This is a genomic window from Agrobacterium sp. ST15.13.015 (assembly GCF_027871645.1).
Classification (GTDB): Bacteria; Pseudomonadota; Alphaproteobacteria; order Rhizobiales; family Rhizobiaceae; genus Agrobacterium; species Agrobacterium leguminum.
This window is the reverse complement of sequence record NZ_JAQAHF010000003.1, coordinates 172,784-229,019: the sequence shown is the minus strand read 5'-3', so window position 1 is coordinate 229,019 and position 56,236 is coordinate 172,784. Positions and strand designations below refer to the sequence as shown.

Here is a 56,236-nt window from a genome sequence, read left to right as displayed (position 1 = left end):
TCGTCGTCCGGCTCATACCTGCGGGCACATTGGCAATGTTCCGGCATAGTGAAGCATGCGCGCGCCTTCACAAAAATCGTTCCGGTTTTTGCGCCGGTGCTATAGGCAAACCCATCTCTCATTTCCGCCAATCGCGACGGACAGAAGGGCACGCGTCGAAAATAAAGAAGGATCCGGGGCCATGGCGAAAACAAAACTGACACGTGCAGAACAGAAGATACAACGTCCGTTGCAAATTCTCGATGCCGCATTCGAGGAATTCACCAAAAGGGGATTTACCGCGACGCGGGTGGAAGACATCGCGGAACGGGTGGGGGTGACGAAAGGGACGGTCTACGTCTATTTCGAAACCAAGGAGGCGCTCTTCGAAGCGATGGTCAAGCACGCCTCCCTGCCATTCCAGGAGGCGTTCAATGCCTATACGCATACATCCGACGACCCGGTCGAGGAGCTTCGCCTGCTGCTGGAATTCCTGTTCGATTCCCTCGTCGACAACAAGAAGATGCGGGAACTGTTCCGCCTGATCCTTGCGGAAGGCGCAAAATTTCCCGATCTCATCGACCAGCACCATGACACGTTGATGGCGCCTGTCTTTACGCGCATCGATACGGTCCTCGAGGAGGGCGTGGCGAAAAAAAGGTTCAGGGCCAATCCTCCCGAACTCGCCAAAGTGGTGATGTCACCCATGGTCGGAACATTGGTGTTTCGGCTGATTTTCAACGACCGGCGCATTCTGGACAGACAGGCTGTCCTGAAAATTCATCTCGATCTGATCATGCGTGGGCTGCTGGCATAGGCATCATTCTTCGCGGCCCGGCCTCAGCCGACGCCACCGATGCAGACATATTTGAGCTCGGTATATTCCTCGATGCCGTGACGTGACCCTTCCCGGCCGAGACCAGACATCTTGACACCACCGAAAGGCGCCTCGGCGGTGGAAATAGCCCCCGTATTGACGCCGACCATGCCATATTCAAGCGCCTCGGCAACCCGGAAGACCCGAGAAAGATCGCGCGCATAAAAATAGGAGGCGAGACCGAAATCGGTATTGTTCGCCTGCGCGATCACATCCGCCTCATCCTCGAAGCGGAAGAGCGGCGCAAGCGGACCGAAGGTTTCCTCACACGCCACCTGCATGCCGGCATCGACATTGCGCAGGATCGTCGGCTCGAAGAAATTGCCGCCCAACGCGTGTCTCCTGCCGCCCGTGGCGATCTCGGCGCCTTTCGAAAGCGCATCGGCAATATGGGCTTCCACTTTGGCAACGGCGTTTGCGTCGATGAGAGGCCCAAGAATGCTTGCCTCCTCCAACCCGTTACCGACCTTCAATTGCGCGACGGCCCCTGCGAAATTTTCAGCGAAAGCATCATAGACGCCGCTCTGCACATAAAAACGGTTGGCGCAAACGCAGGTCTGACCATTGTTGCGGAATTTGGCGAGGATCGCGCCCTCGACAGCTGCATCGAGATCGGCGTCATCGAAGACGATGAAGGGCGCATTGCCGCCGAGTTCCAGCCCCAGCTTCTTGATCGTCGGCGCACATTGCCGGTAAAGATGTTCGCCCGTACGCGTCGAGCCGGTAAAGGTCAGAAGGCGGATATCCGGGCTTGCCGTCATCTCCCCGCCTATCTCTGCGGCTGGCCCCGTCAAAATGCTGAAAAGCGCAAGCGGCAGGTCGGCGCGCTCTGCAAGGATGGCAAGGGCAATGGCAGAAAACGGCGTTTGCGGCGCCGGTTTCAGCACCACTGCACAGCCGGCGGCCAGCGCCGGGCCGACCTTGCGAGTGATCATGGCATTGGGGAAATTCCATGGCGTGATGGCCGCAACCACGCCCACGGGCTGGCGAAGAACCAGAATGCGTTTATCCGGCTGGTGGCCGGGCACTGTCTCACCATGGATTCGCCGCGCCTCCTCGGCAAACCATTCGATGAAGCTCGCACCATAGGCGATCTCACCTTTGGCTTCCGCCAGCGGCTTACCCTGTTCCAGCGTCAATATCATGCCGAGATCGTCACGGTTTTCCATGACGAGCCGGAACCATTCCTTCAGGATATTCGCACGCTCGCCGGCGGTGCGGCGGGCCCATTCCTTCTGGGCGATCACGGCGGAAGCGATTGCTTCTCTCGTTTCCTTCGCACCGAGTTCTGGAACCCGTCCGACGATCTCACCGGTCGCGGGATTGCGGATCGCCGCCGTTTCACGGCCATCGCAACCAACCCAGCGGCCAGCCACCGGCACTTTCTCGCCGAAGAGTGTGGGATCATTCAGATTCATGGCCCACCCCTCAACAGAAGACCTGCGCCGAGGCCGGATCGAAGGCGAGATGCACGAGGTCGCCACGGCTGAGGCCGGAAATCGCCTCATGGCCGAAAGGCAGGCGCACCGCAAGCGGCTCACCCGAGCCGGTATGAGCCACCACATGGACATTGTTGCCGAGGAAAGTGATGTCGCTGACCGTGGCCTGGAAACCGGCAGCGGCGACCGGCCGGTTGCGGCTGAGCTGCAGCCGCTCCGGGCGCAGCATCAGCGCCGCTTTCTTTCCCGGCGCGGCTTCGCCATGCACCGGAATGTGATCGAAAACGATATCCCGACCGAGCGACACCGTCGCCCTGCCGCCCGAGGCGGCGAGGAGATCGCAGGCGATGAAGTCGCTGTCGCCGATGAATTCAGCCACGAAACGGGTAGCCGGGTGAGCGTAAAGCTCTGGTCCCGTGCCGATCTGGTCGATTACCCCCTTGGAAAACACGGCGATCCGGTCGGAAAGACGCAAGGCTTCTTCCTGATCGTGGGTAACGTAGAGGATCGTCACTTCCGTCTGCTGGTGAATACGGCGGATTTCGAACTGGATTTCTTCGCGCAGCTTCTTGTCGAGCGCCGACAGCGGCTCATCCATCAGCAGAACCGGCGGGTCATAGGCAAGCGCCCTCGCCAACGCCACACGTTGCTGCTGGCCGCCCGACATTTGCGCCGGTTTTCTGTCTTCGAAACCTTCGAGACGGACAAGCCGCAGCATTTCCTTCACCTTCGCATCGATTTCCGCCTTGCTCTTGCGGCGGACCTTCAGCGGAAAGGCGATGTTCTCGCCAACCGACAGATGCGGAAACAGGGTGTAGCGCTGGAAGACCATGCCGATATTGCGCTTGTGCGACGGCGTCGACAGCAGGCTTTCGCCGTTCAGCAGAATATCGCCCGATGTCGGCTGCTCGAAACCGGCAAGGATATAAAGCGTCGTGCTCTTGCCCGAACCGGACGGCCCGAGAAATGTCATGAACTCACCCGGCTGCACGTCGAGATTGACGTCCTGAACGGCGACGACCGGTCCGTATTGCTTGCGGATGCCGCGAATCTGCAGGAGCGGTTTGGTCATGTTTTCAGTCCTTTTCGCACAGCCGCGACAAGCAGCATGAGAATGATGGTCACCGCGATGAGAAGCGTGGAGGCGGCCGCAATCACCGGCGTCAAATCCTGACGCAGCGTTGCCCAAATCTTCACCGGCAGCGTCTGCAATGTCGGGCTTGCCATGAAGATCGCCAGCACCACCTCATCCCAGGAGGTAAGGAAGGAGAAGATCGCTGCCGAAAAAAGGCCGTGGCTGATGGCGGGAAGCGTGATGCGGATTTTCGCCTGCAACGGGCTTGCGCCGCACAGCACCGCCGCATCCTCAATCGATTTGTCGAAACCCTCGAGCGCGCCGGTCAACGCCAGAATGGAAAAGGGCAGCGCCACGACGAGATGGGCAATAACGAAACCGGCGGTCGTGCCGGCAAGGCCAAGTTTCAGGAAAAAGGCGTAAAGCGCCACCGCCAGCACCACGACAGGCAGGATCATCGGCGTCATGAACAGCGCGCGAAGCGTGTTACGCCCGATGAAACGGCCGCGCACCAGCCCGAAGGAGGCGACAAGACCGATCAATACGGACAGCACCGTGACCATGAGGGCGATGCGCAGGCTGGTCCAGGCGGCCTCCAGCCATCGCGGATCGGCGAAGAAATCCGCATACCATTTCAGTGTCCAGCCGGGCGGCGGAAAGATCAGCCATTGCGACGAGCCGAAAGACAGCGCTGCGATGAAAACGATGGGCAGGATGAGAAATGCCGTCGTCAGCACCGTGATCAGGAGGAGCAGCCATTTCCAGAGGCCGAGGCTGTTATAGTTCAAAAGCATGTCAGCGCCCCCCTGCCCCGGCCGCACCGAAAAATTTGAGCTGGATGGCGTAAAGCGTCAGCGTCACCACCAGCAGCACCAGTGCGGCCGCCCCGCCCATGCCCCAGTTGACGAGCGACTGGACGAATTGCGCAATGAGTTCGGCCAGCATCATGTTCGCCGTACCGCCGAGCAGCGCCGGGGTGACGAAATACCCAAGCGACATGACGAAGACCATCAGCGCGCCGGAAATCATGCCGGGCGCTGCCAGCGGAATGAGGATGCGGGTCAGCGCCTGAAAGCGTGTCGCCCCGCACAAGGCCGCCGCCTGAAGAATGGCCGGATCGATCTTGCGGATGACGCCATAGAGCGGAATGATGATGAAGGGCAGCATGATATAGGTCATGCCTATCGTAACCCCGGTAAGATTGTTGACCAGCGCCAGAGGCTGATCGATGATGCCGAGCCCCATCAGCGTCTTGTTCACCACGCCCGTGCGCTGCAACAGCACCATCCACGCATAGGTGCGCGCCAGAAGATTGGTCCACATCGACAGGAGCAATATGGCAAAGACGATGGAAGCGAGCCGCGCCGGCATGATGGCGAGCACCCAGGCGACGGGAAAGCCGATCGCCAGCGACACGACCGTTACCAGCGCCGACACCGCGAAGGTATTGAAGAATATCTTCAGATAGGTGGAGCTTCCCAGCAGGGCGGCATAGTTGCCGAATCCGAGGACGGGTTCGGTGACGCTGCGCGACAGCAGGATCAGAACCGGAACGACGAAGAACAGGACAAGCAGGACAAGCGCCGGCAGGGTGGCCGTAAAGTTGCCGGGCCGGAAAGGCATCCGCACCTTCGCTTTCGGGCTGACTGTTTCATCGGTAAGCGAGACCATGCCCAAACCTCCCGGACGTGGAAAATCGCGCGGGCGCCTGTCGCGGCCCGCGCCGTTATCTTACTTCGCCTGCCAGGCGTACCAGCGCTCGCCGATCTCGTCGCGATGCTGCGCCCAGTAGTTCATATCGGCGTTGACCTGGCTTGCCGTCTGCTGGTCCGGCAGGGTCTTGGCGGTTTCCGGATCCATCAGCTTGGCGGATTCGATATTGACCGGCGCATAACCCGTCGCGGTCGCCATATCCGCCTGCGCCTGCGCAGAAGTGGCGAGCGCGATGAACTTCATCGCCGCATCCCTGTTTTTCGTTCCCTTGGGAACGACGAGGGAATCCGCCGCGGTGATGTTCTGCTCCCAGGAGGTTTCCACCTTCACGCCGCTTTTTTCAAGCGCCGTCATGCGGCCGTTCCAGACGCTGCCGAAGGGCGCTTCCGCAGATGCAATCAACTGCTGCGACTGCGCACCGCCGGACCACCAGATGATATCGGATTTGATCGTATCGAGCTTCTTGAAAGCGCGGTCGAGATCGAGCGGATAAAGCTTGTCGGCGGCCACACCATCGGCCAGAAGGGCGGCTTCGATCACGCCCGGTGCCGACCATTTATAGAAGGTTCGTTTACCGGGAAATTTCGCAGTGTCGAACAGATCCGCCCAGCTCTTCGGGCAGGCGGCCACGGCATCGACATTGCAGCCGATGACGAAGGAATAATAAAAGCTGCCGACGGAGTAGTCCGTCACGAAGCGCGGATCGAGCTTGGTCTTGTCGATGACGGTAAAATCGAGCTTCTCCAACAGGCCTTTCGGGCCGGCCTGCGCGGCATAATCGCCCTCGACATCGACCACATCCCAGGTCACGCCGTTCGCCTCGACCATGGCTTTCAATTTGCCGTAGTCCGTCGGGCCGTCCTGCACCACGTTAATGCCGGTCGACACCATGAATTTTTCAGCCCAGGCCGCCTTCTGGGCGTCCTGCGTGGTTCCTCCCCAGCTGGAGAAAACCAGATCATTCGCCTCAGCGGATGCACCAAGGGCAAAAAGAGCGGCGCATGTCGTCAATACCAGTTTCAATTTCATGTTCCCTTACTCCGTTTTAGAGCTTCTTGTTGGTATGCACGTCGCGACCGGCGCATTTCACCTGAGCGGTGAAAACCGCGCCGGTTTCATGATCTTGTTTTCGGCGACTTCGATGAGGTCGCGGATTTTCGGAAGGAAGGACAACCAGCGCGGATCGGCCATCAGCCGTGCGCGCCTTTCCTCGCGGTCATCCAGGCTCGAAAAGGCCCAGATATGGACGATCTCATTGATCGGGCCGATCTCGGAGAAGAAGTAACCCACCAGCTCGCCGAGATGGCTCTTCTGGATTTCGATGCCCTCTTCCTCGACCACCTTGAGGTAGGCGGGGATGGCGCCGTTCTTCAGCCGGTAAGTGCGGATTTCGTAAAACATGGGCTTCACCGCATCACGAAGGGATCGGGGATCGGATCATCGGAGGTTCGCAGCCATATGGTCTTGGTGCGCGTGTAATCGAGCGCCGCCGCAAGCCCGCCCTCGCGTCCGTCGCCCGACAGGCCGAATCCGCCGAAAGGCGCAATCGGCGAGACCGCACGGTAGGTATTCACCCAGACGATGCCGGCACGGATCGCCTTCATCAGGCGGTGAGCGCGGGTCAGATTCTGCGTGAAGACACCGGAGGCAAGCCCATAGACCGTGTCATTGGCCAGCGCGATGGCTTCCGCTTCGGTTTCAAACGAAACGACCGAGAGAACGGGACCGAAGAACTCTTTCTCCATCGATGGCGAACGAATGCCGTCGCAATCGAGAATGGTTGGCGGATAGAAATAACCGTCGCCGTCTACAACCGCACCGCCTGTGACAACCTTGGCGCCCGCGTCCACGGAGGCGGAAACCAGAGAAACGATATGCTTCCTTTGACGCTCCGTCGCCAGCGGGCCTACTTCCGTCGCCATATCCAGCGGTGAGCCGATGCGGATCGCCTCAGCTTTCGCCTTCAGAATCTCGAGGAACCGATCCTTGACGCTTCTTTCGATGATCAGCCGCGAGCCGGCGACGCAACTCTGGCCGGTCGCGGCGAAAATGCCCGCCACCTGCGCATTGGCGGCGCTCTCGAGATCGGCATCGGCAAAAACGAGGATCGGCGATTTGCCGCCGAGTTCCAGCGAGGTGGAGGCAAGGTTTTCAGCCGAATTACGCACGATATGACGCGCCGTTTCCGGACCGCCGGTAAAGGCGATATGGGCCACTTTCGGATGGGTGGTGAGCGCCGTGCCGCAGGACGCGCCGAAGCCGGAGACGATATTGACCACACCGGCGGGAAAACCGGCCTCATGCACCAGCCGGGCGAATTCCAGAAGGGGTGCAGGCCCATCTTCCGAGGCCTTGACGACAATGGTGCAGCCGGCCGCGAGTGCCGGGCCGATCTTGACGGCGGCGAGAAACAGCTGGCTGTTCCACGGCACGATGGCCGCCACGACGCCCACGGGTTCGCGCCGCAGCCAGACATCCATATCCGGCTTGTCGATCGGCAGATAGGCGCCCTCGATCTTGTCGGCCAGACCCGCATAATAACGATAATAATCCGCGACGTAGGCAATCTGCGCGGAGGTCTCACGGATGATCTTGCCGGTATCGCGGGTTTCGAGTTCGGCGAGCGTCTTCGCATTCTCAGTGACCAGATCGGCGAGCCGGTAGAGCAGCTTGCCACGCTGTGTCGCCGTCAGTTTCGACCAGCCTGCATCTTCGTAAAGCGCCCGATGCGCGGCCTCGACCGCACGGCCGACATCCGCCTCGCGGCTTTCCGGCATTTCGGCCCATGCAGTGCCGCTCGCGGGATCGAGACTTGCGAAACGCCTCTCACCATCTTCGAAACGTCCGTCGATATAGCACTGGAAACTGCGCATCGCGTTACTCCCCGAAAGCCGGCATGACATCGGAAAGGAAGCGCTCCAGCGAGGCCTTCTTACGCTCGAAGCTCATGCCCGTATCGATCCAGAAGGAATATTCGTCATAGCCCATGGCCTCGTAGGCCTTAAGCCGGCTAATCACCTCATCGGCATTGCCGACGACATTGTTCTTTCGCATGACATCGGTGGAAAGCATCGCGTTGGCGGCGATGTCTTCGGGCGCAATACGCTCGATCAGACCCTGATGGATCGGTTTTTCGTTTTTGAACCAGGCGAAGAAATAATTGTAATAGACGCTCATCTCATGCGCCGCCTGGGCGATATCGGCTTCATCGGAACCGACATAGGTGTGGCGAAGCAACATGATTTTCGGCCGCTGTTTTTGCGGGTTCTTGGCGCAGGCATCGTTGAAGCGGCCCATCAGGGTTTCCACCTCGTCATCGCCCTGCCAGAGTGGCGTCACCTGCACGTTGCAATCATTGGCGACGGCGAATTCATGCGAATTCGGATCGCGCGCCGCCACCCAGATCGGCGGGAAGGGCTGCTGCAATGGCTTGGGAGCAGAGGTGGTGGCCGGAAATTTGTAGAACTCGCCGTCATGGGCATAGTCGCCCGCCCACACACCTTTGACGGCCGGGATCAGCTCGCGCATACGCTGGCCGGCGCCCCAGGCATCGAGGCCCGGAAGCAATCGCTCATATTCAAACGAGTAAGCACCGCGCGCAATGCCGATATCGAGACGGCCATCGCAGATGAGGTCGGTCATCGCGGCTTCGCCGGCAAGCTTGATCGGATGCCAGAAGGGCGCGATCACCGTGCCCGTGCCGAGACGCGCCGTCCTGGTGCGCCGCGCCAGATCGGCGATCGTCACGAAGGGGTTCGGGGCGATGGTGAAATCCATGCCGTGATGTTCACCGGTCCAGATGGCATGCATGCCGCCGCGATCGGCGATTTCGCAAAGCGTTACGAACTCCTCGTAGAGCGTCTTGTGATCCTGCGAGGCGTCCAGCCGTTCCATATGGACAAAGAGGGAGAATTTCATGGGTTTGCCGCCTTCATCGAGATGGGATGGACCCTGCCGGCAGTCTCGTTACCGACATAGACACCGAAATTGCCGATTGAACTTTCCAGCGCGAACCGGTTGACAATGTCCGCCGTCGCGCCGGAGTCGAACTTTGCCGAAGCCAGCGCGCCGGGCAACAGAAAACGGCCCTGGCGCGGTGCGTCGTCCCCATCTGCCAGCGCGTGGTAGACGATGTGCTGACGCCCATCCGCCTTGTTTTCATAAACCGAGTAAAGAAAGCCCGTCCTGACCGGCAGTCCGGTCAGCTCTTCAAGCCGCGCCGTCAGCGCCGCGACCGGATCGCCGCCCGCCACGACGCAGCCGGGCAGCGACAGCACATCCTCCCCGACGAGGTAAATCTCGCCGCGCCGCTCAAGAACCGCGCCGACAGCGATTTCACCCTCTGCCGCAGCCGAAAGCGCCTTGGCGGCCAGCATCGGCGTGAAGTAACCGCCGCGCGCATAACCGAGGCCGTTCAGGCCGCTATTTTCGAAAGCGTCGATACGACCGAGCAGAATGACGTGGTCTCCGGCCTCGATAACCTCCTGCATCGAACATTCGAACCAGGCTGCAACATCGGCAAAGACCGGTGAGTCTGCCGGCGCATCCGACCAAGTGGCGGCAGCAAAACGATCTTCAACCGGCCGGGCGAACGTATTGGACAGGTCCTTCTGGCCTTCCGACAGAATATTGACGGCGAAATTTTTCGCACCCGTCATCGTCGCGAAATTGCGCGAGGTGCGGGCAAGGCAGATCAGCAGCAACGGCGGATCGAGCGAGACGGAGGTGAAGGAATTTGCGGTGAAACCCACCGGCTTTCCGGCTTCGTCGCGGGTGGTAACAATCGTCACCCCCGTCACGAAGGCGCCGAATGCGTCGCGCAGGGCGCGCGGGTCAAGGGTTGCAACGGTCATTGCGGCTCCTCCTCTAAAGCCAGCCATTCGGCCATCAGTGCATTGACGGTTTCGGGTGCGGTCAGATTGACCATATGCCGGTGCGCCTCGACGATGCGGGCGTAACCGCGCGGCGTGATCGCCGCCATCTGTTCCGCCATCAGGGGCGTGGAGTTCGGATCGTCCGAACCGGTCAGAAAAAGCGCCGGGCAGGTGACCGAGGGCCAGCGGTCGGCATAGGTCTCGTCCCCGCCCGCAAAGGCGGTATAGGCGACCGCGTAACCTTCCGGATCGACCATTTCCAGCCAGCCTCGCGTCAATTCCCGCGCGTGCCGGCTTTTCAGATCATCGCCAAACCAGCGCAGCAAAGGGCCCTCCTTGTCCACGCCCGCGGTGCGGATCGCCGCCGCGCGCGCAAGCACCGCCGCCTTCGCAACGGGGTCGCGGCGATAAACACCGTTCAGATACCCGACACGGGCTATGCGATCTCCAAGCGTCGCGGCTGCACCGCCGGAAATCAGCGCACCCATGGAATGGCCGGCGACATTGGCGCGCTCTATCCGCATGTCGTCGAGAAACCGGCCGAACCAGCCGACGAAATCCTCAAGAGTGCTGCCGGCCGCAAGACGTTCGCTGCCGCCGTGGCCGGGCATATCGACCGCGATGACGCGGTGCGTCCTCGAAAACACCTCGATCTGCGGCGTCCAGGCTTCGAGCCGCATTCCAACACCGTGGATGAGGATCAGATTCTCGCCCGCGCCGGCTTCGAAATAGGCGGCCCCGCCTCTGGTCGTTTTCCGGGGGAGCGTGGCGGCGCCTGCCTTTGCACCATTGACCCGTGATGTGTCGGCGACCCTTTGCATTGGCGTTCGCCTCAAACGCCGGCCGGATTGGCGACATCCTGGCCGAGATCCTTCAGATCCTGATAACGGTCGCCGATGCGATGATGCGGCCGGCCGCCGACGGAAGCACCGAGCGCGACCACAATCTCGTCCGCAGCCGGGGCATCGGGAATGGCCGTCTGGATGGTCAGATAATGCGAACGACGACCTTCATCATTCTTGTCCATCAGTGGGATCATGATCGGCGCATTGCCAGGGCCGCGCGTATTGCAGAAAGCGAGATAGGATTTGGCGCCGACCGCCTGACGATAGTGATTGCCGAAGCGCAGCGTATGGATGAGCGCGGAAGCATGTTCGATCTCACCATCCAGCCCCACGACGGCCGCCTTGCCATAGGCCTCCACCGCCTCGCCGGAACCGACAGCGTCAAGGATCATCTTCGTCAGCAACTCGCCAAGTACCGGCGCGCCTGCGTGAATTTCCGGCTTCAGATCGGCGACGAAACCTTTGCCCGCCCACGGATTTTTAACGACCGCAATGGCGGCGAACAGCTTCAACGGCGCTGCGGCAGCCTTGCCCCCCTCAATCAACGTCGTTTCGACCTGCAGCAGGGTCTTGCGGATCTGGATGGACATCAGCGCTCTCTCCGTAAATATGATGGCTTATGGTATGCCATAATATATGACTGTCAAGTACCGTAATCCCGCAAGGGCGAGCAGTGGAATTCTGGGGGATTGTCGTCGCCGACAAGTCGAGCGCTGTGGGCAACCAATTGCACTTGGCAAGCAACGATTGGAGGCGGGAAAATGGGGCAGATTTGACCGGGGCGTCATCAGCCGGGCTAGATGCGCAAGTGGCCGCCTTATACTGCGATAATGTTCCGGAAGATCAGGGCAGCCGAGGCTGGCCGCCTCTATTCCTGACTTTCAAGCCGATATCGGGAACCCGGATAGAGCAGCCGCACGGACGTGACGGCGCGGCTCGATGACCAGGTTCTGCGGCGCACGAGAAGGCACGGCTCGTTTCGGCTGATGGCCATCAATTTGCATTCCCAGGGCTGGGGCGATGCGGCCTCGATGAATTGCTCGGTCCGCGAAATCGGCGCCGCCGCCGTCAGATAGGCATTCGGGGTAAGCGTATTGAAATCCTGCATCAGATAATCGGGAGCGATCTCCGCATTGACGAAGCGATCTTCAAGCTGGATCGGCACATCGTCTTCGTGATGCACGATGATGGAGTGAAAAACCTTCGCTCCCACGGCGATCTCCAGCGCCGTTGCGAGATCGGGACCGCAAACTTCCGTCTGGGCGAGGATCAGGCTCGGCCGATGCGTCGAGCCGCGCTCCTTGATCTCGTCGGCGATGTTGCGCACGCCCATCATGCCGGCGCTTCGCTTTTTCGGGGCAACAAAAGACCCGCGCCCCTGCACGCGAACGATCACCCCCTCGGTTGCCAGCTCCCTCAGCGCGCGGTTTGCCGTCATCCGACTGACACCCAGCATGTCGACGATCTCGTTTTCGGAGGGTATCCTGTGGTTGGTCAACCACTCGCCGCTGGCGATCTTTTCCTTGATCTGTTCTTTCACCCGCTCATACAGCGGCAGGGAGGAGCGATCGCCCGAGACAGGAAACTCGTTTTCGGTGACGGGCAGCATTGAAACTCCTAAAAATCGGGCGACTGCACAAAACGCAGCCAGAATCCGCGCAAGCACAAAATTATCACATCCCACCTTGCTTGTCTTTCGCAAATATGTGAAGTTACATATACAACTTGAGGGGAAAATAATGGCAAGCGAAGACTCGATCTCCAGCGGCCGCAAGTCTCCCGCCGATAGTCGGGGCGATATTCGAATGCCTGCCCAGCGCAACGGCAGGAGATGCCATACCGGTGCCGAAGCTATGCTCGACGGATCGGTCGCGCAATATGCGCTGAAAGACCGCCCTTGCCAGAACCCGCCAACCGCATACGCCTTCGACTCGGAATGGCCAATGCGCGTGAAGCATATGAATTTCTCAAAGTTGTATAGTGAACTTCCGACACGCCGCTCCTGGGCGAACATCGAATTCCATATTGATTCGACGAGCGCCCGCCCGCCGATTTCGACGGGACCTGAAATGCACCAATGACCGCCGGGCTGAGGGGTAGACATCTGCCCAGGGCACGCCCGGCTGAAGCCACAAAACGCATGCCAGCAACTTGCCAATCATCAAACCAAAAGGGGAATGCAATGCTGAATTCAAAGCTGAAAATCGCGCTGGCCACCACCGCGCTCATCATGGGAGCCTATGCCGGGTCCGCGAGAGCGGAAGGCTATTGCGCCGCTGGAAAGACCATCACCTTCGCCGGCATCGATTGGGAAAGCGGCGCTTTCATCACCGAAGTCATGAAGGAAATCCTCTCCAAGGGCTATGATTGCAAGGTCGATTCCATTCCCGGCAACTCCGTGACGCTGGAACAGGCGACCGCCAATAACGATGTGCAGATCTTCGCTGAAGAATGGATCGGCCGCTCCGACGTCTGGAACAAGGCCGCGGAAGCCGGTCAGGTAACATCGGTCGGCAAGACCTTCGTCGGCGCCGCCGAAGGCTGGTTCGTGCCGGAATATCTGGTCAAGGGCGACCCGGCAAAAGGCATCGAAGCCAAGGCGCCGGACCTGAAGAGCGTCGACCAGCTTTCCGACCCGAAGATCGTCGAACTGTTCAAGGATCCGGAAGAGCCGACCAAGGGCCGCTTCCTCAATTGCCCCTCGGGCTGGACCTGCGAAGGCGTCAACACCGCCAAGCTGCAGGCCTACAAGCTGGAAGCAAACTATGTGAACTTCCGCCCCGGCACAGGCACCGCTCTCGACGCCGCAATTGCCGCCGCCTATCTCCAGGGCGAGCCGATGCTGTTCTATTACTGGAGCCCGACGGCAATCATGGGCAAATACAAGCTGGTCCAGCTGCAGGAGCCGGCCTATAGCGACGCCTGCTGGAAGGAACTGACGAGCGCCGATGGAAAGCGCGACGCCGGTTGCGCCTTCCCTTCCGTTGAGGTGGCCTATGGCGTGAACAGCACCTTTGCGAAGGAAGCGCCGGAAATTATCGCGATCCTTGAAAAGGCAACATTCCCGCTGGCGGAGATCAACTCCAGCCTTGCCTATATGACCGACAAGCAGGTCGACGCGACAGCCGCTGCCAAAACCTTCCTTCAGACCAAGGCCGATATCTGGGGCAGCTGGGTTTCTGCGGACGCCAAGGCGCGTATCGAAGCCGCCGTCAAGTAAACATCGCAGGCGCGCCGGGCTTCCGGCGCGCATTTTCCCGTCAGGACAGGGGCCGGCTCCCGGACATGGGGTCGGCAGGCGCGAGGACGACACCAATGTTTCCTGAAGTTTTTCATATTTCCATCCGAGGCCCGATCAATGAGATCGTGCGTTCGCTGGTGGTGAATTACGGCTCCGTTTTCAAGGCGATATCGCAGACGATCCTGCAGGCGATCCTCTTCGTGGAATGGGTGCTGCGCGGTCTGCCGTGGTGGGTCATTTTTCTGGTCTTCCTGGTGCTCGCCTGGTTCGCGGCGAAGAAGATTTCGCTCGTCATCATGGTGGCGGTGATGCTTTTCATCGTCGGCGCGCTCGGTCTCTGGGACCTGACAATGCAGACGCTGGCGCTGATGCTGATTGCCAGCCTCATCTCCATCGTCATCGGCGTGCCCATGGGCATCCTGCTTGCCAAAAGCGAATGGGCAAGGCGCATCACCCTGCCGGTGCTCGACGTCATGCAGACCATGCCGAGCTTCGTCTATCTCATTCCCGCCATCATGCTTTTCGGCCTCGGCAAGGTCCCGGCCGTGCTTGCCACCATCGTTTACGCCGTGCCGCCGCTGATCCGCCTGACCGATCTCGGCATTCGGCAGGTGGACCGCGAAGTGGTGGAGGCGGCAACCGCATTTGGCGGCAGCCCGCGACAAATCCTCTTCGGCGTCGAATTGCCGCTCGCCACGCCCACGATCATGGCCGGCCTCAACCAGACGATCATGATGGCGCTCTCCATGGTCGTCGTCGCCTCGATGATCGGCGCGCGCGGCCTTGGTGAGCAGGTGCTGAACGGCATCCAGACGCTCGATGTCGGCAAGGGCCTCGAAGCGGGCCTCGGCATCGTTATTCTCGCAATCGTGCTCGATCGTATCACCCAGGGTTTTGGCCGATCCAGCCGGAAGGAAATGGGCAATGACTGATATCCATATCCGCAACGTGTCCAAGATCTTCGGCGGCAACTGGAAGGCCGCGCTCGCCATGGCGCAGCAGGGCGCGGAGAAAAGTGACATCCTGGCAAAGACGGGATGCAGCGTCGGGCTCGACAATGTCAGCCTCGATATAGCGGGCGGCCGCATTTTCGTGATCATGGGCCTCTCCGGTTCCGGTAAGTCGACGCTGGTGCGCCACATCAACCGCCTTATCGAACCGACAAGCGGCGAGATTCTTGTCGGAGACGACAATGTTCTTGCGCTGAAACCGAAGGACCTGCGCGACTTCCGCAACCGGCGCGTCAGCATGGTGTTCCAGAATTTCGGCCTGATGCCGCACCGCACCGTCTTGCAGAACGTCGTTTATGGCCAGCGTGTGCGCGGGCTGACCAAGGCCGATGCACGGCCCATCGGCATGAAGTGGATCGAGACCGTCGGCCTTTCCGGCTATGAGGACAAGTTTCCGCACCAGCTTTCAGGCGGTATGAAGCAGCGTGTCGGCCTCGCCCGCGCGCTCGCCGCCGATACTGACGTCATCCTGATGGACGAGGCCTTTTCGGCGCTCGATCCGCTGATCCGCGCCGACATGCAGGATCAGTTGCTGCAACTCGAAAAGAACCTGCATAAGACCATTGTTTTCATCACCCACGATCTCGATGAGGCGCTCCGCATCGGCGCGCAGATCGCGATCCTGAAGGACGGCAAACTGGTGCAGGTGGGAACGCCGGACCAGATCCTCAACAGCCCCGCAAACGACTATGTCGCCCGTTTTGTGGAGCGCCGCACGGGTGCGGGAGAAGGCCAGCATGGCTGATACGATCACCATCGATCGTCCCCTCACCTGGCAAGAGATCGCCGCTGTTGCAAAAGGCGCCACGCTTTCCCTGTCGGATAAAGCGTGGCGGCGCATTGCCGAAGCCCGCGCCATCGTCGATGCACTCGTCGAAAAACGGGTGCGCGGTTACGGCATCAATACGGGTGTCGGCGCGCTCTGCGATGTGATCGTCGACATCCCGCAGCAGCAGGCCCTCTCCCGCAACATCCTGCTCAGCCACTCCTGCGGCGTCGGAGAACCGCTCGGGCGCGAAGAAACCCGCGCCATCATGGCCGCCCAGATCAACAACTTCGCGCATGGTCATTCCGGCGTGCAGGTCAAAACGGTCGAAGCGCTGCTCGCCCTGCTGAATGGCGATATTCTTCCCGTTATTCCGTCAAAAGGCTCGGTGGGTTATCTCACTCATGCCGCGGCCATAGGGCTGGTGCTGATCGGCGAAGGCCGGGCCCGCCACGGCGGCGAACTCATCAGCGGCAGGCAGGGGCTCGAAAAGCTTAGCCTCGAACCCATGGTTCTGCAGGCGAAGGAGGGGCTGAGCCTCGTCAACGGCACACCCTGCGCCACCGGTCTCGCCAGCCTCGCGCTCGCCCGCACGACTTCGCTCCTTGGCTGGGCCGATGCGGCAGCGGCGATGAGCTATGAAAACCTTGGTGCGCAGGCCGATCCCTTCGCCGCAGGGCCGCTGGCACTGCGCAGCTCACCCGGCATCCAGACCGTCGGCGCAAACCTGCGCCAGCTTCTGGCGGCAAGCCCGCTTCTTGCCCGGTCGGCCGGATCGCGCACGCAGGATCCGCTCAGCCTGCGCGCCGTGCCGCAGGTGCACGGCGCCGTTCGCGACAGCGTCGCGCAGATCGCGGACGTCGTAGACCGCGAACTCGCGAGCGTCACGGACAACCCGGTCGTCGGCGGCACGCCGCAAGCGCCCGAGGTCCATTCCCAGGCCCATGCCGTCGGTGCGGCGCTCGGGCTTGCCATGGATGGGCTGGCGACGGCCGCGGCCGAACTTGCGGCGATTTCCGAGCGGCGTATCGACCGGCTCGTCAACCCGCTTGTCAGCGGGCTGCCCGCCTTTCTGGCGGAAAGCGATGGTGTCTGTTCCGGTTTCATGATCATCCAGTACACGGCCGCAGCACTTGCCGCGGAAAACCGCCGCCTCGCCGCCCCCGCCAGCCTCGATGGCGGCATCACCTCCGCCTTGCAGGAGGATATACTGACACATGCCACCGCCGCCGCCGATAAGACGCTTTCGATTATCGGCAATCTGGAAACCATTCTGGCGATCGAGATCATGAGCGCCGCCCAGGCCTACGACATGCAGCCAGACGAAGCCGGCCGTGCGCCCGGCGCCGATACGCTCTACCGGCGTGTCCGGACGGCGGCGCCATTTTACCGTGACGACCAGCCGCTCAACAATTTGGTAGCTGCCGTTCGGGAAATGCTGCAAACCACGCTCGCGGGAATAGGTGCCGACGCAGGCTAGATACTGCGCCGGAAATTTTAGCCGCACACGAGGCGGAAGAGGTTACTCTTTGCCGGTCTTCTGGGCGATGAGAACAGCTTCCGCAATCGCGCTTGCGCTCGCGACATGGTCCAGAGCCGCCTTGTAAGCGGCGTCTCCATCCCCCTGCCGGATGGCCTCGACGATCTTTTCCATTTGCGCCGGACCTTCGGTATCGCGGCTTTTCGTCTTGATCGTCATCGAACGAAGATGGTTGATCCGCACCGTCAGCAGGTTGACGACGCCCCAGGCGACATGACGGTCGATCTTGCTGAACAGCGTCTGATAAAAGGACGAGGTATGCGCCAGAACGCCCGGCATATCCTTGGCGACATAGCTTTCGCGGATATGACTGAGCGACGCTTCAAGCGCTTCCACGATGGCAGGATCGCGGCGCTCCGCACAAAGGCGCGCCGCCATTCCTTCCAGCGCACCGCGAATTTCATAGATCTGCTTCGCCTCATCGAGATCGAGCATCGCGACCATCGGGCCCTTGTTCGGCAAATTCGCCACCAGCCCCTCGGATTCCAGATGCCGCAGGACCTCACGAACGATGGTGCGGGAAACGCCGAGCTGGGCGCAGAGATCGCGCTCGACCAGACGGTCGCCCGGACGGAAATAACCGTTCACGATGGCGTCGCGGACCTTGTCGAGCGCGAGCTCCCTCAGTGTCTTTGTCGGGCGCTCAACGCGAATGGCAGTTCCGTGCGAAGCATCTGTCATGGTATCACCTCGTTTGACACCTCCCGTTTCGTCGCAACGCGGTTACGAACAAAAGCGGGAAATGGCTTTTGTATTATGGCGTACCAGCTTATTTAGCGCCGTGCTCTCTTTATGGCAACATCAGCACGGCTCACGCAGAATGCTCATCCCATTCTTTCCGAAGCGTAAGAGCCGGGACCTGGGGGAAACACAACGGTTCGGCTGCCATTCAGGAATACGCGACGGTGAATATGGGCGTGTATGGCACGCGCCAGCACCTGCGCCTCCACGTCGCGGCCAAGCGACACATAATCCTCGGCCGACTGGGCATGGGTGATGCGCACGGTATCCTGCTCGATGATCGGTCCCTCATCCAGATCGGCAGTCACATAATGCGCCGTCGCGCCGATCAGCTTCACTCCGCGCTGATAGGCCTGCTTGTAAGGGTTGGCCCCCTTGAAGGACGGCAGGAAGGAGTGGTGGATATTGATGATCCTGCCCGACATCGCCTCGCACATCCTGTCGGAAAGCACCTGCATGTAACGCGCCAGCACGATGAGTTCCGTACCCGAACTTTCCACGATCTCCATGATCCGGGCTTCGGCCTGCGGTTTGTTCTCTTTCGTCACCGGAATGTGGTGGAACGGAATGTCGTGATTGACGACGACCTTCTGATAATCGAAATGGTTCGAGACGACGCCGACAATATCGATCGGCAGCGCCCCGATGCGCCAGCGGTATAGCAGGTCATTGAGGCAATGGCCGAAGCGCGACACCATCAAAAGAACCTTCATCCGCTCTGCCTGATCGTGCAGCGCCACCTCCATGCCGAATTTTTCCGAGATCGGAGCAAGCCCGGTCATCAACGCGTCGCGGGTCGCACCCTCCTCGGAAATGAAACCCACACGTATGAAAAAACGACCGGTGCCGAGATCGTCGAATTGCGAACTGTCGACGATGTTGCACCCCTTCTCAGCGAGAAAGCCTGAAAGGGCGGCGACGATGCCGCGGGTGGATTTGCATGTCACGGTCAGGACGAAGTTCGTCATCTGGTACTCTTTCTGTCATCGATAAAGCATGTCTCCCAAAAGTGTGCAGCGGTTTTGGAACCAGGACATGCTTAAAAACAAAGATCTAAAGCACGGGGCATGAACCAGATTGGACGCGACGCGCTTTAGTGAAAAACCCCGCGCTCTTGATCAGCGCGGGGAAAAGCCGCAAGGGCGGCGGGGAAAATCGGGCTCAGACGTCGAGGGTGGTCTGATGCTCCCAGGCGGTGAATTGCGAGCAATAGCTGTTCCACTCGCCCTGCTTGAGCTTCAGATAGGCCTTCGAGAATTCAGTACCGAGCGCCTGCTGCAATTCCGCATCCTTCTCATATTCGCGCAGCGCATCGAGAAGGTTGAGCGGCAGCTTCGGTGCGTCCGTGACCTTGTGGCCCTCGCGATACATATCGATATCGTAGTGCGGACCGGGATCGGCCTTGGAGCGGACACCGGAAAGGCCGGCGGCGATGATGATGGCCTGCAGCAGATAGGGGTTCACGGCGCCATCCGGCAGGCGCAGTTCGAACCGCCCCGGCCCGGGCACGCGCACCATATGGGTGCGGTTATTGCCGGTCCAGGTCACCGTATTCGGCGCCCAGGTCGCGCCGGAAATGGTGCGCGGCGCGTTGATACGTTTATAGGAATTGACCGTCGGATTGGTGACGGCCGCAAGCGCCGACGCATGTTTCATGATGCCGCCGAGAAACGTCTTGCCCTTGGCCGACAGACCGAACGGCATTTCCCTGTCGGCAAAGGCATTGACCTTGCCGTCGAGGTCCCAGACCGAAATATGGGCATGGCAGCCATTGCCGGTCAGGCCCTTGAACGGCTTCGGCATGAAGGTGGCGCGCAGCCCGTGCTTTTCGGCGACGGATTTGACCATGAATTTGAAGAAGGAATGTTTGTCTGCGGTCTGCAGCGCATCGTCATATTCCCAGTTCATCTCGAACTGGCCGTTCGCGTCCTCATGGTCGTTCTGGTAGGGCTTCCAGCCCAGCTCCAGCATGTAATCGCAAATCTCGGCGATCACATCGTACCGGCGCATCACCGCCTGCTGGTCGTAGCAGGGCTTTTCCGCCGTGTCATATTCGTCGGAGATTTTCGCACCATCCGGAGAAATCAGGAAAAATTCCGGCTCCACGCCCGTCTTGACCCTGAGCCCTTCGCTCGCCGCCTCAGCGATGAGCTTTTTCAGCACCACGCGCGGCGCCTGCTCCACCGGCTGGCCTTCCATCACGCAATCGGCGGCGACCCAGGCGACATCCTTTTTCCACGGAAGCTGGATGACCGAGGAGGCGTCGGGCACGGCAAAAAGATCGGGATGGGCGGGCGTCAGATCGAACCAGGTGGCAAAGCCCGCAAAACCTGCGCCATCCTTCTGCATATCGGCAATCGCTTCTGCGGGAACCAGCTTGGCGCGCTGGCCGCCGAAGAGATCGGTATAACTGATCATGAAATATTTGATGCCCTTTTCGGCAGCAAATTTGGAGAGGTCCAGTGTCACGTCATTCCCCTTTTTTTGAATATCAGACACTTCATCGAAAAAAGACGGGCACATCCTCCCAAATGCGCCCGTCCGTTCTTATGGCTTAAAAGCTGCCTTTGCCCGGGAACCAGTTGGTTCCCGCCAGCGGAACCTGCGCCATGGCGGCAGCCTCCATCGTCAGCGCCACCAGATCTTCCGGCTCCAGATTGTGGAGATGGTTCTTCCCGCAGGCACGCGCGATGGTCTGCGCCTCGAGCGTCATGACCTTCAGATAATTGGCAAGACGGCGGCCGGCGGCGACGGGATCGAGGCGAGCGGCAAGTTCCGGATCCTGCGTGGTGATGCCGGCGGGGTCTTTGCCCTCGTGCCAGTCATCGTAAGCGCCGGCCGTGGTGCCGAGTTTCTGGTATTCGTCTTCCCACTTGGGATCATTGTCGCCGAGCGCCACCAGTGCCGCCGTGCCGATGGCGACTGCATCGGCACCCAGCGCCAGCGCCTTGGCGACATCCGCACCCGAACGGATACCGCCGGAGACGATGAGCTGCACCTTGCGGTGCATGCCGAGATCCTGAAGCGCCTGCACGGCGGGGCGAATGCAGGCAAGCGTGGGCATGCCGACATTTTCGATGAAGACATCCTGCGTGGCCGCCGTGCCACCCTGCATGCCATCCAGCACCACCACATCCGCACCGGCCTTCACCGCCAGCGCCGTGTCGTAATAGGGCCGCGCGCCGCCGACCTTGATATAGATCGGCTTTTCCCAGTCGGTAATTTCGCGCAGTTCGAGGATCTTGATTTCCAGATCATCCGGGCCGGTCCAATCAGGGTGACGGCAGGCGGAACGCTGATCGATGCCCTTCGGCAGGTTGCGCATATTGGCGACGCGATCGGAAATCTTCTGACCGAGCAACATGCCGCCGCCGCCCGGTTTCGCGCCCTGACCGACGACGACCTCGATGGCGTCCGCACGGCGCAGATCCTTCGGGTTCATGCCGTAACGGGAGGGCAGGTACTGATAAACCAGCGTCTGGCTGTGGCCACGCTCCTCATCCGTCATTCCGCCATCGCCGGTCGTGGTGGAGGTGCCGGCGATTGTCGCGCCCCGGCCGAGCGCTTCCTTGGCGTTGCCTGACAGAGCGCCGAAGCTCATGCCGGCAATGGTGATCGGCGTTTTCAACGTGATCGGCTTCTTCGCGAAGCGCGTGCCGAGTGTAACTGTCGTATCGCATTTCTCGCGATAACCCTCGAGCGGATAACGCGAGATGGAGGCGCCGAGAAACAGGAGATCGTCGAAATGCGGCACCTTGCGCTTGGTGCCCGCGCCGCGAATATCATAGATGCCGGTCGCAGCCGCGCGGCGGATTTCCGCTAGCGTATGGTCGTCGAAAGTTGCGGATTTGCGCGGCGGGGTGAAGGGGTTGTGATAGCTCATCGGAATATCCCTCGCCTCAATACGCGTCGGCGTTGTCGATGTTGAAATTGTAGAGCGTACGTGCCGAGCCGTAGCGCTTGAACTCGCCAGGGCTGACATCCGTGACGCCGGCTTTGTCGAGAAGTTCAGCGAGCTTTTCGAGATGTTCGGGCCGCATCTCCTTCTCGATGCAATCGGCACCCAGACTCTTCACCGAACCGCGCACGAAAAGCTTCGCCTCATAAAGGGAATCGCCAAGCGCATCGCCCGCATCGCCGCAGACGACGAGGTGGCCGGACTGGCCCATGAAGGCCGACATGTGGCCGATATTGCCCTTCACGACGATATCGATGCCCTTCATGGAAATGCCGCAGCGGGATGCGGCATTGCCCTTGATGACCAGAAGCCCGCCGCGGCCGGTGGCGCCGGCATATTGCGAGGCGTCGCCCTCGATGACGACCGTGCCGGACATCATGTTCTCAGCAACACCCGGCCCGGCCGAGCCGTGCACGGTGACGGTGCCGCCATCATTCATGCCGGCGCAATAATAACCGACCGAACCATGCACATCGACGGTGACGGGGCTGTCGATGCCGACCGCCACGGCATGGTGGCCGCGCGGATTGACGACCTCGAATTCGGTGTCGTTCGCGCCCGAGGAAAGACCGTGGAGCGCCTTGTTGAGTTCACGCAGCGGCGTGTGGGAGAGATCGAAAACTGGCATGGATTATGACTTTCAAAACAGGCGCCGATGACGGGTCTCAGGCGGCCTTTTCATGGTCCCAGAAATAGACGGTCGCCGGTTCCGGCTCCCAGACGCGGGCATTTTCAATGCCGGGCAGATTGACCAGAGCGCGATACTCAGAGCCGAAAGCGACATATTGGTCGGTCTCGGCCATGACAGCAGGCTTGCAGGCGATGGGATCACGCACCACGCCGAAACCGGATTTGGTGCCGACGACGAAAGTGAAGAAACCATCGAGATCGTCGAGCGCACCGGTCAGCGCCTCGCCCAGATCCTTGCCCTTGGCCATTTCCGCGGTGAGATAGGCGGCGGCGACTTCCGAGTCGTTCTGGGTCTCGAACGTCATGCCTTCACGCACCAGTTCACGGCGCAGATTATTGTGGTTGGAGAGCGAGCCGTTATGCACCAGGCACTGGTCTGCGCCGGTGGAGAAAGGATGCGCGCCAAGCGTCGTCACCGCCGATTCCGTCGCCATGCGGGTGTGGCCGATGCCATGGGTGCCCGCCATGGAGCGCACGTCAAAACGGGTGACGACATCCTTCGGAAGACCGGTTTCCTTGTAGATTTCCACGCTGTCGCCGGAACCCATCACGCGCACATTCGGGCGGATTGCGGAAAGAACCGGACGGATACCATCCAGTTTTTCGGCGGGAATATCGAGAACAGCATGAGTGCTTTTCACCGTGACCACGGCATCGACGCCGCTTTCCTTCAGCGCTTCGGCAAGGCCGGAAAAATCGGCGGCCGGATCGGCCGACTGGATCGTCACTTTCGCGCGGCCATTGGCAGCGCTTCCGTAGATCGCGATGCCGGCCGAATCCGGGCCGCGATCGGTCATGGTGACAAGCATGTCCGAAAGCAGCGCGCCCAGCTGCGGTTCAAGGCTTTTGTCTTTCAGGAATAGTCCAACAATGCCGCACATCGACAAGCACCTCCATTCGTTTCTGAATGAAGGGCTAACATATGGAATTCCATTCCGTCAACTATCAGGAATATTTTTTTCTTCTAAGGCAAATTCTCAATTATTGCCCAGTCGCCTTTGCGGATAGGAAATGATCGACAGATAACGGGCGGGAAGCTTCACCAATTCCTCCGGCCCATGCGGCGCATCGGCGTCGAAAAACAGGCTGTCGCCGGCCTGCATGGTGAAAAGCTGCTCGCCGTGGCGATAGACCACCTCGCCCTCCAGCATGTAGAGAAACTCCATTCCCTCATGCTGGAAGGTCGGGAACACGTCCGAATCCTTGGTCAGCGTGATGAGATAGGGCTCGACAGTGACGCCGCTGGTATTGTTGTCGATATGGCCGAGCAGGCTGTATTGATGACCGGCGCGAGTGCCCCTGCGCTCGATATTCACGCCCTGCCCCGCTTTGACGAAGGTGGCGCTGCGCGGCTCCTCGAAACCGCGAAAGAAGGCCGTGATCGGCACGCCCAGCGCCTTTGAGAGCGTCTGCAGCGTCGTGAGCGACGGCGAGATATTGCCGTTTTCGATCTTGGAAAGCATGCCCACGGAAACGCCGGTGGCCGATGCAAGATCGGTGACCGTGATGCCGAGTTTCTTGCGATAGGCGCGCACCTCATGGCCAATCGCCATTTCCAGATTGTTGACCCTTGGCTCGCGGATGGCATGCGGATCCTGCGACAGGAACTGCGCAGTTTCGGTTTTGGTGGTATCCTTCGCCATGATGTCCTCCGGCATTATCGTGTTTTCCCTTCCTTACAGGAAAACTATTTTAATTCGGAGGAAATCTTTGCCGCATTGTATTTGGGGTATGGCCGAACCGGGCCTTGAAGCTTCCCGAAAAATGCCCGGCGCTTGAGAAGCCGGTGGCGAAGGCCACTTCGGCAATGGAGAGCGGGCTTTGCTCCAGCAGCCGCCGGGCGTGATCGAGACGGATCGCGCGGTATGTTTCCAGAAATGTCGTTTTCAGATGGGTTGCGAAAAGCCGGTCGAGGTGGCGCGCGCTGGTTCCCGCCAGTTTCGCCATGGTCTGCCGGTCGAGCGGGCTTTCAATGGTCGTTTCCATTTTTTCCAGCACGGCCAGCAGGGCCGGATGGTTGGTGCCATGGCGCTCGGCGGCGGAACCCCTTTGCGGCGCGCCGGGTTCGGCCACGGCCGTGTGCAGATACCAGTCGCTGACACGCCGTGCGAAATGAGCGCCCATTCTCTGCGAAATCATCGCATGCATCATGTCGAGGGGCGCGACGCCGCCGGCGCAGGTGATGCGGTCCCCGTCGAAAACAAACCGCGCCTGCCGGGGCGTGAGATGGTCGAAGGCCTCTTTCAGCACCGGCGCATGCTCCCAGTGAATGGTGAAATCGCGGTTTTCCAGCAATCCCGCCGCCGCCAGCACATAAGCGCCGCTGGAAATGCCCCCGATCCGGACACCCTGCCGCGCCAGCCGCCTTAACGTGCCGTAGGAATTTTCCGCAACGGTCCAGTCCTGCGGCCCGCCCCCTGCGCAGACGAAGATCGTGTGGCATCTCTCGCCTGCGGTGGCGAGTGCCTCGCAGCCGACAATGATGCCGGAAGAACTTCTGACAGCCTCGCCATCGAAAGAAAGCTGAACCACATCGTAGAGATCGGTTCCGGCGATCAGATTGGCGGCGCGCAATGGCTCCGCCGCCGAGGCGTAAGACATCAGCGCGAAATTCGGAACCAGGATGAAACCAATGCGCTGGACATTCTTCTGCTCGATGGTCGTCATGTCTCTTTTTTAAATCATTATGTCCCTTAGTTGCAATTCCCTTTCGAACGACGCCGGTAAGCTTGGGCGATATCGTTCGAGGTACGCAGATGCGCTATTCCGCCTTTTCCATTTTCAAGAACGGCCTTTTCGGCAACAAGGCGTGGAAACCCGCCTGGCGGGAGGTGTCTCCGAAACCGCACTACGACGTTATCATCGTGGGCGGCGGCGGCCACGGACTGGCGACCGCCTATTATCTTGCGAAAGAATTCGGCGTCACCAATGTCGCGGTGCTGGAAAAAAACTACATCGGCTCCGGCAATGTCGGTCGCAACACCACGATCATTCGCTCCAATTATCTGCTGCCGGGTAACAATCCCTTCTACGAACTTTCGATGAAGCTGTGGGAAGGGCTGGAGCAGGATTTCAATTTCAACGCCATGGTTTCCCAGCGCGGCGTGCTGAACCTCTATCATTCGGATGCACAGCGCGATGCCTATACAAGGCGCGGCAACGCCATGCGACTGCACGGCGTCGACGCCGAATTGCTGGACCGCACCGCAGTCAAGGCCGTGCTGCCGTTTCTCGATTTCGACAATGCCCGCTTTCCGGTGCAGGGCGGCCTGCTGCAAAGACGCGGCGGCACTGTGCGTCACGATGCCGTCGCCTGGGGTTATGCGCGCGGCGCAGACAGCCGCGGCGTCGATATCATTCAGGGCTGCGAGGTAACCGGCATTCGCCGCGAAAACGGGAGGGTCGTGGGTGTGGAGACCGCCAAGGGCTTCATCGGCTGCGGCAAGCTGGCGCTCGCGGCAGCAGGCAATTCCTCGCAGGTGGCCGCCATGGCCGGGCTGAAACTGCCGATCGAAAGCCATGTATTGCAGGCTTTCGTGTCTGAAGGGCTGAAGCCCTTCATCGATGGCGTCGTCACCTTCGGGGCCGGCCATTTTTACGTCTCGCAATCGGACAAGGGCGGCCTCGTCTTCGGCGGCGACATAGACGGCTACAACTCCTATGCCCAGCGCGGCAATCTGGCGACGGTCGAACATGTCGCGGAAGCAGGCAAGGCGATGATACCGGCGCTCTCCCGCGTCCGGGTGCTGCGGTCCTGGGGCGGCATCATGGATATGTCGATGGATGGTTCGCCGATCATCGACCAGACCCCGATCGACAATCTCTACCTGAATTCCGGCTGGTGTTATGGCGGCTTCAAGGCGACGCCCGCTTCCGGTTTCTGCTTCGCCCATCTTCTGGCGCGCGGCGCACCGCAGGAAACGGCAACGGCCTTCCGGCTGGATCGCTTCCGGCGCGGTTATCTCATCGATGAAAAGGGGCAGGGCGCCCAGCCTAACCTTCACTAAATCTGTAGCGGGATTTCAGGCGGAAATCGCTCACAGTTTTCGCCATCCCGCTATCTGGCGGATCAAGGACATCTGAAATGGCAAGTCTCGTGCCCTGCCCGCATTGCGGGCCAAGACCCAGGGAAGAATTCACCATCAAGGGCGCAGCCCTTCAAAGGCCCGCCGCCGATGCCGGCGCGGAGGAATGGTTCGATTATGTCTATCTGCGCGACAATCCGCGCGGAGCCTATGAGGAATATTGGCACCACACTTCCGGCTGCCGCCGCTGGCTGGTCGTCGCCCGCGATACCGCCACCCATGAGATATCCGCCTGCCGCGACGCCGCCGACAAGACGAAAGTGACAAACGCATGAGTGCCAACCGCCTGAAGACCGGCGGTCTGATCGACCGTTCCAAACCGCTTTCCTTCACCTTCGACGACAAGCCGATGTCAGGCTTTGAGGGCGACAGCCTCGCCTCCGCCCTGCTCGCCAACGGCCAGAAACTCGTCGGTCGCAGTTTCAAATACCACCGCCCGCGCGGCATATTGACGGCGGGTGCAGCTGAGCCGAACGCGCTGATAACCATTGGCCGCGGCGGGCGCACGGAGCCGAACACCCGCGCCACCATGCAGGAGCTTTATGCCGGGCTGGAAGCCAACAGCCAGAACCGCTGGCCCTCTCTCGATTTCGATATCGGCGCCTTGACCGGCCTTCTGTCTCCCTTCCTCGGGGCGGGGTTCTACTACAAGACTTTCATGTGGCCTGCCGCCTTCTGGGAAAAGGTTTATGAGCCCTTCATCCGCAAAGCCGCCGGCCTCGGTAAAGCAAGCTACGAGGCGGACCCGGATGCCTATGACAAATGCTGGGCGCATTGCGACCTGCTGGTGATCGGCTCCGGCGCGGCGGGTCTTGCCGCAGCGCTTGCCGCAGGACGCGCCGGCGCGCGCGTCATCATTGTCGATGAACATTCCGTGGCAGGCGGTTGGCTTCTTTCCGAAACGGCAGCCATCGGCGGCGAGAGCGCTGCGGATTTCGCGGCGCAATGCGTTGCCGAACTTAAAGCCCTGCCGAATGTGACGATACTGACGCGAACCACGGCTTTCGGCTGGTATGACGGCAATGTCTTCGGCGCGGTGGAGCGGGTGCAGAAACATCTGCCAGATCCGAAAGACCATGTGCCCGTGGAGCGCCTGTGGCGCATCGTCGCGAAACGAGCGCTGCTGGCAACCGGTGCGGAAGAACGACCGCTGGTCTTCGGCGGCAACGATATTCCCGGCGTGATGATGGCGGGCGCCATGCGCAGCTATCTCAATCGATATGCCGTCAGCCCCGGCACGGCGACGGCAATTTTCACCACCAATGACAGCGGTTATGCGCTCGCCCGCGATCTGGAGGCGCAGGGCGTCGCTCTGGCCGCCATCATCGACAGCCGTGAGCAGGGCAATCCGGGCTACGAAGGCAAAGCGCGCGTCATCAAGGGTGGTGTCGTCTCCAATGCCAAGGGCGGCAAGGCGCTTTCCGCCATCGAGGTTTTTGCGAATGGCAAGGCGGAGAGCCTGAATGTCGATGCGCTGGCCATGTCGGGCGGCTTCAGCCCCATCATCCATCTCGCCTGCCATCGCGGCGGCAGGCCGGTCTGGTCGGAAGACGATGCCGCTTTCCTGGCGCCCGGCAATCTCAAGGGGCTGGAACTCGCCGGCGCGGTTTCCGCAATAAACGGTGTCGCCGCCTGCCTTGAGGATGGCGCGCGGAAGGGCGCAGCGCTGGCACAAGAGCTCGGCTTTGCATCAGCTGCACCGACATTCGGCGCGGTGGAAAACGATATCGTAGCCCCGCCTGCAAAACCGCTATGGTCCATCCCCGGCATCAAGGCGAAAGCCTTTGTCGATTACCAGAACGACGTTCACCGCAAGGATCTCGGCCTCGCCATCCGTGAAGGTTATGGCCATGTCGAACTCGCCAAACGCTACACCACGAACGGCATGGCGACGGATCAGGGCAAGCTGTCGAATGTCAACGCCATCGGGCTGTTGGCCGAAGCGCGCGGCGTCTCCCCAGCGGATGTCGGCACCACGACGTTCCGGCCGTTTTATACGCCCGTCTCCTTCGGCGCACTAACTGGGGCCTATCATGGCCAGCATTTCCAACCGGTGCGCAAATCGCCGCTGCATGGTTGGGCCGAGAAAAACGGGGCCGTGTTCGTCGAAACCGGGCTTTGGTATCGCTCCTCCTGGTTTCCCCGCAAAGGCGAAAGCGGCTGGCGGGAAAGCGTCGACCGTGAGGTTCTGAATGTGCGCAAGAATGCCGGGCTCTGCGATGTATCGATGCTCGGCAAGATCGAAATCTGTGGCAGCGACGCCGCCGAATTCCTGAACCGGGTTTATTGCAACGCTTTCCTCAAACTGCCGGTCGGCAAGGCGCGTTATGGTCTGATGCTGCGTGAGGACGGCATGATCTATGACGACGGGACCACCAGCCGGCTGGAGGAAAACCGCTTCTTCATGACGACCACCACCGCCTATGCGGCGGGCGTCATGAACCATCTGGAATTCTGTGCGCAGGCGCTCTGGCCGGATCTCGATGTGCGGCTTGCCTCCGTCACAGACCAGTGGGCGCAGATGGCGATTGCCGGGCCGAAGGCGCGCGCCATTCTTCAGAGGATCGTCGATGAAGATATTTCCGACGAGGCCTTTCCCTTCGTTGCAGCCCGGGAAGTCTCCTTGTTTGGCGGGCAACTGCATGGACGCCTGTTCCGGATTTCCTTCTCCGGCGAACTGGCCTACGAGCTTGCCGTCCCGGCCGGTTACGGTGAAAGCGTCGCCGATGCGCTGATGGAAGCCGGCGAGCCGGAGAATATCATGCCCTATGGCGTCGAGGCGCTTGGCGTGCTGCGCATCGAAAAGGGCCACGTCACTCACAATGAAATCAACGGCACGGTGGTGCCCGCCGATCTCGGCTTCGGCAAAATGGTCTCCACCACGAAGACCGATTTCATTGGCCGACGGATGCTGGAGCGCGAGGGGCTTTCCGACACCGACCGCCCGAGCCTCGTCGGCGTCGTGCCGCTTGATCCAAAACAGTCCTTCCGCACCGGCTCGCATATTCTTGCGAAGAATGCCACGGCAACGCTGGAGAACGATCAGGGTTATGTGACCTCCAGCGCCTTCTCACCGCATCTGGGTTCGACCATCGGTCTCGCCCTCGTCAAGAATGGCCCTGCGCGGCATGGTGAGGAAATCATGGTCTGGAACGGTCTGCGCAACGAATTTACCCAAGCCCGCCTTTGCAACCCGGTTTTTGTCGATCCTCAAAACGAGAAACTCCATGTCTGATTTCAAGTCTGATCTCCAGTCTGACTTCCGGCCGACGCTCCGCCCGGTGCTGGGCGCAAAGCGAGCGATTGCCTCCACCGCCATCAAGCTCTCTCCCCTGCCGGAAGGCACGATCATCCACGTTCTGGCCGCACCCGGCGCAGCAGATTTGGAAGCCCGCCTTCGCGACCTTGCCACAGGCGATATACGCGCGGTCTCACCGGGCCAATTGTTCATCGTCGGTGAACACCCCCTGTCTCACGCTGATATGAAGGCGCTTCTTGCAGCGCTCGAGCCTTTGGCAACGGGTGTCGACCAGAGCCAGGGACGCGTTCGCATCCGCATCGAAGGCAAGATGGCCGAGCGGGTTCTGGCCAAAGGCACGGCGGTCGACCTGTCTTTCGCAGCATTCCCGGTGGGACATTCCGCCGCGACGCTGATCGGCCACATCGCCGCCCACCTCACCCGGCTTGACGGACAGGTCTTCGAAGTCATCGTGCTGCGCGGTTTTGCCGAAAGCCTGTGGGACGACCTTGCCCGGATGAGCCTTGAATTCCAGTGATCGCGTCGGTCAGGCGTTGCTCGATGGTGCCACTAAAACAGATGGCGTCATCTGCTGTGCCTGATTACCAAACTTATGCAAACGGCGTTTGCAACTGAATCGCTTTTATGACGCCTTCTCGGCAGGAAACGCTTTTGTTTACCCGAGAGCCAGCGTCTCACTCTTCCGGAGAGAGCTGCACCTGCACGCAGGAAATTATTTCCGCTCTTCTGACGCCGCGTCGCACGGCGGGCGCAACGAAATACCTATGGCTTGTTCTTATCTGGGCGCATCATGAAAAGTTCTCCAACACGGCGAGGAACGTGTGCCGATCCCCCTGTCCTTCAGTCAGCCTAACGCGCCCCTCGATGTCGGCGAGATGGTGGTCCATCAACTCCTGTGCCTTCGCCAGGTCTTTCGCCTTCAGCGCCGTAACGATCAGGCGGTGGTGGTCGGCGCCACAGTCGTCCTTCTTGTCTTCTTCATAGAGCGCCATGACGAGGGAAAGGCGCGCGACGATCTTGGATAGCATTTCGGTCATGACGGCATTGCCGCCAAGCTCCGCCAGGACGATATGGAATTTTCCGGAAAGCACCGTCTTCGACTTTTCGTCGCCGTGGTGGTGGATGTGCTCTTCCTCGTCGGTCAACTTTTCCAGCGCATCGAGTTGTTCGGTGGTGGCACGGGACATTACAAGGTCGAGGATCGCATGTTCGATCTTGCGGCGTGCCTCGAACAAAGCCTTGGCTTCTTCGATGCCCGGCTCTGCGACGAAGGTGCCGCGGTTGCGCTTGCGCTCGAGCAGGTGGTCGCTTTCCAGCACGCCGAGAGCGCCACGGACAACGGTGCGGCTGACGCCGAAATGGTCGGCAATGGCATCTTCGAGGATTTTGGTGCCGGGTTTCAGCGCGCCTTCGCCGATGGCAGTGGCAAGGGTCGTGCGAATGCGCTCAGAGACGTCGTCATTGACATTTTCTGCCGCTTCGGCTGCGCTCGGCGCCTTGGGGGCGGATTTTGGGGTCTGCCGACGGGTCTTCTTCATGTCCTGCTCCGCATGCATTCGAGCTGCCGGTCGCTCGATCTGATCACATCCATACACATATTGTTGCGTACATTGATACGCGATGGAAATCCACTTGATCTTGGGTTTTGGACGATGACGGCAGAGATCTCCACCGTCATCGCGTAAGTCGAAATCAGGCTGCCTGCCGTTTCGCCACGGATGGGGAAAGATCGATGCCATTATCGGCGCAGATTGTCTCGATATGCCTGGCCGAATTGCGGATGAAGACGATGGCCGCGTCGAAGCCATAGGCCTGCTTCTCATAGGACGGGTAGCCGTAGTTGGTCGCTTCATAGGTCTCCCAATCCGGGATCTCGCCTGAAGCAACACGCTTTTCAAAGGCGCTGATGAGGGAAAGATAGGCGTCGAGCTCTTCGGCATCGAGGTCCGGGTGAGCAGCGCGCCACGCAGGGTCGTCGATCTCGATGCACTGACGTGGATTGGCCTTGCGCGGCTTGTCTTCGACGGAGGCGGCAACTTCCAATGAGAGATTGAGATCCGGGTTCGCCGCTGCCAGGATTGGAATGATCGTGGCAAAATCCACGATCCCGCGACCGACGGGGCGGGTCTGGAAATCGAGGCCGCCGGTTGCGCGGCCCACATAGGCGTCCTTGATATGGGTCTGGCGAACGTATGGCGCGACACGTTTTGCGGCGTAAACCGGATGTTCCCCGCGCTGCAGGCCGTTCGCCGTGTCGAAGACAACGCCCATGCAATCCTCACCGACCTTTTCGATCAGCCTGAGGATTTCGAAGGACGTAATCTCGTCATGGGTTTCCATATTGAGATGGACACCATTGGCGCGCGCTACGGGAGCAAGCTTCAGCAAGACCTTCTCGATTGCCAGCAACTGCTCTTCCCAGGTGACGTCGGTGCGGAAGCGGTCATTTGCCAGCCTGCCACGATACTCCGATTTGAAATTGCCCGGCGAGATCCATAGTTCGCGGCAGCCGATGGAAGCACTTGCCTCGATCATTCGGGTAAAGCCCAGAATGACGTCGCCATCGCCGATCGCCCGGAACTCCGGAGCCTCGGCGCTGCAATAGGGATTGATCTTGCCGACGCCACTTTCGAGGTAGAGCCCCAGTTCATCGGCTTTCTCGCGGATGTCGCGAAGTGCTCCCTTGTCGAGCGTCGGGCTCATGTCGAGAACTGTCGGGAAGAACAGGCCCGCAAGGCCAAGCTCCTTGACAAGGTCAAGGCTTGCGAGCGGTCCGCGTTTCACGAACTCGGGAAGCTTCTGGCTATCGATACCCAGTCTCATAATAGTCTCTCCTTGGTGTTTCCTGATGGGATTCGCTGCGGTGACGATCCCTTGGTTGATTGATTTTCTGGCGTCATTGTCTGCGCGCTGGCGCCCCCCATGCTCAATTTTTGCCGCTGTTCGAGCGGCTTTTTGGCGCGAGCTTCCGTTCCAGATAGTGCTGGCCGATGGACGCAATCGTGGTGATCCCGAGATACCAAAGCGAGGCAACGCACAGGAGCTCGATGACGAGGAAGTTGCGGGCATAGATGGCCTGCGCCTGTGTCAACAAATCCTGCATCCCGATGACTGAAACGATGGCACTCGCCTTCAGCATGCCGATCGCCTGGTTTCCGGTCGGCGGGACGATCAGCCTTACTGCCTGAGGGAGGACCACCGTTCGCAGAGTCTGTGATGGTCTGAGGCCCAGAGACGATGCGGCTTCGCGCTGTCCCCGATCCACGGCAGTCAGGCCACTACGAATGATCTCGCTCATGTTCGCCGCCTCGTGCAGACCAAGCGCCAGGAAGCCGGCCAAGGCGGGTGTGACGATGTCGTTTACCGAAACCGACCAGGAACCGAATCCGATCTCGGGGACGAAGAGCGCGATGTTGAACCAGAAGAATATCTGGACGATCAGCGGTACGCCGCGGAACCACCAGACAAAGGCGACGGCGATCGCTTTAAGAACGATGTTCTGGCTCGTCGCCATAATGGCGATGAGGCAACCGATGACGATGCCGGCGATCATGGCGCCGGCCGTCAATTCGAGCGTCAGAACGACGCCGCCAAGAATGACGGGGTCGATCATGTAGCGCGGGATCTCGCTCCATTGGACGCTCTGATTTCGCCCGACAGCCAGGACCATGAGGGCCAGCACAAGGATCGCAATGCTACCGGTTGCGACCTGCCCCCAGCGTATCGGCTTGCGGACTGGAGGCACGATGGTCATGCAGATCGGTTGAGCAAAGAGTGCCATGGCTCATTCCACCGGCATGGAGGCAGCATCGTTGAACTTGACGGTCTTCACGGCAAGCGGGCCAAGGCTCCATTTCTCCATGATGGCCTGATAGGCGCCGCTGTCGACCATGTGCTGGAGCGAGGCGATCACGGCATCCCGGAGCTCTGGATTATCCTTCGAGACCAGCATGCCAAGATAACCGACGGCGAGGCGGACATCGGGCAAGGCTTGTAGGCCGACGCCTTTGCCGGTCTGCTTTTCGGTGGTGTAGACGCTCGTTGCGTAACCGTTGACGGTCGCATCGGCGCGGCCCGTTCGCACGGCCTGCAGGACGTCAGGCATTTTCGGTATGGACATGATCTCGATGGGCGCGGTCTTGCATTTTGCCGAGGCAGCAACCACGAGCCTGTTCTGGAAGGTTCCGACCGGCACGGCAACCTTCTTGCCGCAGAGGTCTTCCATGCTCTTGATGCCAAGTGGATTGCCCTTGACCGTCATGATGGTTGTTGCGTCATACATGTAGTCGATCACGTCGACCTGCTTTTCCAGTTCCACATCGTCGTTGATACCGGAAAGCGTCATGTCGAACCGCTTGGAGAGCACAGCGGGAACGATGGCTGCGCCCGCGCCGACATTGGTCATCTGCACATCGACGCCCAGAATGACGCCCAGCGCCGCCGCGAGGTCGGCATCGATGCCAATCAGCTTGCCGGCCTCGTCCTGGAAGCTGATTGGCGGCGTCAGATCCGTCGCAACCTTCAGCTCCTTCTTTTCCTTGATCGCGGCGGGCAAGCGATCTGCCAATTGCTGATTGAAGGCGACGCCTGGAAGCTTGGCCACATCCGCCTCTGGCACCATCTTCACGGGCGTACCCTCTGCAGCCTGCGCGGTTGAGGCGAGGAGAGCTAGAGCGACGCCTGCCAGGGCGGCTGTGAGAGTCTTCTTGAAACTATGCATGCGGAACCCCTTCTTCACATTATCTGTCGTCGTGAATTTTCAGATTGGACGAAGCAATCAGCATGCCAGTTTGACGTATCAGATCCTATATGACTGTTTTTAATTGCTTATTTTTTTAATACTCAGATCGCATAAAGATGCGACTTTATTTTCGCATAAAGTTTCGCAAATTCTGATGAAAAAATAATCCATCGATTAATCCTGAGCATTTTGCCCACGAACAAAATCGTTAAATTATTGATTTAATTATACAATAGTATCGCCTGTCAGGCGTGTCCCGTTACTGCCATCCTCGCGAAAGCCGCAAACTAACGCGGCTCGACGGCTTGCAACCCAGAAACCTGCACAACAAATCACCGTCGCCGATCACGAATGCACAATTAATGAATTCACACGAAAATTCGTCCTTATGTGTTTATGAATTTACGAAAGTGAATAAATCAAAAATAAATAAATATAATCAGTCCTTTGATAATTTATCCGGAATACGGAAGGCGCAATTGGCACACCAATTGCAACTGCTGTTTCCATGACCCAAAGCGAACTCAAAATTGCCGATCGACCACATCTCCGCCTGAGACCGACAAGCGCGACGCCCTCGGCCATGCAGGCGCAACCCAAGGGGACATTCATGTCGCAGACCTCGAATGCAGCAGAAGGCAAGCAGCTTAGCGTTCGTGGCCTGACCCATAGCTACGGCGGACAGAATGCGATCAGCGATATCTCTTTCGAGATAGAAGCCGGTGAGATCGTTGCGCTACTGGGCCCGAGCGGCTGCGGCAAGTCCACGGTGCTGCGCGCCATCGCGGGGCTGATCCAGCCGAAAAGCGGCGTGATCCAGCTCGGTGGCGAGGACCTTGCCCATGTTTCGGCGCGTGCGCGCGGTATCGGCATGGTCTTCCAGAACTATGCGCTGTTTCCACACCTGACGGTCGCCGAGAACATCGCCTATCCGCTGGCTTGCCAGAAGATTGGGCGCTCCGAGCGGCGCGAGCGGGTCGAGGAGATGCTCTCGCTCGTACAGTTGAAAGGGTTTGGTCATAGGCTGCCGCGTGAGCTCTCCGGTGGTCAGCAGCAACGCGTGGCGGTGGCCCGCGCCATTGCCGGACGGCCTTCGCTTCTGCTTCTCGACGAACCGTTCGGTGCCTTGGACCGTGCACTGCGTTTCGACCTGCAGGTCGAGCTTCTCCATCTGCAGAAGACGCTTGGCATCACCACGCTGATCGTCACGCACGACCAGGAGGAGGCGCAGAGCCTCGCTGGACGCTTGGTGCTAATGAACAAGGGCAATGTCGAGCAGATTGATACGCCGATGGCCGTTTATGACCGGCCGAGGACCCTCTTCGTCAATACCTTCATCGGTCAGGCCAATGTGTTGCATGGAACGGTGGACCGCGTGGAGACGGAAGCAACCACTATCTCGCTGGCGAACGGCAGGGTCCTTGTTCTCCCGCGTCGTCTGAATTTCACCACCGGCTCCAAGGTCACGATCACCTTCCGCCCCGAAGATGTGCGTCTCTCCGCCACGCCGAGCGCATCTGCCCTGCCGGCACGACTGACCGTGTCAGTGCCGCTTGGGCCTACCCTAGTCCATGATCTCCTTCTCGAAGACGGGACAAACCTTCGTTCCTCCGAGGTCCGCGGGCCTTCGACCTTCATCCCCGAGCCGGGAGCACAGCTCTTTGCCGAGATAGACACCATGAGGTGTCACGCCTTTCCGAGCGAACCGGAAGCATTCCGTAAATAACAACAACAGAGGTGAACAGATGCAAGACTTCAACATCACAAGACGCCGTTTCGGACTGCTTGCCGCCGGTGCGGCTGTTGCAGCAACCGTTCCTTTCGCCGCCCGTGCGGCTGGTGGCACGGCGGTTGCCGCGACCTTCCCAGGCAACTGGGAAGACGGCTATCGCACGGTGCTGACGCCACTCGTGAAGGATGCCGGCTTCGATCTGACGGTCGCCCCGGCAATGGCGCAGGACCAACTCGCCAAGGTCATGGCAAGCCCCGGCAATCCGCCTTACGACACGCTTCTGATGTCGCCCGGTCAGATGGCTATAGCCGTCGAAAACGACCTCATCCAGAAGATCGACCCGTCGAAGCTCAAAAATTGGGGAATGCTCGATCCGGCCTTCCAGGGCGAATACGGCCCGACCGTCACGGTCGAGGTCAACGGCATTGCCTATAATCCCGATCTCGTCCCGGCGCCGAAGGGCTACCGCGATCTCTTTGAAAACCCTGCTTATAACGGCCTGGTATCTTGGACCGGCTTCGCCTCCAACACGGGCGTGATGGCCTATACCGAGATCGCCAAGATTTACGGCTCGGGTCCAACCGACATGGATGCTGTCTTCAAGCTGTTCAAGGAACACCCGGAGCAAATCAAGGGCGTGGTGGCCAGCACGAACCACCAGATGACGCTGTTCCAGCAGGGTGAAATTGCAGTCTTCATGTGCTCGACGGGCAATGTCGCGAAGTTGAAGGCCATGGGGCTGAAGGCCGAATTCGTCCAGCCGGAAACGGGTTCGCCCGCAGCGCCCGTCAACATTCATTTGACCAAGGGCGCCAAGAACGTTGACGCGGCCTATGCCTATATAGATGCCGCGATTTCCAAGGCCGCACAGGACAAGCTGAAGATGCCGCCGCAGGAAATGTTCCCGACGAACAGGCAGGTCGAGCTGACGCCGGGCATCGAGGCCTATGTGAAGCGCGAGCAGCTTGCGTCTCTCGTCTATCCGGACTGGGCTGCCATCAACAAGAACCGGCCGGAATGGATCCGCCAGTTCGACGCCCTCGTCGCCGGTTGAGGTAGCACCATGAAAGCGAGCGGCTTCCCCTACGTTATCCCGATGCTTCTGCTGTCGGTGGCGTTCTTCGCGACGCCGCTCGCCGTCCTTGTCGGGTTCAGCTTCATTGGACCCGACGGCCTGTCCCTGCACAATTACGCGCGCTTTCTTGGCGATGCGTTCAACTATCGCGTTCTCGTCAACACCGCCAAGCTCGGGGTACAGACCATCTTCACCACGACGCTGCTCGGTGTGCCGATCGCGCTGTTCTACTGGCACAGCGGCAAGACCGCACGCCAGATCATCATTTTCCTGACGCTGATCCCGATGTTGACCAGCAATGTGGTTCGGACTTTTGCCTGGATCGTCATTCTCGGGCGGCAGGGACCGATCAGCGAGACATTCGTGGCGCTTGGACTGGCCGAGCGTCCCTTCACACTCATGTCGACGGAACTCGGCCTGGTGATGGCCATGTGCCAGATCGACCTCCCGCTGATCATCCTGCCGCTGGTGGCGATCCTGTCGCGCATCCCCGTAACCTATACCGAGGCTGCGCAGGTTTCTGGTGCCGGGCCGTGGCGCATCCTGGCCACGGTCCTGTTGCCGATGATGCTGCCTGGGCTTCTGGCGGGTTGGATTCTCGTTTTTGCCAGCACCAGTGCTTCCTTTGTCACCCAGGCGGTGATTGGCGGCGCGCGCAACGTCTATGTGCCGCAATTGATCTATCGCGAGGTCGGCACGCTGTTCGACTGGCCGATGGCGTCTGCCATCGCCGTCGTGCTCCTCATGTCGACCGGTTTTCTTCTCGTCGGCATGACCATGATTTCCCGTCACCGGAGGCTTGTCGGCCATGCGTAGAAAATCCGAAAACCCGGTCCCCACCATTCTCTACAAGGCTTTCGTCTTCGGCTTCGGCGGCCTGAGCCTGATCTATCTCGTGGCCCCGATCGTCATCGCGATCACCATGTCGTTTACTTCAGGGCAGACGCTCAAATACCCACCGGAGGGCTTCTCGCTGCGCTGGTATGAGGCGTTGCTCGATCCTATCCGCTCCGGGACGGAGCATATTGCCGCCGGCAACTCGCTGAAGATCGCAGGCCTTGCCGTTCTCGGTTCGCTGCTCTTCGCCGTGCCCGCCACGATCGGCATGGCTCGACTGCAGCGTCGGTCGGTCAACACAATCGAACCGTTGCTTCTCGCCCCGCTGGTCTTGCCGAGTCTGGTGTATGGTCTGGCTGCGCTGATCGTCGCCAATTTCGTTGGCTTGCAGCCTTCGCTGTGGCTCACGGTCGTCGGCCATGTGGTGGTTTTCGGGCCACTGATGTATCGCGCCGCCTCGGTCGTCGCACAAGGTATCAATCCCTCGCTGGCGGAAGCGTCGACAGTGATGGGAGCCACGTGGTTCACGACGCTGAGGCGCGTGATCCTGCCCTTGCTGACACCCGGCATTCTCGCCGGCGCATTTCTCGTCTTCATCCAGTCGCTCGACAATGTTTCCGTCTCGCTCTTCCTGGCCGATGCGCAGACGACAGTGCTGCCGCTCAGGATGTTTGCGCTGATCGAGGAGTCGCTCGACGTGCGCGTTGCTGCCATGTCCGGCCTGCTGATCGGGCTGACGCTGGTGGTGATGCTGGTGGCAAGGCGGGTGCTGGCGCCTACACGACAGGCCTGACGAAAAAGACAATATTGGAAGGAATAGCCCATGAACATGACCGCCACCAGATCAGGAGCCTATCGCATCGGCTCGCTGCTCGCCGACTTTCAGCCGGATTTCGATTTCGCAGCGCCCTTGCCCTTACCCGTCGAGGAATTCGAGGAACGTCTGCGGCGTATCCGCCGCCAGGCGGTGGAGGCTGGGCATGACGCCCTGATTGTCCACACGGGTGGTGTGGGCTGGTTTCACACGTCGAACCACTATCTGCGCTATATCTGCGACTGGATGCGCGAAGGCGTGCTGATCATTCCGACGGATGCCGACAAACCGATGGTGCTTTTGTCCTTCTTTACCCAGTCCGTCCTCCTGCCACCGGGAGGCGAGCCGGTTCTTGTTGAGGACATCTGGCAGATTGGCCCGATTGGGCGGGAATATGCTGACCGTCCGGGCGACAGCGTCATCAAGACCGCCGAAAAATGTGCCGAACTGCTGGCAGGCATGGGGCTATCGAAAGCGCAGATCGGCCGCATTGGCGACCGCACCTCGCTCACCTTCTGGGCAGGCCTCGACGCATTGATGCCAGGCGTGAAATTCGTTGCCGACAATGCCATTCTCGACCGCATGCAAAAGGTCCGCTCGCCACGCGAGATCGAGATGTTTCGGGCGGCCGCCCAATTGGTCAGCATCGCCACTCAGGCGGCCTATCACGTAGCGAAACCCGGCGTGACCGACCACGAGATCTACGCGGCCTTCACCCAGGCGCAACTCTCCTTCGGTGGCGAGACCGGTGACGGTTACCAGATCGGCATCAACGAATTTGGCACCCATTGCGGCAAGCCCTATGGCCATGTCGTGCGACCGGGAGACCTGATCAATCTCTATGTCTCCAACGTCACCTATCGGGGTTACACCGCTCAGACTGCAAGGATGATCGCCGTTGGCGAGATCACCAAGCGCCAGGAAGAGGTGCTCGCCGCCTGTACCGAAGGTGTCAAGCGGGCGGAAAAGCTGATCCGCCCCGGTGCCCTGATGCGCGACGTGAACAATGCGGCCTTCGAGCCCATGATCGAGCGCGGCATGCTGGCGTCGCCGGAAGCCCGGACCATGCCTTACAACTGGGCACCGATGGATGACGGCAGCGCGAGGCTTATCCCGCGCCAATATGTCAAGAACATCGACTGGGAGGCGCAGGGCCGCACGCTCATGCATGTCTATCCGGCGACACATGGCCCGCATAACCCCAATCTCGGCCATTCGGTCGGCATGGCCGGCGGCCAGAACAGCTTCAACATATCCTCTCACAACTACGATCGGATGGAGGAGGGCATGGTCTTCGTGCTCCACACACAGTGGCTTGAGCCACTGTCGGCCGGCTGCAATGTCGGTGACATGTATGTCGTGACCAAGGACGGGTTCGAAAACCTGTCGCGCCACACTCCGCTTGAAACCCACCGCATTGCTGCCGAGGCCTGAGATGACCGATACGACCCGAGCGCACACCCATTTCGATTTCTCCAGGCTCACCGAGCGCGAGCGCTACAAGATCCTGATCGGCACCGTCATCCCGCGCCCGATCGCGCTTGTGACAACCGTCGACAGAGACGGTCGCCCCAATGCCGGGCCGTTCAGCTTCTTCAATGTGCTGACCCATGATCCGGCAATCGTTGCGATCGGCGTGGAAAATTACGCCGACATGCGCTTCAAGGATACGGCCCGCAACATCCGCGAGACCGGTGAATTTACCGTCCATATCTGCGATAACGCTCTCGTGGATCAGATGGAGATCTGCGCCATCAAATTCGGTCCTGGCATCAACGAGATGGAAGAGGCGGGTCTCGAAACCGTGCCGGGTGAGATGGTGTGCAGTCCGCGCATTCTCGCCGCACCCGCAGCACTTGAGTGCCGTCGTCATACCACATTGCAGGTAGGTCCCGCCCGCGAGATCATCCTCGGTGAAGTCGTAGGCGTCTTCGTGCGCAGCGACGCCGTCAACACATCCAACCTGCATATCGATCAGCAAATGATGGACGCCGTTGGCCGCATGGGCGGGCATACCTATACCCGCACCCGCGACCAGTTCGACATCAAGACGCTGAGTCCGCAAGAATGGGAGAGCCGGAAGATTTGTAAGACCGACGCAGCTGAGTAAAGGCTCGGATCAGGAAGCGGCAGCCCCCAATCGCGGATTGCGACCTTAAGGACGTGGCTAAGGATCGCAAGTTCGCGGACAGCACTAGATGGAGCTACACTCTGAAGCCGCTCGTCACGGAACGACGCAATGTCCTGCTGGCTCAGGCCGATCATCGTCCGGTAGGCGAGTTCGTGGCGACGGAGCACGTCGATCCGCTATATCTCTTGGACGGCCCCGCGCTTAAGAGGTGAGACTTCGCACTGGTAACGTTCGAGAAGCTGTCCGAGCGTCGTGCTTTCAAGGATTTTCGTGTCCGGCGCCGCACCGAACCGGTCTACTTGTGCTTCGAGGTCGCGCGCCCCCTTTTCCGCTACTTCGTGTCACAGCTTTTGCAGCGGGGCTTCATGCCGCGCCGACGAACCTATGCCTGCCAACGTCCTCTGAGTTTTCCGATTGCCGCCATCGTGATCTCCAACATTCATTGTCGATCACGCGTACCGAGCCGCTTGGAGTTGACCGCGAAACCTCTACACTCTTAGCAAAAGTTTTCACTACGCTTTGGTCCAAGGGCCTCACGAAGCGCGATATTGCGAATGATATTAATCTACCATGGGAAGAGATCGAATCGCTTGTTTTTGGGCTGACCGGGTCTTCTCTGGTGCGGCCCACAGAGGGTAACCTATCCGTTGTAAGTCAAAAGCGCTAACGCACACCGGCGAGCGCTCATCTCGAATGCCTAGCCGGGCCTGCAATGTTCAGTCCAACCTACAGCATCATTGGCGCAGTGCCGACAATGTGGCCCTACCGCTCGAAAATGAGGCGTGTCACAAATTAAGTGAATACAACTATTCTAACATTGAGAGAGAAACCTTGTCACCCAAGGCAATTTATGGCGGAGAGGGTGGCCGACAACTTGAAGGCCAAAGATGTGCAGAGCCATCAAATAAAGTATTTACTACCAATAACATAAATATGCGGTTGCTCCAACGCAGTTCATTGCAGAGCAATGAAATGCGGCTTATTATGTGGGTTATTTTGTGGGGTAAGATCAAAACAATGAGCAAACCGCGAGGAAAACATCCCGAAAAAGCACTTTCAGCTCTTCAGGTGAAACAACTGTCTGCGGCTGGCCGATATGCCGATGGAAATGGCCTGTATTTGGTCGTTGATCCTTCCGGTGCCAAACGCTGGACTCTTCGATTGACGATCCAGGGAAAGCGATGCGACATGGGCTTGGGTAGTCTTTCGCTAGTGAGTTTAGCGGAGGCGCGCGACAAGGCGTTAGAGTACCGCAAAGCTGCTCGGCGGGGTGAAAATCCATTGGCAGCAAAAAGACAGTCGAAAATAATCTGCCCGACGTTTGAGGAAGCCGCACAAGCAGTGTTCACTGATCACAAGCTTGCTTGGAAAAACGATAAACACATTCAGCAATGGATTAATACGTTAAAAGAGTACGCGTTTCCCGTCATTGGTGACATGCGCGTTGATAAAGTCGAAACCCGGGACGTTTTACGCGTTTTATCGCCAATCTGGTTGACCAAGCCTGAAACGGCTAGACGGGTCCGGCAACGCCTCACCAACATTTTCGATTGGGCGAAAGCTTCGGGTTATCGGGAAGGAGATAACCCAGTTGAAGGGGTGACGAAGGGACTACCGAGGCAGACCGGTCGAGTAAATCATCACGCGGCACTCCCATTTGCAGACGTTCCCAATTTTCTCGCGCAGCTCAGAGCTTCAAATAGTAACCAAATATCCAAACTTGCGTTTGAATTACTCATCATGACAGCTACCCGCACAAGCGAAACCCTATTCGCAAAACCCGAGGAGTTTGACCTTGTTCACAAAATTTGGATTATCCCAGCAGAGAGAATGAAGACGAAACGCGAGCACAGAGTTCCCCTGTCCGCTAAGGCTGTCACAATCATTGAGGAAGCTAAAAGAATTTCGCTGGGCGGAGAATATCTTTTCCCCGGTCGAAAGGAGGATCACCCCCTCTCGAACATGGTTTTCCTGAAAATTATCCAAGGACTAAACGCATCTATTACTGCACATGGTTTTAGATCCTCGTTTCGCGATTGGGCAGCTGAAGCAACTAACCATGCACATGATGTCGTGGAGATGGCGCTCGCCCACACTATTCAAAACAAAGTTGAAGCTGCATATCGGCGCGGTGACCTATTTGAAAAAAGAAGGATACTTATGGATGATTGGGCAAATTTCCTAAATTGAGCGGATAATTAAATTGGAAAATTTCTTCGAAATAAGAAAAGAAGAAGTAAAAAAGCAGTTTGAACATATTTACGGAATTAAATATGACGATACTCTGACTCGCTTAAAAGATAAGCTCCTCCTTACGCCGAGCGAGGATCCAAAAATTGAAAACTTGCGTAAAAGAATAACTCGAACAAAGGCGAATAGTAAATACGTGGAAGTTGCTTTAGGTGACGCTCTATTCGCTCTAGCGCTTTTTGTGACTCCAAGAGGCAAAGAAGAGCGGAAAAAGAAGCACGACAGCTGGAAACGAACCTTTGACGCTTTCGGTGAGTTGAGCATTGTGGCTCATCGTATTTCAAAATCTCACCTAAAGGAGCTTAATCGCAAGCTCGTCAAAAAGGGTGAAACAGAATGGCCCTTCGATATAAGACGCCGTGCATTGAGCGCGCAGAGGGTAATATCAAGTCAAATCATACTGGAAACGAGAGGACGGTCTCAAAGTCCAATTTCCTTCTTCGCACAGAAAGTTTTTGAGGCGATCGAAGATTTGATCGGGGGCGACTTACGTCGTTCGTATGAATTAGCCAACGATAAGAAAGACGGTCGGGTGATTGTCACCTTCACGAACTCACACCCTCAATTGATTCACGATCTGACTTGCGTGGTCTTCCCGAATGCAACCGCAAAACAGGTAAGAGCGGCACTCAAACAAATTCCGGCAAAAAAATCCGGAAAAAACACCGGATAAGTGAGTTCTTTTTCTGGATTATTCGTGAATGACTGCCCCCTCTCGCAGCGTTTTTCCTGGGTTATAAAATTGTAGCCAGCCTGCAAGTTGTGTGTAATTTGAGTGTCCTCGACGCAAACTCATAGAGGACACTAAATGGACAAAGCACAGCTTCAACATCACACCTTGCTTCGCCCCAACCAGATTGCGGGACCTGATGGCATTCTTGGTTGCAGCAAATCAACATTTTGGATGATGGTTCGCGACGGCCGAATTTCTCGGGGAATCCGGCTTGGCCCAAAAATGCGCGCCTGGAGGGCCTCCGAAATCATTGCCTTTATTGATCGTCTCGAGCGGGAAGGCAACGCATCGTGAGCTTTTATCGTAGCGAACGTAAATTAGGGAAAGGTGGGGACCAAACGCTCCCACCTTCTTCACTCGAAATAAAACAACCTTTCGGAAGCCAGATCGTTCTCTATAATCCTCGACTGGCATCGAAGCATGAAGCCCCGGCACTGCCGGCATTCACTCAACGTCTTTCTGCCGTCGTTAAAGCGGAGAATATCTGCACCGAGCTCGACCCACTCCGTCAGAAAATACGCTTCCCACTTTCTCCTGACGATCCAGCAACCATCGAAAACATGGCATTCATCTTCGCTGCCGCGAAGATTATGCAGGACGACCGTGATCAGTGGAACCAATTCTGCTTGTCAGCCCTGTGGCAAAAACATCGGAACAGGCCCAGGACGAATTCGGAGGATCAGGCCAACGCGCTAACCTTCGTTATCCGGTACATTGTCACGACGGAGGGAACCCCTGCACAAGCAAAGAGCCTTAACAACCTCCTCGGGCCATTTTGGCAAGACGGGATCAAAGCTGAGCAACTTCCTACAGAATTGGCCGAGCGACTTCGGAGTAATCGGGGCCGCAAGCGCTCGAACTGGAAAATCGTTTGCAACCCTGTCTCAAGAGAACTCGCTGCCCTGTCGGCGGAAACGGCGGCAACCATCAAAGTTGTCGTTACCCAAGCGCTTACCGGCCACGTGGTCCTTGAGATTCAGGAGGTGCTGAGCCGCGAGACGCTGCAGCCACCCCTTTTGTAATACACCCTTTACACAGCAAACCCCACTAACCCCCATACCGGTAAATAAGCCTATGCCATGGGTACCCTAAGTGCATATCGACATCATTAGGAGCCTACTATGACGCGTAAACCTATTACCTCCCTTGAGCAGTTTGTGATGGCCCATGAGGACCTCGACAAGGCGATGTGGCGTCATCACGTGTCCGATGCCGGTAAGAACAAGCTGCGGCCCGAAATCATGGCCAAATTGCTGAAGCAGAACGCGATTGATATGTTCGCCATGAACCTGCACACCAGAATCGTGTTTGCGGAGAAAACTGACCACTACATTCAGCAGCGCCTTACGCTGGGCGAAATCACGGACGCCTTCTTCGTCGATATCGCATGCAAGAAGCATATTCGCAGCATCTCTAACATCGAAACCTTCGACCTGGAGAAAATCCGCAAATGGATGTCAGCCCGTCTGAAGGAATTGAACTTCTTCGGCGCATTGGACGCCGCCTACTACTATAACGGCACGCCTCTGACCAACAAGAAGGAACCGGCGGTGTGCTGGCACGGCCACTTCGTGGTTTGGGGCACAACGCAGAAGCAGCTGAAAAAATGGCAGAAGAAGACCAACGAACGCTTTGAGGCCGGGTGGCCCGGAGGCAAGTGCCTTTACTTTAAAAACTGGACCGAAAACATTGAGGGTCGCGCCATGTACATGGTGAAAGCCCCTCAAAGCGAATACTCAGTAGCGTTGTACAAGCAATACAAGGAGACGTTCGATCCTGAAACCGGTGAGGTTGAGGAAATCGAGATCGATAAGGCCAAACAGTACAAGCGGCCACTGAGGCCCGGCTCGTTCAAAAATATCGTCGAGCTGTATTCCCGCGTGGAGATGCGCGACGTGCTCATAGCTGGTGGGCAGGGAAAGAGCCTTCTATCCGACGTGATGAATAGCGCGGCTAACCAGCTAGCGGAGGACAGAGAAGCACAGCTTGCGGCTCGTGCAGAGGCAATCGGTCTACCGTGGGCACCAAACCCGGCCCCCTTGGCGTGGCATCAAATCCAACAAAGAGCAGAACAAGCAAACAAGCCTGCCCTACTTCGTGCCGCTGATGATGTCGTCACGAACGCAATCTCCCGCCTGAGGAAAGCGCCATTGTCGCCGCTCGAAAACCTGCGTTTAGGCGTTAAGATCAAGAGTTAGTGGACAGTGAAGGGTCACGAAATTCACGGCGATCAGGTGCGGAGCAACTCCCTTCGGGCCTGATCGACTTCAGTTCGTATCACACACTCCTCGGCGTGATCGTTGACCAGACCCATCGCCTGCATGAACGCATAAACCGTGGTGGGACCAACGAACTTCCAGCCGCGTTTGCGCAATTCTTTGGACAATCGTTCGGAAGTTGGTGAGGTCGAGCGGCTTTGAGGTTGGGCATTGTCATTTTCCTCAAACCTCCAGAAGAACGTCGACAATGAGCCTCCAGTCTCGACCAGATCGCAAGCGCGGCCCGCGTTGTTGATGACTGCTTCAATCTTTCCCCGATGGCGGACAATGCCGGCATCCACCAGCAGCCGCGCCACATCGGCATCATCGAACTGGGCCACTGTATGGAAATCGAAGCCCGCAAACGCAGCCCGGAAGTTCTTTCGTTTGGCCAGAATGGTGCGCCAACTCAAACCCGACTGGAAGCTCTCAAGGCACAGTTTCTCGAACAGTCGGATGTCATCCGTGACCGGGAAACCCCATTCGCGATCATGATAGGCGAAGAACTCTGGTGCGGCCGCGCACCAGCGGCAGCGGGGGCGCCCATCCGGGCCGGGAACCGTCCCGCTCACTGGGCCGCTTTCAGAAAATCCAAGGCGGCGACGGTGCGCTTGGGGTCGATCTCAAAGGTTTCGGCCGTCACCACACACTCCACAACGAAAGGGTCAAGGGCAATGCGTGCATCATGTTCGGCTCGACTTTCGCCGTGGGCGAGGATCGCGCCGCCAACAGCAGGTTGTATCGAGCCGACGCAGAGAAACACACCATCGACGAAGCCCTGCGCTATCCAATCATTGTGCGCTGCCATGAAGATGGACGCAGCGGCACGGTTCTCGGCAAATTTCAGGAAGGTAACAAACATCGACGCTCCTTGATCAATGGGCTGGGCGAACGTCCGGCAGGGTTGCCAGCCACTGCTCGATCCCTGCCACCTCGTTGCGGATAAAAGTTTCTTCGCGGAATGCGTTGGCCATGACCGCCACTCCCTGCGACCAAGCGAGAAGGTGAAGTGCCAGTGCTTCGGCACGGTCACCAGCGCCAAGCTCTCGGAACTGCTCGGTGAGCCAATCGCGAAACAGCCCAAAGATTTCCACCGCTCGATGGTGGGCGACATGATCGAGCTTGGCGAGCTCAGAGCAGAGTGTGCCGACGGGACACCCGAAAGCCATGATCTTCGTCTGATTGCCGATCAGCATGTTGATGAAGGACAGGATGCGCTCGCGCGGGTTCTCGCTTTCTACCTGCCAGCCGTCGAGCATCATGCGTGTCACGTGGATGCGACGCTCGATCACGGCATCTAGAATGTCGTCCTTGGTCTTAAAATGATGGTAAAAATTGCCGCGCGATATTCCCACGACCGCAGCTATGTCCGCGAACGATGTGGCCTCGAAACCGCCTTTGTAGAACAGCGCGTCCGCTTTCTCAATTATCAGTTCACGGGTAGATGATGGTGTCATTGTAGGTCAATTGTCCTAATGGCAGACTACAACTAGGACAATTGACCGAATACGTCAACGTCATATGTTTGATATGCACCAAGCCTTTCAGAACGATCAGTAGTTCCTTCACAAACTTCCGGAGTTTATCCGGTCGTTTAGGTAAGGCTTACAAGTATCTTGATCCCCGCGAAGATGAAGATCACCCCAGTCCAGCGTCGATCTATCGGCGCGCACGGTCACATGTCAAGACGCGCTTGGTCGAGAATACAACGGAATAGGCAATGTGCCCATACGCGACCGACATGGAATATTGCATCGCGTCCAATCCCAATTATCGGATGTTTTTTTCATAGTCAGAGGATCGTTATTTTGGCTCGGCGAAAGTTGCGCTTGGGACGTTATCCGCTCGTCGAAACCGCTTCCGCGATTGCAGTTGCAAACATTCTATTTGACAATCCATAGTTGCAATGCTATACTATAACACGCCGGCGGTGCTGCCGGTGTGAGGGGCCGTTTGGCCCCTCTTCTTGTTTTGGAGAGCTGCAATCATGAACGTTTCAACCACTACACCCACGACCACCGCCTTACCCGCCACCCCTGCCGTCAGCTTGCCCTGCCCCGTCATCATCCTCGGCCGTGACGACAACGGCAGGCCCCACGCCTCATTCTTCCCTGCCACCGATACCCGTGCCGCAGAGAAAGCCGCCGAACTGATGGGCATGGTGGCGCTCAAGGTGGAAGGCGACGAACTCAGGGCGTTTCTCGGCCGGCTGCCACAGGGCAAGCTGTTCGACAGCGGCAAGGCCTTCGTGCCGTTCGTGAAGCAAGAGCTCTATCAGGCGATTGCCGCCCACCTTTCCGATGACGAGCGCGAGCGGCTGGAGCAACCGCGTGTGGTGCCCGACAAACCCGCCGCCGAAGCTGACTACCCTGTTCCGCCCAAGAATATGCCCGAAAGCTGGGACCAGTTGACGGTGGGTAGCCTCGTGCTGGCGACTGAGGGGCCGCTGGAGGGGTGGTATGAAGCCACCGTCATCAAGATCGAGGGCGACACAGGGCTCCGCCTCAAGTGGCGCGATTATCTCGACATGCTGCCTTTCACCCGCCGCGTCGATCAGGTGGCCCTTATTCACCCTGCCTATGTCGAGAAGTGATCGTCATGGGCTGCGCTTTGAAACAGAACATCAGTGAGGATGCGGCCACTCGGGCCGCAACCATCCGCGATAAAAACGACGCCTTTCGAAAGAGCTTCTCCGGCGGCCGAGTGCTGCTGACGCCGGGAGTCACCACCCTCAGCGCCGATCATCAGAAAGCGGTCATTTCGGCGGTACGCGCCTTCGATGATTTCTCGCCAGACAACGACCCTTATGGCGAGCATGATTTTGGTGCGGTCACGCTCGAAGACGCCGTGTTCTTTTGGAAGATCGACTACTACGACCTCGACCTGCAATTCGGATCAGCCGATCCGGCAGATGACGCTGTAACCTGCCGGGTGCTCACCATTATGCGGGCAGATGAGTACTGACCAGTGCGTTCGATCTTTTCGTCGTCAAACGTCTTTTCAGTTTGGATAACCGGCGATCAGCGTCCTGGCTTGCGACCCGCCTTCAGCGGCTCAGGCGGGGTAGCCTCAGCAGGAACTTCAAAGAACAAAGAAATATCGATGGCGAGCGCGTCGGCAAGCCGCGCGAGCAAATCGACCGAAGCATTAAAATCGCCTCTCTCGATACCACTGATGGTGGTCCGGTCTACCCCAGCGTCAACAGCAAGATTCTCTTGCGTAACCCGCTTAGCGGTCCTGACCTTCCTGAGATTCCATCCAATGCGTTCACGATGTTCCATGCCGGCATGGCGACCATCTTGCCGGGCATTAATCCATCGAATATATACCACATATTTCCTGTTAACGACTTACGGTTGCCAACTCGGCATCAATTGGGGGTACTATGAAAATCGCAGTTGGAATTATCGGGCTCTTCCTCGGCCTATTGGTGCTGCTGCAATCTTGCGCGGTCACGGCGGGAAGCGGCCTGCTGAACGATCAAGCAACCGGCAGCGCCGGGGCGGTCGGCATGCTGACAGGCGTGCTGTTGGTGATCGGTGGCGCGTTCTCCTTCGGCCTGCCGCTGGTGGGTGCCATCATTTTCCTCGTATCGGCACTGATGGCCTTTATCGCGTCGTCGCAAGGCACTTTCGGAGATATGTCGGTATGGGGCATCATCGCTCTCCTGCTCGCTGTCATGGGATTCTTCACGTGGCGCTCGGCCAAGCGGAAGAAAAGCCAGCCAGCGGCGTGAAAGCGTTACGGCCTAAATCACACGACAACTGCCATACAACTGGGAGTATTCATGAGCGCCTATCTTGACGCCATGCGCCGCTACGCCACCTTTTCAGGCCGATCCACACGAAAGGAGTTTTGGTACTACCACCTCGTGTTGCTGGGTCTTGTCATCGGCGGACTGATCATCGACGTGGCCATTGCCGGGCCACGCGAGCCGCAGCCTCTCGTTTCGGCATTGATCATCATGGGCCATTATGTCCCGTCGCTCGCTGTTATCGTCAGGCGCCTGCATGACCTTGAGAAAAGCGGCTGGCTTGTGCTGACCTGCCTAATACCGCTTGTCGGGATCGTTGCGTTCATTGTGATCGGCAGCACCCCGTCAGAGCATGGCGCAACGGACTTTCCCGAAAGCCGCGATCAGCGCCTTGCCCCGCCTTTGCCCCCTTCGGGCTCAGACCAACAGATTGAGCGTATCGAAAAACTCGCGGCACTGCGCTCTTCAGGCGCGATCACTGCCGAGGAATTTGAAACAATGAAGGCAGGCATTATCGGCAGCGACCAGCGTTCTAAAGAACGCCGAACTGTCGCCTACCCTATGGAAAAACCATCATGACCAAGAATGCTAGACTACTTTTTACTGCGATTAGCCTGAGCGCTGCTGTCGCGGGCTCAATCTCCACACCTGCTGTGGCTGGAGAACACTGGTACCACAAGGGCAATAGCTGGCAGGTCATGTTGAAGACGCCCGACCCTTTTGGCGATGAAGCATTTTGCGGGTTCCGCAGCACGGCGTGGTCAGGGAAGTCGGTCGCGATCGAATACACGCTGATCGGCATCGACAAAATCGTCCCTCGGCTGCGCGTCACCAAACAGAACTGGAATCTTCCCGCTGGTCAGACAACCAATGTCAGCATCGGAACCGAATGGGCGGGTAACATTCAGTTCGTCTCAAAAGTGGTCAACGATGATGAGCTCTATGGCGAAATACCCGAGACCGTTGCGGAAGACGGGGGTGGCTTCAAGGTCACCGCCATTCTGGGCACAGCCATTTCGACAAACAAGCCAGCGCCATTGGCAATAACCTTCCAAGGAAATGAGCCGCCATGGCTCGTGCCGGTGATGACCTATACAGAAGCGATAGCGCTCGGGACTGGCTTCGATACCTGCATATCCACCTTAACCGGGCTTGGCCCATCACTGTTCAAGGCCCCTCAGGCTTCGTCCACGTCGCCATTTGCCCAGCCATCAGGCGAAGGTGCCGGAACAGCCGCACAAGCGCCTGCAAACCGCAGCGTGATGCTTCAAAACCTGCCGCCGAAGTCAGCCGCAGCCAACGCCGCCTCAACATCACCTTGGACCTTTGAACAACGTGAGGAGGATTGGGGCGATACGTGTTTTGTTGAAGCGAAGCAGGGCGACGTAACGGTCGGCTTCATGGGCGCGCCGGGCAAGGAGTTCGTCGCGTTTGTCGAGAATGGAAACTTTGACGGTATTGTTCGCGCGTCTTGGCAGGTCGATGAAAAGACGGTTCAAATGTCCAATGGCCATCCAGAAGACTATTTCGGCTGGCACGGCTTCTACGAAATCTCACCGCAGATCCTCGATGAAGGCAAGAAAGGCAAAAAACTAGAAATCGCCGACCTTGATGGCAAGACGATTGCCATTAGCCTCACCAATGCTGCGGCGCCTTTCTCCCAGTTTCAGGCATGTTTCAACAAACCTGCTCCAAAGACGGAAAAGGCGAGCAACTATCCTGCGGCGAAGCAAACGCCTCCAGATCGGAAGGGCTGTGTTCTGGAAGTCGATGGGACCAAAGCGATAGATGGTGCATGCTATTGGGGGCCATACGGTAGCATGGACGGCAGCTTTGTCATGGAGGCCAACGGTTACTTTGCCATCATCGAGATTGATAACAACGACGCCGATGGCTGGTGGAATGATATGCCCGGGGCGACCCACGCTCACACACCTCTAGGCAAAATGAAGCGTGATGGGAAATGTTGGAAAAGCGACAGCGTTCACGTTTGTGCCGGTGCAAAATGAGCCCAAGTGAAATTTCTGCACAACCACGCAATAAAGTTGCCCCCAAGCTGAACCGCCACTGGTCGCTTTCCGGCAGTGAACTGCCTGTCCGCTTCTAATCTCAAAGGTTGTGCAAGCTGACTTTAGCACGCATCGAGGATGTAGTCAGCGACTACTACTTACGCAAAAGACCGTTAAGATGCTTGAACGCTGCCTCGAACCGATCCTTAGCCTCGTCTGAAACCTTCGGCCAAAGTGTGGCTAGCTGCTCAGTGAAAAAGCGCGCGGGCCTATAGTGGCTGAACGAACCGGACTTCATCGGGTTCTCGGCCAGCCAAGCTTCAATCGCCCGGAGCGTCCGAGGCACCTGAGGGTTGAGCTTCGCAGGCGTGATCTTAGACCCAAGCTGCTTACCGTACTCGCTGTTGACTAACTCCAGATAGAATGACCGGTCAAACATGTCCTCCACATCGGCCTCGGCAGTGCCGGTGAAGTCCGCATAGGTCGACACTTGCTTCTTGGTGAGCAGATTCTTTTTGTAAAGGTCTTCAATCCACTGCTTGTCGCTGTTTTGAATGTCCAGCAGCGTAGCCAGGTTCATTCTCTTTTGTGAGCCAAGGAGCGCCACGAACATTGGCACCTTCCCGCTGCCACCGACAGGCGTGATTACCCACTCTTCAGATAACCCCTCGCGGCCTTCGCGGGCCAATTGGGCTGCCACCGCCCGCAGATAGAGCATGTCGGCAACTCCCTCTACGATGAGCGAGTTTGGCCCAACGAACAGAGTCTGCTGGATTTCGTAACCGAGCGCACCCTGCAAGGGGAACAAGCTGTCGTCGGTGGCGTCGAACACGTTGGCGAGAACCTTTGTGCCGTCTTGCTCCTTGGGCAGCGCTTCCGGGGCATCGATGCCTAGATCCTGCACGATCCGGACACGCTCGAACTTGGTGGGGTCAATCATAAAAGGCGAGTGAGTGGTGTACAGGAGTTGGTAGCCCGACAACTCCGCATCAAAATAGCCCAGCAGGTCAGCCTGCGCGCGTCCATGCAACGACAGACCAGGCTCATCCAACAACAGGATGACGTTCTGCTTCTGGCGCTTCACATCCTCGTACCAAGCCAAAAACGAGAAGAACCACACAAAACCCCGTGAACGATTGCTCAGCGGCGTCGTGGCCCAGTGCACGGAATCATACACTTCCCCCCACACATTAACCCCTTGCTGCATCCCGTCAGGGTCTCCAGCTTTGGCATCACGTACATCGAAACGCATCTGTATGTGTTTGTTCTGAGACCAGTACTTAACGATACGCTGGGTGAGGTGGTTTCCGGCACCTTGCAGCTTATTCTTCAGCTCAACCGTGTTATTGGTGGCCACCAGCTTGCGGTGGTCGAGGCGCGCAAGATTGATGAGGCCGATGAGCGGATAGTCCGAATCCAAAAGCTCATCATTGTCCTCGCGCGCGATGAGGGCATTGAGGTTGGCCTGCCCCTCCATCTGGTAATACTCGTCGAAATAGAGAAACTTGGGCGCGCGGGGCCAGATCAGGTTTTGATATATGTACGAGCGAACAGCGCCGCTCTTAATGACCTGAGCGACCAGAGCCTTGAGTGCAGTGACAGCTTCAGTAGTTTCTGCCCCATCGAGCGTCGCCGCAAAAGCCTGCCAGCTTGACGCTTCAAGGAGCTCAGTTTTTAAGGCATCAGTTAAGGCTGAGTTGCAAGCGAGGTGCTTCCTGGCAGCAGCCTCGTCGCAAGTCAGGTAAGCCATGCTGCTGTTCTTACCGTAATAGCAATCACGCGAAAATGTTCGGCCAGTAAATGCGCTTGGTCCGAAAACCTTCGATATCGCATCGAAGTCTTCCTGTTCGAGTTCATAAGTGGAACTTACTACTACAGCCTTTTCGCGCTCGCCACTTTCAACCGCGTGCAGATAATCCTCCACTTCGCGCTTGGGGTAGTCGTAGGTCTCGTCGAAAACGGCGTCCTTTGGTCGAATTGGATTGGTGCGATAAAGTGCCGTCAGAACGGTAGTCTTTCCCGCCTCGTTCTTGCCCACGAAGCAGGTCGTCTGGTCGTCTACCTTAATTGGGCCGGTGTCCCAGATACTACGGAACTCGCGGACCCTGAATTCCTTCAGTTTCATCCAAAACCATCCTGTTGCGTTCGCACTCGAGAATTATCCGAAGTATCTATGAAGGAACAGAAGACGAACAGCAAGGCTTAATATCTGCTGCTTGTGGTCAGACTGATAGGAACCAACACCGAACAAACAACAGCCGCCGGTTGAGTGTTTGACGGACAGCAGCCTCAGGAGGCGCTACACTTGAAAGAACTCCCGCTCGCTATAGAGCGCTACCGATGCTGCCACTCCACGTGCAAAACATCGCGCTTCTCGTCATCTTCTCGCTCCACCACGACAGTCCCGTGTCCATCTAAGTGCGTCGCTCTATCGGAGGAGAGGCCATCACCGAATGCCGCCCTTTCCTTCTACTATGCCTCAGCACGCAGCCTCATCAGCCCGGACTCTGGACGGTGCCGGATACTGTGAAAGGCTGAGACCTTTGCCTCTCTTCTTCGACGTTATCCGGATTTCGGCACCGCACGTGACCACGAAGTCGGCGAAGTAATAGAAGATGATGGGAGTGGAAATGGCCAAATGGTAGGCGAGATGGGTTCAGCTTCAAAGCAACGACCGAGCGGCACAGCGAGTTCGTCCATATACGCTTGAAAGTTTGAGTACACCCCTGAAGCATCTCGAACCCGATCAACAAATCCACTGACAGCATATATGCGGTTCCAATCCGGTGAGTCGTGATGTCCGCGTTCAGACTAGCGGCAGGGCCAGCGCTAAACTGAGTGAAGAGGCAAAGCGGAAATCGTCTACGCTGCCGGCGAGAAGCTGTCATCACATGATGCTTTGCGGACGTCGACAAGTTGGATGATAGAAAATGTGCGTTCCGTTTTTTTAAATCGTGGGTGTCGGCCAAATTGACGAACTACCTCAGGTCGACACTCCCCGGACGCTTGCATTTCACCCATTTAACCGGCCCATAAAAACACAACCTTAATTAGTATAGTGCAAAGCTAAGAGTGGGAATATGACAGAGTCTAAGGGTAAATATATGCAAAACAATCTCAATATCAGAGGCGAGCCAATTCAGTCGGTATATTCCGGCTTTCGTAAGGGTCAGTATGTTGTCAATCGACGATACCAACGAAAGCTTGTCTGGAAGAAGCACGAAAAGCAGAAGTTCATTGATTCCATAATCAAACAGTTCCCTGTGCCCCTCTTTCTGGGCGTCACCTTCCAAGATGTAAAAAAGGGGACCTGCTTCGAAATACTCGACGGTATGCAGAGGCTCGAAGCCATAACGTCGTTCATTGAAGGTAGGTACAGCGTTAACGGAAAGTACTTTGACCTATCCGTCATATCAGAGACAAACGACCTTCTAAAAAGCGGGACGCTTCGCCAAAATAGTCCTGTATTGGATCGTGATACTTGTTCAGCCATTCTAAGCTATCCTCTACCTATTTCGACGACGGGTTATTCGAGTTCCGCAAATGTGGACGAGACGTTTCGCCGGATTAACACAGGAGGAATTCGTCTTTCGAGACACGAAGTCCGGCAAGCTGGAGCATTGAGCGAGTTTGCACAACTAGTTCGAAGGTGCGCAACTTATATTCGCGGCGACACCTCTCACCTCGAAATCGTTGATCTACGAAACATGCATGAAATCTCTCTGACGCACGATGACCTAGACTACGGAATAAAGATTCGCCGCACCTTTTGGAACGCTTTTCACATCCTCACAGAAGAAAATATTCTAG

Annotated in this window: 56 protein-coding genes and 1 pseudogene (1 of these 57 only partly in view); 27 read left to right on the top strand and 30 right to left on the bottom strand. The window is 58.3% G+C overall.

Annotated elements, in window-relative coordinates:
• Window positions 1-181: 181 nt before the first annotated feature.
• Window positions 182-796, top strand: a complete 615-nt coding sequence (locus PIB16_RS06295) for a TetR/AcrR family transcriptional regulator (RefSeq protein ID WP_065656541.1) — start codon at window positions 182-184, stop codon at window positions 794-796.
• 23 nt (window positions 797-819) lie between these two features.
• Here the strand turns inward: PIB16_RS06295 and PIB16_RS06290 are convergent, their stop codons facing one another.
• From PIB16_RS06290 to hutC, 12 genes are all read right to left on the bottom strand, one after another.
• Window positions 820-2,274: an NAD-dependent succinate-semialdehyde dehydrogenase gene (locus PIB16_RS06290; RefSeq protein ID WP_078052069.1), complete on the bottom strand. Its 1,455-nt coding sequence runs from the start codon at window positions 2,272-2,274 to the stop codon at window positions 820-822.
• A 10-nt stretch (window positions 2,275-2,284) separates the two neighbouring features.
• Complete coding sequence (locus PIB16_RS06285; protein WP_078052070.1) at window positions 2,285-3,367, bottom strand: ABC transporter ATP-binding protein; 1,083 nt, start codon at window positions 3,365-3,367, stop codon at window positions 2,285-2,287.
• Window positions 3,364-4,164 (bottom strand): ABC transporter permease, encoded by an 801-nt coding sequence (locus tag PIB16_RS06280; protein ID WP_080857499.1) that lies wholly within the window; start codon window positions 4,162-4,164, stop codon window positions 3,364-3,366. Before PIB16_RS06280 ends, PIB16_RS06285 begins: the two co-directional genes overlap by 4 nt.
• A gap of 1 nt (window position 4,165) precedes the next feature.
• A complete protein-coding gene (locus PIB16_RS06275) occupies window positions 4,166-4,993 on the bottom strand; it encodes an ABC transporter permease (RefSeq protein ID WP_442866775.1) in 828 nt (275 codons plus the stop codon).
• A 108-nt stretch (window positions 4,994-5,101) separates the two neighbouring features.
• Window positions 5,102-6,112, bottom strand: coding sequence for an ABC transporter substrate-binding protein (locus tag PIB16_RS06270; RefSeq protein WP_078052073.1), 1,011 nt, complete (start codon window positions 6,110-6,112; stop codon window positions 5,102-5,104).
• 57 nt (window positions 6,113-6,169) lie between these two features.
• Window positions 6,170-6,484 (bottom strand): NIPSNAP family protein, encoded by a 315-nt coding sequence (locus PIB16_RS06265; RefSeq protein ID WP_065656547.1) that lies wholly within the window; start codon window positions 6,482-6,484, stop codon window positions 6,170-6,172.
• A gap of 5 nt (window positions 6,485-6,489) precedes the next feature.
• Entirely contained in the window at window positions 6,490-7,956 is a 1,467-nt protein-coding gene (locus PIB16_RS06260) for an aldehyde dehydrogenase (protein WP_271045221.1), read from the bottom strand.
• A 4-nt stretch (window positions 7,957-7,960) separates the two neighbouring features.
• Window positions 7,961-9,001 (bottom strand): LLM class flavin-dependent oxidoreductase, encoded by a 1,041-nt coding sequence (locus PIB16_RS06255; RefSeq protein WP_271045220.1) that lies wholly within the window; start codon window positions 8,999-9,001, stop codon window positions 7,961-7,963.
• Entirely contained in the window at window positions 8,998-9,936 is a 939-nt protein-coding gene (locus PIB16_RS06250; RefSeq protein WP_271045219.1) for a flavin reductase family protein, read from the bottom strand. Before PIB16_RS06250 ends, PIB16_RS06255 begins: the two co-directional genes overlap by 4 nt.
• On the bottom strand, window positions 9,933-10,778 hold the full coding sequence (locus tag PIB16_RS06245) for an alpha/beta fold hydrolase (protein WP_271045218.1): 846 nt from the start codon (window positions 10,776-10,778) through the stop codon (window positions 9,933-9,935). The genes PIB16_RS06250 and PIB16_RS06245 overlap by 4 nt, the downstream gene beginning before the upstream one ends.
• Window positions 10,779-10,789: 11 nt before the next feature.
• Complete coding sequence (locus PIB16_RS06240) at window positions 10,790-11,392, bottom strand: amino acid synthesis family protein (protein WP_003519589.1); 603 nt, start codon at window positions 11,390-11,392, stop codon at window positions 10,790-10,792.
• A gap of 278 nt (window positions 11,393-11,670) precedes the next feature.
• The gene (gene hutC, locus PIB16_RS06235; RefSeq protein ID WP_003519590.1) at window positions 11,671-12,411 is read right to left on the bottom strand and encodes a histidine utilization repressor; all 741 of its coding nucleotides are present in this window, start codon (window positions 12,409-12,411) and stop codon (window positions 11,671-11,673) included.
• Between hutC and PIB16_RS06230 the strand changes: the two genes are divergently transcribed.
• From PIB16_RS06230 to PIB16_RS06210, 5 genes are all read left to right on the top strand, one after another.
• Complete coding sequence (locus PIB16_RS06230) at window positions 12,398-12,883, top strand: hypothetical protein (protein ID WP_271045217.1); 486 nt, start codon at window positions 12,398-12,400, stop codon at window positions 12,881-12,883. The two genes, hutC and PIB16_RS06230, sit on opposite strands and share 14 nt — an antisense overlap.
• Window positions 12,884-12,984: 101 nt before the next feature.
• Window positions 12,985-14,022 (top strand): ABC transporter substrate-binding protein, encoded by a 1,038-nt coding sequence (locus PIB16_RS06225; RefSeq protein ID WP_137005071.1) that lies wholly within the window; start codon window positions 12,985-12,987, stop codon window positions 14,020-14,022.
• Window positions 14,023-14,117: 95 nt separating this feature from the next.
• Window positions 14,118-14,975 carry an ABC transporter permease gene (locus PIB16_RS06220; protein WP_003519593.1) on the top strand — a complete coding sequence of 286 codons (858 nt, stop codon included), beginning with the start codon at window positions 14,118-14,120 and terminating at the stop codon, window positions 14,973-14,975.
• On the top strand, window positions 14,968-15,798 hold the full coding sequence (locus tag PIB16_RS06215; RefSeq protein WP_003519594.1) for a quaternary amine ABC transporter ATP-binding protein: 831 nt from the start codon (window positions 14,968-14,970) through the stop codon (window positions 15,796-15,798). Before PIB16_RS06220 ends, PIB16_RS06215 begins: the two co-directional genes overlap by 8 nt.
• On the top strand, window positions 15,791-17,299 hold the full coding sequence (locus PIB16_RS06210) for an HAL/PAL/TAL family ammonia-lyase (RefSeq protein ID WP_271045216.1): 1,509 nt from the start codon (window positions 15,791-15,793) through the stop codon (window positions 17,297-17,299). The genes PIB16_RS06215 and PIB16_RS06210 overlap by 8 nt, the downstream gene beginning before the upstream one ends.
• A 42-nt stretch (window positions 17,300-17,341) precedes the next feature.
• Here the strand turns inward: PIB16_RS06210 and PIB16_RS06205 are convergent, their stop codons facing one another.
• The 8 genes from PIB16_RS06205 to PIB16_RS06170 all read right to left on the bottom strand — a co-directional run bounded on the left by PIB16_RS06205 (window position 17,342) and on the right by PIB16_RS06170 (window position 25,415).
• Window positions 17,342-18,040 (bottom strand): GntR family transcriptional regulator, encoded by a 699-nt coding sequence (locus PIB16_RS06205; protein WP_125144992.1) that lies wholly within the window; start codon window positions 18,038-18,040, stop codon window positions 17,342-17,344.
• A 143-nt stretch (window positions 18,041-18,183) separates the two neighbouring features.
• On the bottom strand, window positions 18,184-19,068 hold the full coding sequence (gene purU, locus PIB16_RS06200) for a formyltetrahydrofolate deformylase (RefSeq protein WP_125144993.1): 885 nt from the start codon (window positions 19,066-19,068) through the stop codon (window positions 18,184-18,186).
• 193 nt (window positions 19,069-19,261) lie between these two features.
• Complete coding sequence (glnT, locus tag PIB16_RS06195; RefSeq protein WP_078052224.1) at window positions 19,262-20,569, bottom strand: type III glutamate--ammonia ligase; 1,308 nt, start codon at window positions 20,567-20,569, stop codon at window positions 19,262-19,264.
• A gap of 85 nt (window positions 20,570-20,654) precedes the next feature.
• Window positions 20,655-21,983, bottom strand: a complete 1,329-nt coding sequence (locus PIB16_RS06190) for an FMN-binding glutamate synthase family protein (protein ID WP_078052083.1) — start codon at window positions 21,981-21,983, stop codon at window positions 20,655-20,657.
• Between the two features lie 16 nt (window positions 21,984-21,999).
• Window positions 22,000-22,686 carry a GXGXG domain-containing protein gene (locus PIB16_RS06185; protein ID WP_078052084.1) on the bottom strand — a complete coding sequence of 229 codons (687 nt, stop codon included), beginning with the start codon at window positions 22,684-22,686 and terminating at the stop codon, window positions 22,000-22,002.
• Window positions 22,687-22,723: 37 nt separating this feature from the next.
• Window positions 22,724-23,629, bottom strand: coding sequence for a class II glutamine amidotransferase (locus PIB16_RS06180; RefSeq protein ID WP_271045215.1), 906 nt, complete (start codon window positions 23,627-23,629; stop codon window positions 22,724-22,726).
• Between the two features lie 96 nt (window positions 23,630-23,725).
• Window positions 23,726-24,406 carry a helix-turn-helix domain-containing protein gene (locus tag PIB16_RS06175; protein WP_271045214.1) on the bottom strand — a complete coding sequence of 227 codons (681 nt, stop codon included), beginning with the start codon at window positions 24,404-24,406 and terminating at the stop codon, window positions 23,726-23,728.
• 34 nt (window positions 24,407-24,440) lie between these two features.
• Window positions 24,441-25,415: a GlxA family transcriptional regulator gene (locus tag PIB16_RS06170; RefSeq protein ID WP_174000319.1), complete on the bottom strand. Its 975-nt coding sequence runs from the start codon at window positions 25,413-25,415 to the stop codon at window positions 24,441-24,443.
• Between the two features lie 89 nt (window positions 25,416-25,504).
• On the opposite strand from PIB16_RS06170, the gene PIB16_RS06165 reads away from it, so the two are divergent.
• The 4 genes from PIB16_RS06165 (at window position 25,505) to PIB16_RS06150 (ending at window position 30,609) form a co-directional block, all read left to right on the top strand.
• On the top strand, window positions 25,505-26,755 hold the full coding sequence (locus tag PIB16_RS06165; RefSeq protein ID WP_271045213.1) for a sarcosine oxidase subunit beta family protein: 1,251 nt from the start codon (window positions 25,505-25,507) through the stop codon (window positions 26,753-26,755).
• Between the two features lie 77 nt (window positions 26,756-26,832).
• Window positions 26,833-27,108 carry a sarcosine oxidase subunit delta family protein gene (locus tag PIB16_RS06160; RefSeq protein WP_065656564.1) on the top strand — a complete coding sequence of 92 codons (276 nt, stop codon included), beginning with the start codon at window positions 26,833-26,835 and terminating at the stop codon, window positions 27,106-27,108.
• Window positions 27,105-30,068 carry a sarcosine oxidase subunit alpha gene (locus tag PIB16_RS06155; protein WP_271045212.1) on the top strand — a complete coding sequence of 988 codons (2,964 nt, stop codon included), beginning with the start codon at window positions 27,105-27,107 and terminating at the stop codon, window positions 30,066-30,068. The genes PIB16_RS06160 and PIB16_RS06155 overlap by 4 nt, the downstream gene beginning before the upstream one ends.
• Window positions 30,061-30,609: a sarcosine oxidase subunit gamma gene (locus tag PIB16_RS06150; protein ID WP_271045211.1), complete on the top strand. Its 549-nt coding sequence runs from the start codon at window positions 30,061-30,063 to the stop codon at window positions 30,607-30,609. The genes PIB16_RS06155 and PIB16_RS06150 overlap by 8 nt, the downstream gene beginning before the upstream one ends.
• A gap of 271 nt (window positions 30,610-30,880) precedes the next feature.
• Here PIB16_RS06150 and PIB16_RS06145 read toward each other — a convergent pair whose 3' ends face one another.
• From PIB16_RS06145 to PIB16_RS06130, 4 genes are all read right to left on the bottom strand, one after another.
• Complete coding sequence (locus PIB16_RS06145; RefSeq protein WP_271045210.1) at window positions 30,881-31,630, bottom strand: GntR family transcriptional regulator; 750 nt, start codon at window positions 31,628-31,630, stop codon at window positions 30,881-30,883.
• Between the two features lie 154 nt (window positions 31,631-31,784).
• Window positions 31,785-32,915 (bottom strand): sugar phosphate isomerase/epimerase family protein, encoded by a 1,131-nt coding sequence (locus PIB16_RS06140; protein WP_271045209.1) that lies wholly within the window; start codon window positions 32,913-32,915, stop codon window positions 31,785-31,787.
• A gap of 103 nt (window positions 32,916-33,018) precedes the next feature.
• A complete protein-coding gene (locus tag PIB16_RS06135) occupies window positions 33,019-33,873 on the bottom strand; it encodes an amino acid ABC transporter permease (protein WP_271045208.1) in 855 nt (284 codons plus the stop codon).
• A gap of 3 nt (window positions 33,874-33,876) precedes the next feature.
• Window positions 33,877-34,812, bottom strand: coding sequence for an ABC transporter substrate-binding protein (locus PIB16_RS06130; RefSeq protein ID WP_271045207.1), 936 nt, complete (start codon window positions 34,810-34,812; stop codon window positions 33,877-33,879).
• A 529-nt stretch (window positions 34,813-35,341) separates the two neighbouring features.
• On the opposite strand from PIB16_RS06130, the gene PIB16_RS06125 reads away from it, so the two are divergent.
• The 6 genes from PIB16_RS06125 to PIB16_RS06100 are packed head-to-tail and all read left to right on the top strand — an operon-like array spanning window position 35,342 to window position 41,401.
• Window positions 35,342-36,559 carry an ABC transporter ATP-binding protein gene (locus tag PIB16_RS06125; RefSeq protein ID WP_442866773.1) on the top strand — a complete coding sequence of 406 codons (1,218 nt, stop codon included), beginning with the start codon at window positions 35,342-35,344 and terminating at the stop codon, window positions 36,557-36,559.
• 19 nt (window positions 36,560-36,578) lie between these two features.
• Window positions 36,579-37,619 (top strand): extracellular solute-binding protein, encoded by a 1,041-nt coding sequence (locus tag PIB16_RS06120; protein WP_271045205.1) that lies wholly within the window; start codon window positions 36,579-36,581, stop codon window positions 37,617-37,619.
• 9 nt (window positions 37,620-37,628) lie between these two features.
• The gene (locus PIB16_RS06115) at window positions 37,629-38,456 is read left to right on the top strand and encodes an ABC transporter permease (protein WP_174037048.1); all 828 of its coding nucleotides are present in this window, start codon (window positions 37,629-37,631) and stop codon (window positions 38,454-38,456) included.
• Window positions 38,449-39,270, top strand: coding sequence for an ABC transporter permease (locus tag PIB16_RS06110; protein WP_174037049.1), 822 nt, complete (start codon window positions 38,449-38,451; stop codon window positions 39,268-39,270). Before PIB16_RS06115 ends, PIB16_RS06110 begins: the two co-directional genes overlap by 8 nt.
• Window positions 39,271-39,300: 30 nt before the next feature.
• The gene (locus tag PIB16_RS06105) at window positions 39,301-40,725 is read left to right on the top strand and encodes a Xaa-Pro peptidase family protein (protein ID WP_271045204.1); all 1,425 of its coding nucleotides are present in this window, start codon (window positions 39,301-39,303) and stop codon (window positions 40,723-40,725) included.
• A 1-nt stretch (window position 40,726) separates the two neighbouring features.
• Window positions 40,727-41,401, top strand: a complete 675-nt coding sequence (locus PIB16_RS06100) for a flavin reductase family protein (protein ID WP_161987915.1) — start codon at window positions 40,727-40,729, stop codon at window positions 41,399-41,401.
• Window positions 41,402-41,415: 14 nt separating this feature from the next.
• On the opposite strand, the pseudogene PIB16_RS06095 reads toward PIB16_RS06100, so the two are convergent.
• Window positions 41,416-41,789, bottom strand: a pseudogene (locus PIB16_RS06095) (site-specific integrase); the annotation flags it as partial.
• A gap of 464 nt (window positions 41,790-42,253) precedes the next feature.
• On the opposite strand from PIB16_RS06095, the gene PIB16_RS06090 reads away from it, so the two are divergent.
• The 5 genes from PIB16_RS06090 (at window position 42,254) to PIB16_RS06070 (ending at window position 46,603) form a co-directional block, all read left to right on the top strand.
• Entirely contained in the window at window positions 42,254-43,612 is a 1,359-nt protein-coding gene (locus PIB16_RS06090; protein ID WP_333779991.1) for a tyrosine-type recombinase/integrase, read from the top strand.
• 13 nt (window positions 43,613-43,625) lie between these two features.
• A complete protein-coding gene (locus PIB16_RS06085) occupies window positions 43,626-44,345 on the top strand; it encodes a hypothetical protein (protein ID WP_271045203.1) in 720 nt (239 codons plus the stop codon).
• Window positions 44,346-44,480: 135 nt separating this feature from the next.
• On the top strand, window positions 44,481-44,699 hold the full coding sequence (locus PIB16_RS06080) for a helix-turn-helix transcriptional regulator (protein ID WP_271045202.1): 219 nt from the start codon (window positions 44,481-44,483) through the stop codon (window positions 44,697-44,699).
• Window positions 44,696-45,427, top strand: coding sequence for a hypothetical protein (locus PIB16_RS06075; RefSeq protein ID WP_271045201.1), 732 nt, complete (start codon window positions 44,696-44,698; stop codon window positions 45,425-45,427). Before PIB16_RS06080 ends, PIB16_RS06075 begins: the two co-directional genes overlap by 4 nt.
• A gap of 99 nt (window positions 45,428-45,526) precedes the next feature.
• A complete protein-coding gene (locus PIB16_RS06070) occupies window positions 45,527-46,603 on the top strand; it encodes a hypothetical protein (protein ID WP_271045200.1) in 1,077 nt (358 codons plus the stop codon).
• 32 nt (window positions 46,604-46,635) lie between these two features.
• Here PIB16_RS06070 and PIB16_RS06065 read toward each other — a convergent pair whose 3' ends face one another.
• The 3 genes from PIB16_RS06065 to PIB16_RS06055 are packed head-to-tail and all read right to left on the bottom strand — an operon-like array spanning window position 46,636 to window position 48,120.
• Window positions 46,636-47,235 carry a DNA-3-methyladenine glycosylase I gene (locus PIB16_RS06065; protein ID WP_271045199.1) on the bottom strand — a complete coding sequence of 200 codons (600 nt, stop codon included), beginning with the start codon at window positions 47,233-47,235 and terminating at the stop codon, window positions 46,636-46,638.
• On the bottom strand, window positions 47,232-47,525 hold the full coding sequence (locus PIB16_RS06060) for a YciI family protein (protein ID WP_271045198.1): 294 nt from the start codon (window positions 47,523-47,525) through the stop codon (window positions 47,232-47,234). Before PIB16_RS06060 ends, PIB16_RS06065 begins: the two co-directional genes overlap by 4 nt.
• Window positions 47,526-47,538: 13 nt before the next feature.
• A complete protein-coding gene (locus PIB16_RS06055; RefSeq protein ID WP_271045197.1) occupies window positions 47,539-48,120 on the bottom strand; it encodes a TetR/AcrR family transcriptional regulator in 582 nt (193 codons plus the stop codon).
• 530 nt (window positions 48,121-48,650) lie between these two features.
• Between PIB16_RS06055 and PIB16_RS06050 the strand changes: the two genes are divergently transcribed.
• Both PIB16_RS06050 and PIB16_RS06045 read left to right on the top strand, forming a co-directional pair.
• Window positions 48,651-49,256 carry a hypothetical protein gene (locus PIB16_RS06050; protein ID WP_271045196.1) on the top strand — a complete coding sequence of 202 codons (606 nt, stop codon included), beginning with the start codon at window positions 48,651-48,653 and terminating at the stop codon, window positions 49,254-49,256.
• Window positions 49,257-49,261: 5 nt separating this feature from the next.
• Window positions 49,262-49,627 (top strand): DUF3768 domain-containing protein, encoded by a 366-nt coding sequence (locus PIB16_RS06045; protein WP_271045195.1) that lies wholly within the window; start codon window positions 49,262-49,264, stop codon window positions 49,625-49,627.
• Between the two features lie 56 nt (window positions 49,628-49,683).
• Here PIB16_RS06045 and PIB16_RS06040 read toward each other — a convergent pair whose 3' ends face one another.
• A complete protein-coding gene (locus PIB16_RS06040; RefSeq protein ID WP_137083412.1) occupies window positions 49,684-49,944 on the bottom strand; it encodes a helix-turn-helix transcriptional regulator in 261 nt (86 codons plus the stop codon).
• Between the two features lie 104 nt (window positions 49,945-50,048).
• Here PIB16_RS06040 and PIB16_RS06035 point away from each other — a divergent pair, with 104 nt between their 5' ends.
• Genes PIB16_RS06035 through PIB16_RS06025 form a run of 3 tightly spaced genes read left to right on the top strand, consistent with a single transcriptional unit; the run spans window position 50,049 to window position 52,426 of the window.
• Window positions 50,049-50,399 carry a hypothetical protein gene (locus PIB16_RS06035; protein WP_137083410.1) on the top strand — a complete coding sequence of 117 codons (351 nt, stop codon included), beginning with the start codon at window positions 50,049-50,051 and terminating at the stop codon, window positions 50,397-50,399.
• Window positions 50,400-50,450: 51 nt separating this feature from the next.
• A complete protein-coding gene (locus PIB16_RS06030; RefSeq protein WP_271045194.1) occupies window positions 50,451-50,996 on the top strand; it encodes a DUF805 domain-containing protein in 546 nt (181 codons plus the stop codon).
• Window positions 50,993-52,426: a hypothetical protein gene (locus PIB16_RS06025; protein ID WP_271045193.1), complete on the top strand. Its 1,434-nt coding sequence runs from the start codon at window positions 50,993-50,995 to the stop codon at window positions 52,424-52,426. The genes PIB16_RS06030 and PIB16_RS06025 overlap by 4 nt, the downstream gene beginning before the upstream one ends.
• Window positions 52,427-52,580: 154 nt before the next feature.
• Here the strand turns inward: PIB16_RS06025 and PIB16_RS06020 are convergent, their stop codons facing one another.
• Complete coding sequence (locus PIB16_RS06020; RefSeq protein ID WP_271045192.1) at window positions 52,581-54,551, bottom strand: ATP-dependent nuclease; 1,971 nt, start codon at window positions 54,549-54,551, stop codon at window positions 52,581-52,583.
• Window positions 54,552-55,506: 955 nt separating this feature from the next.
• On the opposite strand from PIB16_RS06020, the gene PIB16_RS06015 reads away from it, so the two are divergent.
• Window positions 55,507-56,236: the 5' portion of a GmrSD restriction endonuclease domain-containing protein gene (locus tag PIB16_RS06015; protein WP_271045191.1), read on the top strand. 1,103 nt of this gene lie beyond the right edge of the window; the window shows 730 of its 1,833 coding nt (coding positions 1-730); it begins with the start codon at window positions 55,507-55,509; the stop codon falls past the right edge of the window.

Coding starts and splice junctions, on each gene's coding strand:
- PIB16_RS06275 (WP_442866775.1), bottom strand. CDS start 4,993: ATGCCTTTCCGGCCCGGCAACTTTACGGCCACCCTGCCGGCGCTTGTC.
- PIB16_RS06110 (WP_174037049.1), top strand. CDS start 38,449: ATGCGTAGAAAATCCGAAAACCCGGTCCCCACCATTCTCTACAAGGCT.
- PIB16_RS06290 (WP_078052069.1), bottom strand. CDS start 2,274: ATGAATCTGAATGATCCCACACTCTTCGGCGAGAAAGTGCCGGTGGCT.
- hutC (WP_003519590.1), bottom strand. CDS start 12,411: ATGCTGCCCGTCACCGAAAACGAGTTTCCTGTCTCGGGCGATCGCTCC.
- PIB16_RS06215 (WP_003519594.1), top strand. CDS start 14,968: ATGACTGATATCCATATCCGCAACGTGTCCAAGATCTTCGGCGGCAAC.
- PIB16_RS06060 (WP_271045198.1), bottom strand. CDS start 47,525: ATGTTTGTTACCTTCCTGAAATTTGCCGAGAACCGTGCCGCTGCGTCC.
- PIB16_RS06045 (WP_271045195.1), top strand. CDS start 49,262: ATGGGCTGCGCTTTGAAACAGAACATCAGTGAGGATGCGGCCACTCGG.
- PIB16_RS06205 (WP_125144992.1), bottom strand. CDS start 18,040: ATGACAGATGCTTCGCACGGAACTGCCATTCGCGTTGAGCGCCCGACA.
- PIB16_RS06070 (WP_271045200.1), top strand. CDS start 45,527: ATGACGCGTAAACCTATTACCTCCCTTGAGCAGTTTGTGATGGCCCAT.
- PIB16_RS06140 (WP_271045209.1), bottom strand. CDS start 32,915: ATGAGACTGGGTATCGATAGCCAGAAGCTTCCCGAGTTCGTGAAACGC.
- PIB16_RS06100 (WP_161987915.1), top strand. CDS start 40,727: ATGACCGATACGACCCGAGCGCACACCCATTTCGATTTCTCCAGGCTC.
- PIB16_RS06175 (WP_271045214.1), bottom strand. CDS start 24,406: ATGCCGGAGGACATCATGGCGAAGGATACCACCAAAACCGAAACTGCG.
- PIB16_RS06250 (WP_271045219.1), bottom strand. CDS start 9,936: ATGACCGTTGCAACCCTTGACCCGCGCGCCCTGCGCGACGCATTCGGC.
- PIB16_RS06180 (WP_271045215.1), bottom strand. CDS start 23,629: ATGTGCGGCATTGTTGGACTATTCCTGAAAGACAAAAGCCTTGAACCG.
- PIB16_RS06040 (WP_137083412.1), bottom strand. CDS start 49,944: ATGGAACATCGTGAACGCATTGGATGGAATCTCAGGAAGGTCAGGACC.
- PIB16_RS06245 (WP_271045218.1), bottom strand. CDS start 10,778: ATGCAAAGGGTCGCCGACACATCACGGGTCAATGGTGCAAAGGCAGGC.
- PIB16_RS06190 (WP_078052083.1), bottom strand. CDS start 21,983: ATGAGCTATCACAACCCCTTCACCCCGCCGCGCAAATCCGCAACTTTC.
- PIB16_RS06260 (WP_271045221.1), bottom strand. CDS start 7,956: ATGCGCAGTTTCCAGTGCTATATCGACGGACGTTTCGAAGATGGTGAG.
- PIB16_RS06020 (WP_271045192.1), bottom strand. CDS start 54,551: ATGAAACTGAAGGAATTCAGGGTCCGCGAGTTCCGTAGTATCTGGGAC.
- PIB16_RS06280 (WP_080857499.1), bottom strand. CDS start 4,164: ATGCTTTTGAACTATAACAGCCTCGGCCTCTGGAAATGGCTGCTCCTC.
- PIB16_RS06220 (WP_003519593.1), top strand. CDS start 14,118: ATGTTTCCTGAAGTTTTTCATATTTCCATCCGAGGCCCGATCAATGAG.
- PIB16_RS06130 (WP_271045207.1), bottom strand. CDS start 34,812: ATGCATAGTTTCAAGAAGACTCTCACAGCCGCCCTGGCAGGCGTCGCT.
- PIB16_RS06135 (WP_271045208.1), bottom strand. CDS start 33,873: ATGGCACTCTTTGCTCAACCGATCTGCATGACCATCGTGCCTCCAGTC.
- PIB16_RS06155 (WP_271045212.1), top strand. CDS start 27,105: ATGAGTGCCAACCGCCTGAAGACCGGCGGTCTGATCGACCGTTCCAAA.
- purU (WP_125144993.1), bottom strand. CDS start 19,068: ATGACGAACTTCGTCCTGACCGTGACATGCAAATCCACCCGCGGCATC.
- PIB16_RS06050 (WP_271045196.1), top strand. CDS start 48,651: ATGAACGTTTCAACCACTACACCCACGACCACCGCCTTACCCGCCACC.
- PIB16_RS06170 (WP_174000319.1), bottom strand. CDS start 25,415: ATGACGACCATCGAGCAGAAGAATGTCCAGCGCATTGGTTTCATCCTG.
- PIB16_RS06210 (WP_271045216.1), top strand. CDS start 15,791: ATGGCTGATACGATCACCATCGATCGTCCCCTCACCTGGCAAGAGATC.
- PIB16_RS06240 (WP_003519589.1), bottom strand. CDS start 11,392: ATGTCCATCCAGATCCGCAAGACCCTGCTGCAGGTCGAAACGACGTTG.
- PIB16_RS06165 (WP_271045213.1), top strand. CDS start 25,505: ATGCGCTATTCCGCCTTTTCCATTTTCAAGAACGGCCTTTTCGGCAAC.
- PIB16_RS06185 (WP_078052084.1), bottom strand. CDS start 22,686: ATGCCAGTTTTCGATCTCTCCCACACGCCGCTGCGTGAACTCAACAAG.
- PIB16_RS06080 (WP_271045202.1), top strand. CDS start 44,481: ATGGACAAAGCACAGCTTCAACATCACACCTTGCTTCGCCCCAACCAG.
- PIB16_RS06035 (WP_137083410.1), top strand. CDS start 50,049: ATGAAAATCGCAGTTGGAATTATCGGGCTCTTCCTCGGCCTATTGGTG.
- PIB16_RS06285 (WP_078052070.1), bottom strand. CDS start 3,367: ATGACCAAACCGCTCCTGCAGATTCGCGGCATCCGCAAGCAATACGGA.
- PIB16_RS06255 (WP_271045220.1), bottom strand. CDS start 9,001: ATGAAATTCTCCCTCTTTGTCCATATGGAACGGCTGGACGCCTCGCAG.
- PIB16_RS06125 (WP_442866773.1), top strand. CDS start 35,342: ATGACCCAAAGCGAACTCAAAATTGCCGATCGACCACATCTCCGCCTG.
- PIB16_RS06145 (WP_271045210.1), bottom strand. CDS start 31,630: ATGAAGAAGACCCGTCGGCAGACCCCAAAATCCGCCCCCAAGGCGCCG.
- PIB16_RS06055 (WP_271045197.1), bottom strand. CDS start 48,120: ATGACACCATCATCTACCCGTGAACTGATAATTGAGAAAGCGGACGCG.
- PIB16_RS06270 (WP_078052073.1), bottom strand. CDS start 6,112: ATGAAATTGAAACTGGTATTGACGACATGCGCCGCTCTTTTTGCCCTT.
- PIB16_RS06265 (WP_065656547.1), bottom strand. CDS start 6,484: ATGTTTTACGAAATCCGCACTTACCGGCTGAAGAACGGCGCCATCCCC.
- PIB16_RS06150 (WP_271045211.1), top strand. CDS start 30,061: ATGTCTGATTTCAAGTCTGATCTCCAGTCTGACTTCCGGCCGACGCTC.
- PIB16_RS06225 (WP_137005071.1), top strand. CDS start 12,985: ATGCTGAATTCAAAGCTGAAAATCGCGCTGGCCACCACCGCGCTCATC.
- PIB16_RS06115 (WP_174037048.1), top strand. CDS start 37,629: ATGAAAGCGAGCGGCTTCCCCTACGTTATCCCGATGCTTCTGCTGTCG.
- PIB16_RS06025 (WP_271045193.1), top strand. CDS start 50,993: ATGACCAAGAATGCTAGACTACTTTTTACTGCGATTAGCCTGAGCGCT.
- PIB16_RS06160 (WP_065656564.1), top strand. CDS start 26,833: ATGGCAAGTCTCGTGCCCTGCCCGCATTGCGGGCCAAGACCCAGGGAA.
- PIB16_RS06030 (WP_271045194.1), top strand. CDS start 50,451: ATGAGCGCCTATCTTGACGCCATGCGCCGCTACGCCACCTTTTCAGGC.
- PIB16_RS06295 (WP_065656541.1), top strand. CDS start 182: ATGGCGAAAACAAAACTGACACGTGCAGAACAGAAGATACAACGTCCG.
- PIB16_RS06105 (WP_271045204.1), top strand. CDS start 39,301: ATGAACATGACCGCCACCAGATCAGGAGCCTATCGCATCGGCTCGCTG.
- PIB16_RS06120 (WP_271045205.1), top strand. CDS start 36,579: ATGCAAGACTTCAACATCACAAGACGCCGTTTCGGACTGCTTGCCGCC.